General features: G+C 56.1%; 50 protein-coding genes, 1 tRNA gene and 1 pseudogene (2 of these 52 only partly in view). 34 read left to right on the forward strand and 18 right to left on the reverse strand.

Features of this window, described 5'->3' with window-relative positions; genetic code table 11:
* Positions 1 to 599 carry the 5' portion of a formimidoylglutamase gene (hutG, locus tag U1140_RS01065; protein WP_369845585.1) on the reverse strand. Its footprint begins 340 nt before the window's first position, so only the first 599 of its 939 coding nucleotides appear in the window; it begins with the start codon at positions 597 to 599; its stop codon lies beyond the left edge, outside the window.
* A 114-nt stretch (positions 600 to 713) separates the two neighbouring features.
* Here hutG and U1140_RS01070 point away from each other — a divergent pair, with 114 nt between their 5' ends.
* Complete coding sequence (locus U1140_RS01070; RefSeq protein ID WP_369845586.1) at positions 714 to 2,660, forward strand: DEAD/DEAH box helicase; 1,947 nt, start codon at positions 714 to 716, stop codon at positions 2,658 to 2,660.
* 205 nt (positions 2,661 to 2,865) lie between these two features.
* Here U1140_RS01070 and U1140_RS01075 read toward each other — a convergent pair whose 3' ends face one another.
* The 4 genes from U1140_RS01075 to putP (U1140_RS01090) form a co-directional block, all read right to left on the reverse strand.
* Complete coding sequence (locus U1140_RS01075) at positions 2,866 to 3,339, reverse strand: DUF2269 domain-containing protein (protein WP_369845587.1); 474 nt, start codon at positions 3,337 to 3,339, stop codon at positions 2,866 to 2,868.
* A 69-nt stretch (positions 3,340 to 3,408) separates the two neighbouring features.
* On the reverse strand, positions 3,409 to 4,035 hold the full coding sequence (locus tag U1140_RS01080) for an HNH endonuclease family protein (RefSeq protein ID WP_369845588.1): 627 nt from the start codon (positions 4,033 to 4,035) through the stop codon (positions 3,409 to 3,411).
* 254 nt (positions 4,036 to 4,289) lie between these two features.
* Positions 4,290 to 5,855, reverse strand: a complete 1,566-nt coding sequence (putP, locus tag U1140_RS01085; RefSeq protein WP_369845589.1) for a sodium/proline symporter PutP — start codon at positions 5,853 to 5,855, stop codon at positions 4,290 to 4,292.
* A 259-nt stretch (positions 5,856 to 6,114) separates the two neighbouring features.
* Positions 6,115 to 7,686 carry a sodium/proline symporter PutP gene (putP, locus tag U1140_RS01090; RefSeq protein ID WP_369845590.1) on the reverse strand — a complete coding sequence of 524 codons (1,572 nt, stop codon included), beginning with the start codon at positions 7,684 to 7,686 and terminating at the stop codon, positions 6,115 to 6,117.
* Between the two features lie 378 nt (positions 7,687 to 8,064).
* Between putP (U1140_RS01090) and U1140_RS01095 the strand changes: the two genes are divergently transcribed.
* From U1140_RS01095 to U1140_RS01115, 5 genes are read left to right on the forward strand one after another with little or no spacing between them, the layout of a single operon-like run.
* Complete coding sequence (locus tag U1140_RS01095) at positions 8,065 to 11,175, forward strand: DEAD/DEAH box helicase (RefSeq protein WP_369845591.1); 3,111 nt, start codon at positions 8,065 to 8,067, stop codon at positions 11,173 to 11,175.
* 11 nt (positions 11,176 to 11,186) lie between these two features.
* Positions 11,187 to 12,074, forward strand: a complete 888-nt coding sequence (locus U1140_RS01100; RefSeq protein WP_369845592.1) for an SWIM zinc finger family protein — start codon at positions 11,187 to 11,189, stop codon at positions 12,072 to 12,074.
* Positions 12,075 to 12,106: 32 nt separating this feature from the next.
* A complete protein-coding gene (locus U1140_RS01105; protein ID WP_369845593.1) occupies positions 12,107 to 13,294 on the forward strand; it encodes a metallophosphoesterase family protein in 1,188 nt (395 codons plus the stop codon).
* The gene (locus tag U1140_RS01110) at positions 13,291 to 16,143 is read left to right on the forward strand and encodes an AAA family ATPase (protein ID WP_369845595.1); all 2,853 of its coding nucleotides are present in this window, start codon (positions 13,291 to 13,293) and stop codon (positions 16,141 to 16,143) included. Before U1140_RS01105 ends, U1140_RS01110 begins: the two co-directional genes overlap by 4 nt.
* Before the next feature lie 30 nt (positions 16,144 to 16,173).
* A complete protein-coding gene (locus U1140_RS01115; protein ID WP_369845596.1) occupies positions 16,174 to 16,677 on the forward strand; it encodes a MarR family winged helix-turn-helix transcriptional regulator in 504 nt (167 codons plus the stop codon).
* 127 nt (positions 16,678 to 16,804) lie between these two features.
* Here the strand turns inward: U1140_RS01115 and U1140_RS01120 are convergent.
* Together U1140_RS01120 and U1140_RS01125 are read right to left on the reverse strand one after the other, a co-directional pair.
* Positions 16,805 to 16,881, reverse strand: a tRNA-Arg gene (locus U1140_RS01120).
* 195 nt (positions 16,882 to 17,076) lie between these two features.
* Complete coding sequence (locus U1140_RS01125) at positions 17,077 to 18,693, reverse strand: alpha/beta hydrolase (RefSeq protein WP_369845597.1); 1,617 nt, start codon at positions 18,691 to 18,693, stop codon at positions 17,077 to 17,079.
* Positions 18,694 to 18,893: 200 nt separating this feature from the next.
* On the opposite strand from U1140_RS01125, the gene argS reads away from it, so the two are divergent.
* The 4 genes from argS (at position 18,894) to thrB (ending at position 24,414) form a co-directional block, all read left to right on the forward strand.
* Positions 18,894 to 20,546, forward strand: a complete 1,653-nt coding sequence (gene argS, locus U1140_RS01130; protein ID WP_369845598.1) for an arginine--tRNA ligase — start codon at positions 18,894 to 18,896, stop codon at positions 20,544 to 20,546.
* Between the two features lie 4 nt (positions 20,547 to 20,550).
* Positions 20,551 to 21,918 carry a diaminopimelate decarboxylase gene (gene lysA, locus U1140_RS01135; protein ID WP_369845599.1) on the forward strand — a complete coding sequence of 456 codons (1,368 nt, stop codon included), beginning with the start codon at positions 20,551 to 20,553 and terminating at the stop codon, positions 21,916 to 21,918.
* 192 nt (positions 21,919 to 22,110) lie between these two features.
* Positions 22,111 to 23,442: a homoserine dehydrogenase gene (locus tag U1140_RS01140; RefSeq protein ID WP_369845600.1), complete on the forward strand. Its 1,332-nt coding sequence runs from the start codon at positions 22,111 to 22,113 to the stop codon at positions 23,440 to 23,442.
* 42 nt (positions 23,443 to 23,484) lie between these two features.
* Positions 23,485 to 24,414 carry a homoserine kinase gene (thrB, locus tag U1140_RS01145; protein ID WP_369845601.1) on the forward strand — a complete coding sequence of 310 codons (930 nt, stop codon included), beginning with the start codon at positions 23,485 to 23,487 and terminating at the stop codon, positions 24,412 to 24,414.
* 92 nt (positions 24,415 to 24,506) lie between these two features.
* Here the strand turns inward: thrB and U1140_RS01150 are convergent, their stop codons facing one another.
* Genes U1140_RS01150 through U1140_RS01170 form a run of 5 tightly spaced genes read right to left on the reverse strand, consistent with a single transcriptional unit; the run spans position 24,507 to position 28,982 of the window.
* Positions 24,507 to 26,495: an ATP-binding cassette domain-containing protein gene (locus U1140_RS01150; RefSeq protein ID WP_369845602.1), complete on the reverse strand. Its 1,989-nt coding sequence runs from the start codon at positions 26,493 to 26,495 to the stop codon at positions 24,507 to 24,509.
* A 26-nt stretch (positions 26,496 to 26,521) separates the two neighbouring features.
* Positions 26,522 to 27,343, reverse strand: a complete 822-nt coding sequence (modA, locus tag U1140_RS01155; protein ID WP_369845603.1) for a molybdate ABC transporter substrate-binding protein — start codon at positions 27,341 to 27,343, stop codon at positions 26,522 to 26,524.
* A gap of 50 nt (positions 27,344 to 27,393) precedes the next feature.
* A complete protein-coding gene (fdhD, locus tag U1140_RS01160; RefSeq protein WP_369845604.1) occupies positions 27,394 to 28,272 on the reverse strand; it encodes a formate dehydrogenase accessory sulfurtransferase FdhD in 879 nt (292 codons plus the stop codon).
* An 18-nt stretch (positions 28,273 to 28,290) separates the two neighbouring features.
* Entirely contained in the window at positions 28,291 to 28,701 is a 411-nt protein-coding gene (locus U1140_RS01165) for a DUF6457 domain-containing protein (RefSeq protein ID WP_369845605.1), read from the reverse strand.
* 20 nt (positions 28,702 to 28,721) lie between these two features.
* Positions 28,722 to 28,982: a MoaD/ThiS family protein gene (locus U1140_RS01170; RefSeq protein ID WP_369845658.1), complete on the reverse strand. Its 261-nt coding sequence runs from the start codon at positions 28,980 to 28,982 to the stop codon at positions 28,722 to 28,724.
* 172 nt (positions 28,983 to 29,154) lie between these two features.
* On the opposite strand from U1140_RS01170, the gene U1140_RS01175 reads away from it, so the two are divergent.
* Positions 29,155 to 30,531, forward strand: a complete 1,377-nt coding sequence (locus tag U1140_RS01175; protein WP_369845606.1) for a molybdopterin molybdotransferase MoeA — start codon at positions 29,155 to 29,157, stop codon at positions 30,529 to 30,531.
* A gap of 173 nt (positions 30,532 to 30,704) precedes the next feature.
* On the opposite strand, the gene U1140_RS01180 is transcribed toward U1140_RS01175, so the two are convergent.
* Entirely contained in the window at positions 30,705 to 30,902 is a 198-nt protein-coding gene (locus U1140_RS01180; protein ID WP_369845607.1) for a hypothetical protein, read from the reverse strand.
* Between U1140_RS01180 and U1140_RS01185 the strand changes: the two genes are divergently transcribed.
* The 4 genes from U1140_RS01185 (at position 30,865) to U1140_RS01200 (ending at position 34,711) form a co-directional block, all read left to right on the forward strand.
* Positions 30,865 to 32,340 (forward strand): L-lactate MFS transporter, encoded by a 1,476-nt coding sequence (locus U1140_RS01185; RefSeq protein WP_465246417.1) that lies wholly within the window; start codon positions 30,865 to 30,867, stop codon positions 32,338 to 32,340. The genes U1140_RS01180 and U1140_RS01185 overlap by 38 nt on opposite strands.
* 141 nt (positions 32,341 to 32,481) lie before the next feature.
* Complete coding sequence (locus U1140_RS01190) at positions 32,482 to 33,093, forward strand: MogA/MoaB family molybdenum cofactor biosynthesis protein (RefSeq protein WP_369845609.1); 612 nt, start codon at positions 32,482 to 32,484, stop codon at positions 33,091 to 33,093.
* Complete coding sequence (locus tag U1140_RS01195; protein ID WP_369845610.1) at positions 33,074 to 33,544, forward strand: molybdenum cofactor biosynthesis protein MoaE; 471 nt, start codon at positions 33,074 to 33,076, stop codon at positions 33,542 to 33,544. The genes U1140_RS01190 and U1140_RS01195 overlap by 20 nt, the downstream gene beginning before the upstream one ends.
* Positions 33,545 to 33,577: 33 nt before the next feature.
* Positions 33,578 to 34,711, forward strand: a complete 1,134-nt coding sequence (locus U1140_RS01200) for a ThiF family adenylyltransferase (protein ID WP_369845611.1) — start codon at positions 33,578 to 33,580, stop codon at positions 34,709 to 34,711.
* Between the two features lie 59 nt (positions 34,712 to 34,770).
* On the opposite strand, the gene mobA is transcribed toward U1140_RS01200, so the two are convergent.
* The 5 genes from mobA to U1140_RS01225 all read right to left on the reverse strand — a co-directional run bounded on the left by mobA (position 34,771) and on the right by U1140_RS01225 (position 40,448).
* Positions 34,771 to 35,427 (reverse strand): molybdenum cofactor guanylyltransferase, encoded by a 657-nt coding sequence (gene mobA, locus U1140_RS01205; RefSeq protein WP_369845612.1) that lies wholly within the window; start codon positions 35,425 to 35,427, stop codon positions 34,771 to 34,773.
* Between the two features lie 72 nt (positions 35,428 to 35,499).
* The gene (gene moaC, locus U1140_RS01210) at positions 35,500 to 35,979 is read right to left on the reverse strand and encodes a cyclic pyranopterin monophosphate synthase MoaC (RefSeq protein WP_369845613.1); all 480 of its coding nucleotides are present in this window, start codon (positions 35,977 to 35,979) and stop codon (positions 35,500 to 35,502) included.
* Between the two features lie 121 nt (positions 35,980 to 36,100).
* On the reverse strand, positions 36,101 to 37,447 hold the full coding sequence (locus U1140_RS01215) for a molybdopterin molybdotransferase MoeA (RefSeq protein ID WP_369845614.1): 1,347 nt from the start codon (positions 37,445 to 37,447) through the stop codon (positions 36,101 to 36,103).
* A gap of 17 nt (positions 37,448 to 37,464) precedes the next feature.
* A complete protein-coding gene (moaA, locus tag U1140_RS01220; RefSeq protein WP_369845615.1) occupies positions 37,465 to 38,589 on the reverse strand; it encodes a GTP 3',8-cyclase MoaA in 1,125 nt (374 codons plus the stop codon).
* Between the two features lie 47 nt (positions 38,590 to 38,636).
* Positions 38,637 to 40,448 carry a long-chain fatty-acid--CoA ligase gene (locus U1140_RS01225; RefSeq protein WP_369845616.1) on the reverse strand — a complete coding sequence of 604 codons (1,812 nt, stop codon included), beginning with the start codon at positions 40,446 to 40,448 and terminating at the stop codon, positions 38,637 to 38,639.
* Between the two features lie 527 nt (positions 40,449 to 40,975).
* Here U1140_RS01225 and rho point away from each other — a divergent pair.
* The 19 genes and pseudogenes from rho to U1140_RS01320 form a co-directional block, all read left to right on the forward strand.
* On the forward strand, positions 40,976 to 42,844 hold the full coding sequence (rho, locus tag U1140_RS01230) for a transcription termination factor Rho (protein ID WP_459076881.1): 1,869 nt from the start codon (positions 40,976 to 40,978) through the stop codon (positions 42,842 to 42,844).
* Between the two features lie 3 nt (positions 42,845 to 42,847).
* Complete coding sequence (prfA, locus tag U1140_RS01235) at positions 42,848 to 43,921, forward strand: peptide chain release factor 1 (RefSeq protein ID WP_369845618.1); 1,074 nt, start codon at positions 42,848 to 42,850, stop codon at positions 43,919 to 43,921.
* 66 nt (positions 43,922 to 43,987) lie between these two features.
* Complete coding sequence (gene prmC / locus U1140_RS01240; RefSeq protein ID WP_369845659.1) at positions 43,988 to 44,860, forward strand: peptide chain release factor N(5)-glutamine methyltransferase; 873 nt, start codon at positions 43,988 to 43,990, stop codon at positions 44,858 to 44,860.
* A 43-nt stretch (positions 44,861 to 44,903) separates the two neighbouring features.
* The gene (locus U1140_RS01245) at positions 44,904 to 45,566 is read left to right on the forward strand and encodes an L-threonylcarbamoyladenylate synthase (RefSeq protein ID WP_369845620.1); all 663 of its coding nucleotides are present in this window, start codon (positions 44,904 to 44,906) and stop codon (positions 45,564 to 45,566) included.
* Positions 45,566 to 46,741 carry an MraY family glycosyltransferase gene (locus tag U1140_RS01250; RefSeq protein WP_369845621.1) on the forward strand — a complete coding sequence of 392 codons (1,176 nt, stop codon included), beginning with the start codon at positions 45,566 to 45,568 and terminating at the stop codon, positions 46,739 to 46,741. Before U1140_RS01245 ends, U1140_RS01250 begins: the two co-directional genes overlap by 1 nt.
* A gap of 18 nt (positions 46,742 to 46,759) precedes the next feature.
* Positions 46,760 to 47,221, forward strand: coding sequence for a Cg1360 family ATP-synthase-associated protein (locus tag U1140_RS01255; protein ID WP_369845622.1), 462 nt, complete (start codon positions 46,760 to 46,762; stop codon positions 47,219 to 47,221).
* A gap of 412 nt (positions 47,222 to 47,633) precedes the next feature.
* Positions 47,634 to 48,437 (forward strand): F0F1 ATP synthase subunit A, encoded by an 804-nt coding sequence (gene atpB / locus U1140_RS01260; protein ID WP_369845623.1) that lies wholly within the window; start codon positions 47,634 to 47,636, stop codon positions 48,435 to 48,437.
* Positions 48,438 to 48,532: 95 nt separating this feature from the next.
* Positions 48,533 to 48,769 carry an ATP synthase F0 subunit C gene (locus tag U1140_RS01265; RefSeq protein ID WP_018120014.1) on the forward strand — a complete coding sequence of 79 codons (237 nt, stop codon included), beginning with the start codon at positions 48,533 to 48,535 and terminating at the stop codon, positions 48,767 to 48,769.
* Positions 48,770 to 48,813: 44 nt separating this feature from the next.
* Positions 48,814 to 49,383, forward strand: a complete 570-nt coding sequence (locus U1140_RS01270; protein ID WP_369845624.1) for a F0F1 ATP synthase subunit B — start codon at positions 48,814 to 48,816, stop codon at positions 49,381 to 49,383.
* A gap of 6 nt (positions 49,384 to 49,389) precedes the next feature.
* Positions 49,390 to 50,217 (forward strand): F0F1 ATP synthase subunit delta, encoded by an 828-nt coding sequence (locus tag U1140_RS01275; protein ID WP_369845625.1) that lies wholly within the window; start codon positions 49,390 to 49,392, stop codon positions 50,215 to 50,217.
* Between the two features lie 56 nt (positions 50,218 to 50,273).
* On the forward strand, positions 50,274 to 51,947 hold the full coding sequence (gene atpA, locus U1140_RS01280; protein WP_369845626.1) for a F0F1 ATP synthase subunit alpha: 1,674 nt from the start codon (positions 50,274 to 50,276) through the stop codon (positions 51,945 to 51,947).
* A 61-nt stretch (positions 51,948 to 52,008) separates the two neighbouring features.
* Positions 52,009 to 52,983 carry a F0F1 ATP synthase subunit gamma gene (locus tag U1140_RS01285; RefSeq protein ID WP_369845627.1) on the forward strand — a complete coding sequence of 325 codons (975 nt, stop codon included), beginning with the start codon at positions 52,009 to 52,011 and terminating at the stop codon, positions 52,981 to 52,983.
* Between the two features lie 3 nt (positions 52,984 to 52,986).
* A complete protein-coding gene (gene atpD, locus U1140_RS01290) occupies positions 52,987 to 54,438 on the forward strand; it encodes a F0F1 ATP synthase subunit beta (RefSeq protein WP_369845628.1) in 1,452 nt (483 codons plus the stop codon).
* Positions 54,439 to 54,454: 16 nt separating this feature from the next.
* The gene (locus U1140_RS01295) at positions 54,455 to 54,826 is read left to right on the forward strand and encodes a F0F1 ATP synthase subunit epsilon (RefSeq protein WP_369845629.1); all 372 of its coding nucleotides are present in this window, start codon (positions 54,455 to 54,457) and stop codon (positions 54,824 to 54,826) included.
* Positions 54,827 to 55,021: 195 nt separating this feature from the next.
* A complete protein-coding gene (locus U1140_RS01300) occupies positions 55,022 to 55,471 on the forward strand; it encodes a DUF2550 domain-containing protein (RefSeq protein WP_369845630.1) in 450 nt (149 codons plus the stop codon).
* Between the two features lie 10 nt (positions 55,472 to 55,481).
* The gene (gene nucS / locus U1140_RS01305; RefSeq protein ID WP_369845632.1) at positions 55,482 to 56,174 is read left to right on the forward strand and encodes an endonuclease NucS; all 693 of its coding nucleotides are present in this window, start codon (positions 55,482 to 55,484) and stop codon (positions 56,172 to 56,174) included.
* A 66-nt stretch (positions 56,175 to 56,240) separates the two neighbouring features.
* A complete protein-coding gene (locus U1140_RS01310; RefSeq protein WP_369845660.1) occupies positions 56,241 to 56,495 on the forward strand; it encodes a hypothetical protein in 255 nt (84 codons plus the stop codon).
* A 141-nt stretch (positions 56,496 to 56,636) separates the two neighbouring features.
* Positions 56,637 to 56,948: pseudogene (locus tag U1140_RS01315) on the forward strand (MTH1187 family thiamine-binding protein).
* A 73-nt stretch (positions 56,949 to 57,021) separates the two neighbouring features.
* A protein-coding gene (locus tag U1140_RS01320) for a tetratricopeptide repeat protein (RefSeq protein WP_369845633.1) crosses the window boundary here: on the forward strand, positions 57,022 to 57,671 show its 5' portion. The gene runs 403 nt beyond the window's last position; the window shows 650 of its 1,053 coding nt (coding positions 1-650); its start codon is at positions 57,022 to 57,024; its stop codon lies beyond the right edge, outside the window.

Consider the following 57,671-nt stretch of genomic DNA (forward strand, 5'->3'; position numbering starts at 1 on the left):
CCCAACTCTTTGGCAAAGTTAAACAACTTACCTGTGTTATCTGCAGTAGAAACACCAATCACGGAATAATCGAAATCGTCTCCCACCAGCTCGGCTACCTGGGTGAACGGGGTGCCGTGAGTGGGGATCTCAGTCTGGCGAAGGTCAAGGTGGCCGTCGAAATTCACAATAGAAATGGGGCGTTGCAGGGCTTTGTGCAGGCCGAGGTAGCTGGCGTAGCCGACCTCATGTGAACCGCCGAGAACCACCGGCAAGTGGCCTGCGTTCACTAGATCCTTGATGCGTTCGGACAGTTCTTCCTGTGCACCTTCCATGTCGGTGCCATTGACCGTGACTGTGCCGGCATCGTAGCGCGGTAGATCATTATGTACCGGCAAGTTGGCCAATGCTTCGCGCAAAACGTGCGGGCCCTCGGCGGCACCGTGGCGGCAACCATTGCGACGAGCGCCTTCGTCACATGCGAACCCCAGAATGGCTGCTCCGGGTTTGTCTTGCACATTGTCGATGACCGAGTGCCAGCGGTAGAACTCCGGGCTGTCGCCATCGTGGCGGCCATCCCAATGGTGCGGTGTGCGGGAAACGGGTGAATGAGAAATCATGGCACCAGTATAGGGGAAATCTAATGTGTGCTAGTTCACTGTGACGAGAAAAGTGACGATAAAACGGCGATAAAATGGTGTTTTAAGCTCTGCTGCCGTAGTGTATGTCAGGCAATGAGCATTACCGATTACGCCACCGGCGGCGACAACGAGCCGGATAATTTCAGTCAGTCTCCATCGACTACGTCGGAATCTCAGGAAAATTCGCAAGGCAAAATCACGGCTACCACTGATGCCGTTGCCGAGAGTGGCGAAACTTCTGAGCACACCGACGCTGAAGAACAATCTTCAGCCAACGACCGTCCTCAGGGTTTTTCCAACCTCGATCTGCCCAGCAACGTGGTAGATGCGGTGAAAGCCGTAGGTTTTGAAAAACCATCACCGATTCAAGAACAAACCATTCCGATTCTCATGCAGGGTCGCGACGTTGTGGGCCTAGCTCAAACGGGTACCGGTAAAACCGCTGCCTTCGCGCTGCCCGTCTTGGCCCAATTGGATCCCAGCGAGCGCTTCCCGCAAGCGTTAGTTTTGGCGCCCACCCGTGAATTGGCACTGCAGGTTGCAGACAGCTTCGAATCCTTCGCTAAACACCTTGGCGGCATCGAAGTACTGCCGATCTATGGCGGCCAAGCATATGGCATCCAGCTTGCAGGCCTACGTCGTGGTGCGCAGATCATCGTCGGCACCCCAGGCCGTGTTATCGACCACCTGGAAAAAGGCAGCCTCGACATCTCGAAGCTGCGCTACCTCGTGCTGGACGAAGCCGATGAGATGCTCAACATGGGCTTCCAAGAAGATGTTGAGCGCATCTTGGCGGACACGCCAGAGGAGAAACAGGTTGCGCTGTTCTCGGCGACGATGCCGAATGGCATCCGTCGTTTGTCGAAGCAGTACCTCAACGACCCTGCCGAAGTGACTGTGAAATCACAGGCACGCACAAACGAAAACATCACCCAGCGGTTCCTTTTCACGCAACACCGCGCGAAATTTGATGCCTTCATCCGCATCCTCGAAGTCATCGATTACGACGGCATGATCGTGTTTACGCGCACCAAGCACGAAACCGAAGAAGTAGCAGAAAAGCTTCGCGCCGCAGGCTACAGCGCCGCAGCCATCAACGGTGACATTGCGCAGAACCAGCGTGAACGCACCGTGGAACAGCTGAAATCCGGCCGCTTGGACATTCTGGTTGCTACCGACGTGGCAGCACGAGGTTTGGATGTCGAGCGCATTTCGCACGTGATCAACTTCGACATTCCGGGCGATACCGAATCCTACGTACACCGGATTGGCCGTACGGCTCGTGCAGGACGCAGTGGTGAGGCGATCTTGTTCGTTACCCCACGCGAGCGTCGTATGCTGCGCTCCATCGAGAAAGTCACCAAGGCTACCTTGCAGGAAATGCAACTGCCGACGGTCGACGAAGTCAATGAAGTTCGCAAGAAGAACTTCGCGCAGGGCATCACTGAAGCACTCGGTGCGAAGGACAAAGACTTCTTCCGCACCATGGTGCGCGAGTACTCGCAGAATAACGATGTTGCCATGGACGATATCGCTGCAGCACTCGCGGTGAAACTGCAAGGCGACAAGGAATTCCTGCTCAAAGAGCAGCCCGTCGACAAGCGCAAAGACCGTTTCAACGACAAGCGCGGCGGACGCGATTTTGATGACCGCGGTGGACGCGGCGGTCGGGATCGTGGTGACCGTGGCGCACGCGGCGGTCGTGGTGGCCGGGATGCAAACTTCCAGCCGTACCGCTTGGCCGTCGGTAAACGCCAAAACGTTCGTCCGGGTTCGATCGTTGGTGCCTTGGCTAACGAAGGTGGCTTGAGTAGCAAAGACTTCGGCCGCATCAATATTGGTGCCGAGCACACGATTGTTGAACTACCGAAGAACTTGGATCCTGCTGTTTTGGACCGTCTATCCGATACCCGCATTTCGGGAGAACTCATCAAGATCCGGAAAGATCACGGCGCTCCAGGTCGCGGTGGATTCCACGGTGGTGGAGGTAGCCGTTCAGGTAAGGGCGGCCGCAAAGGCGGAGGCAAGTTTCGTAACTAGTTAGTCTGCGTACTGTTCTCTGAGAAACCGCCAGTCGGGATAACAACAGACACAGACGAATGTGTTAGAAAAATAAGCCCGGAATGCAGGATCATAGTTCTGCATTCCGGGCTTTTTCTTGTGCTCAGCTATTGTGCGAATCGCGATTGTGCAATCCCCGCTGAGCATTAGCGATTGGTGTTGAGTTATTCGCCTCGGTCATTGCCTAGATGAACATCAGTACCAAGACGATGACCCAGATCAGGTTAAAGATGCCAGCGTACATCGCCAGCTGTTTTTTCATCTTCGTCCAGTTTTCGACTTTGTCATCTTCTGGAGATGCTTCGCTTTCTGGCAGCATGCCCAGTGCGCCCAAGGCGGTGCGTTGGCGGGGCACAATCACGACCAATAAGATCACCCAGGCGATGATTGCCAGCAGGATCGAGGCATGGAATTTACCTTGGGTTCCGTAAGAATCCATGTCGGTTAAAAACACCACCAGGCCTAATAGCGGCACGAGTGCGGAGAGGAAACCGTAGGTCTTTGTCACGCGGTAAAGTACCGCGGCTGCACCCTTGGCAGTTGCCGTCCCGGATTTCGCTTCCACTATTTGTGCTGGAAAAGCCGAGGTGGCGACCATAATTGGTCCAATAAACAACACTGCGGCAGCGATGTGTAAAACAAGCATGAAATCAGTCATGAAAAATCCTTTTAGGTAGACACATTGAGTCGGCGAACAAAAAGCTCCTCATGCGATTTTACCAGTGCTTTAGCCGATGCCCAGGCTGTGAAGAAGGCGGCATGCAGCGCGCATCTGCTGTAGATCGTGCTGCGGGAGTGCCAACTGATAGCTCACAGCAACCACGGCGATTCTGCGTGCGTACCAGCAATGAGCCGATGTATCGGAAGGCATCCATTGCGCTGGCAGTGCATCTGATTTTTCCCGGTTCGCGCTTGCAGCAGTCGCGACCAAATTTCGCCCGTCGTTGGCGAATTCTTTGCGACGTTCTTCTGTCCAGGAATGTGCTCCCAAATCCCAGGCTGCAGAGAGCGGAAAAATGTGGTCAATATCTACATGCTGCGCTGATTCTGCAATGGTGATGGACTCTCCCGCGTATTCATCCCAAATCTTTATATTGGCAATCTCGCACGCTTCCTGTGTGACCGGAGCCGGAAGTTGTGGTGAGTTGGTGGCGCCAGCAAGTAGCACGGATTCTCGTGTACTGCAGACTCCTTGGTTGCCCCATCCGCTCCCAAATCGTTCACGCTTGTAGCCCGGAATCTTTTGGCGCTGCGGAGTTGTAATTAGTTGCGGTTCTAGTTCATCCCAGGTGGGAATTGTATTCTTGCCGTCGTACGTCGTGGGGAATAGTCGTGGCCAGAGGGTGAAGATCACAGCGCAGATAGTTGCGATACAAAGTAGGTAGAGATAGCCCCGGAAAAGCCCAGTGCTACGTAGTGAACTCTTCAGTAATCTTTTCTCAGTGCCGCCTGTGTGCAGTTCTGCGTCGATGCTCGATGCCGAATATTGGGCCATGTCGCATTAGACTGCGCCCACTGCCTGGCGGTTCCGCAGACAGTGGGCGCAAGTAAAACGTCAGTGATAGTGAGCCGTGTGGGTGTCGTGGTATGTACTCGGCTGTGCGTCGACTAATTGAGCTTGTTCGCCGCCTGGGTGAAATCGAGGTCGTCGTCGCTGGCGACCGTGTCCAACTTGGCAGCTTTGTCGAATTCGTCCTGAATCTCCGTGCTCGGCTCCTTGGTCGCCAACGTGACCACCACGAGCGCAATCGTAGAAGCAATAAAGCCTGGAACCATTTCGTAGATGAGGTCGCCAAACCAGGTGCCCCAAATGATCGAGACAACGGCACCGGTGATCATTCCTGCGATTGCACCGGGAGCATTGAGGCGCTTCCAGTAGAGTGCGAACAATATCAGCGGACCGAACGCTGAACCGAAGCCTGCCCAGGCGAAACCGACCAGACCTAAAATCGTATCGCTGGGGTTGATTGCGAGCAGGGCACCGATGACAGCGATTCCGACCACTGCAGTACGGGACAGATTAATGAGAACGAATTGCGAAGGGCGCTTTTTCGCAAGCCCCATGTAAATATCTTCGATCAAGGAAGACGACAAGATCAACAACTGGGAAGACATCGTCGACATAATCGCGGCCAGCACGGCGGTGAGCACCAGTCCTGCTGGTAGTGGGTGGAACATGACACGTGCCATGTCCAAGAAGACGGTCTCGAAGGCGTCTTGGTCGGTGATACTGTGGCCGGTTTGCGTGAAAAAGACTGTAGCAATTAATGCGACAAACGTGGCACCGGCGTAACAGATGGCCAACCAAAAGATGCCGTAATTACGCGAGGACTTCGCATCCGCTGGGCTTTTCAGTGCCATAAAGCGGACGACAATGTGCGGTTGGCCGAAGTAGCCAAGACCCCACGCTGCGTTACCAATGATGGTTGCAATACCCGCCGCAGATGTGATGTTAAACAGATTGAAGAAGTCAGGATTGGCTTCGACGACGCCGTTGGTGCCGTAGTTGTTTTCTGCTGCAAAGCTGAAAATGTCGCTGGGCTGGTCCAGCGCAAGCAAAGCCATCAGTGGCACGATAATTAACGCGCTGAACATCATCAGTCCCTGCACCATATCGGTGTAGGAGACCGCCAGAAAGCCGCCGACGAAGGTATACGCGACAGTTACTGCTGCGACGATGAGCAGACCAGTCAGATAGTCACCATCGAAGGTCGACTCGAAGTAGCGTCCACCGGCAACCATGCCGGAAGAGACGTAGAAGGTGAAAAAGAAGATAATGATTGCAGCGGAAACCATGCGCAAGAGACGTGATTTATCGCGCAAACGGTTTTCGAAAAACGACGGAATTGTAATGGAGTTCTCGGCTATTTCCGAATATGCACGCAGGCGCGGAGCGACCCATTGCCAGTTGGCGATGGCGCCGACAAACAGGCCGAAAACGATCCATAATTCAGAAAGCCCAGAGACGAACAAAGCGCCGGGCAGACCCATCAGAACCCAACCAGAAAGGTCGGAGGCGCCAGCAGACAAAGCTGCGACGAATGGTGGAAGTCCACGGCCACCGAGGACATAGTCGTCGTATTCTGAGGTTTTGGTATAACTCCAATAGCCGATCGCGAGCATGACCATCAGGTAGGCGATAATCGCGATCACAAACCATGTTTGTTCTGACATTTCCGGTTGGCTCCCTTTGTGTGCGGCAATTTCTGGCTTATACATTTCGCCGTGGTGTGATTTTTACCACTACTCAATGCCTGCTCGCCAGGGTATCGCAAAGTATGCGAAATATCAGATATGTCACACAATTAGTCGGTTAGTTTCGCGGGGTGTAGATATGAGAAGCCCCCGTGGTGAGGAATCCTCAGCACGGGGGCGGTGGCGAAGTACTACCGATTACCTCAGTAGTGACGAACGCCGGTGCGAAGCTAGACGTTTACTTCTTGACTTTTTCTGCAGCCTCATCGAAGTCGACGTCCTCGTTTTCGGTTGCGATGTCAGTCAGCTTAGCTGCCTGATCGAACTGCTTCTTGACCTTCGTCGCTGGTTCCTTGGTAGCCAAGGTGACCAGGACAAGGACGATCGTTGCTGCGGCAAAGCCTGGAACGATCTCGTAGATGATGTCAGAGAACCAGACGCCCCACACGGTGGAGACGATGGCACCGGTGGCCATACCAGCGATGGCACCTGGTGCGTTCAGGCGCTTCCAGTACAGCGAGAACAGAACGACTGGACCGAAGGCGGAACCGAAGCCTGCCCAGGCGAAGCCGACGAGTCCCAGGATGGAGTCGCTTGGGTTGACGGCCAGAACGGCAGCCAAGACGGCGACGGCAACAACGCAAGTACGGGACAGGTTGATCAGAACCTGCTCTGCTGGCTTGCGCTTGGCGAACATCTTGTACAGGTCCTCGATCAGGGAAGAGGAGACAGCCAGCAGCTGGGAGGACATGGTGGACATGATCGCTGCCAAAACAGCGGTCAAAACCAAACCGGCGATCAGTGGGTGGAACATGACGCGAGCCATGTCCAAGAAGACCGTCTCGAAAGAATCCTGGTCGGTGATGGTGTTGCCGGTTTGCGTAAAGAAGACAGTTGCGACCAGTGCGACGAACACTGCACCGATAACGCAGAGTGCCATCCAGCCGATACCCCAGAAACGACCTGCACGGGCGTCGGTGGAGTTACGCAGTGCCATGAAGCGCACGATGATGTGCGGCTGGCCGAAGTAACCCAAGCCCCATGCGAAGTTACCGACGATTGCGGCAACTGCGGCAGCGGAGCCAACGTTGAACAGGTTGAAGAAGTCTGGGTTAGCTTCAACGACGCCATCGGTGCCGTAGTTGTTGTTAGCGGCAAAGCTAAAGATATCCGAGCCGCTATCCAAGGATACGAACGCCATGACTGGCACGATCATCAGGGACAAGAACATGATGATGCCCTGGACGGTGTCGGTGTAGGACACAGCCAAGAAGCCACCGATGAAGGTGTAAGCGACGGTGATGGCTGCAACGATCAAGAGACCGATCAGGTAGTCACCATCGAAAGTGGACTCGAAGTAGCGTCCACCGGCAACCATTCCGGACGAGACGTAGAAGGTAAAGAAGAAGATAATGATCGCCGCGGACAGCACGCGCAAAACGCGAGACTTATCCGCCAGACGGTTTTCGAAGAAGGATGGAACCGTAATCGAGTCGTCTGCGATCTCGGAGTAGGCACGTAGGCGAGGGGCAACGACCTTCCAGTTCACCCAGGCACCGATCGTCAGACCGATTGCGATCCATAGCTCAACCAAACCGGATGCGAACAGCGCACCCGGAAGACCCATCAACAGCCAACCGGACATGTCCGATGCACCGGCGGAAAGGGCAGCCACGAATGGTGGCAGACCACGGCCAGCGAGCACGTAGTCGTCGTATTGATCTGTCTGTTTATAACTCCAGTAGCCGATCGCGAGCATCCCAAACATGTAGATGATGATCGCGATGACAAACCAGGTTGATTCAGTCACCGTTACTCCTTGTCAGTAGATTTCTCACGTGCCGAAACAGCACGTGAATTTCTTTGCACTGCCTGGTGCGGATGGCACCAGGTTCTACAACTTTGTCGAGCACTAAATACCACTCGAAAACTCAGCGACTTGCTGGCTGGTTGTGCCATCGCGAATAGCCAATCGCTTCTCGCTTTGGTCAACCTGCACAGCAAAACGACTGGTTTTAGTGGACCAATCATTTACCGTAGTGAGAATTCCAAGCTCGCCCAAACGTCTCCCGTCGATATTTCAGGAAAATAACAGGATTTTCATGCTCTTAGCAGGCGACACGTGAAAATATTACAGAATGATAACAATTAAATTCCGGTGTTGATACGAACTGGTAGTCTGTCCTTTATGTCTTCGTTCCGTCTGCATGGTCTGTGGCTCCCAGTTTCCGGATTAAGCCTATGGATCGAAAAAGTTGAGGGACGGAAGATTGTTCTGCCGGAACAGGTGCCAGAAGGTACTTTTCCGCCAATCGTGGAATCCTTGTTGCACCGTCGCAGCTTTCGGAACCGAGCGCGTATTTCACTGCGCACCCCGAAGGGTAAAGATGTTTCCCTGATGGTTCCGATGGGGCTGTTTGCTCCGGAAGAGTCTGTGAAAATCCTGAGTGAATTGGAATTCCTTGACTCTCCCAGCCCCGCAGCGACAGAAAGTCAGCGCGCGGCCATTGCTCCGGACCTCTATTGGCTTATCCGCATGTATATCGGAATGACGCAATTCGTTCGCGCGGGGCGAGTGACCATTCGCCTGAGCTATCAGGCTGGCGAGTGGTACCCACAATGGCATCTAGCAACCGGGCTCGCCGAGCGTGGTTGGCTCAGTGAGATGATTGCCGCCTGCCCGGGTATCTTGACCGTCAACAACCGGGATCTTGCCGACGAATTATCCCAGCACTTGGTGCACTGGATTACGGTTTCCCAACTGCAACCGCTATTTAGCCGTACGCGTCCGTACCCGTGGCATGAGTTTTCGCAGTCGCTGCTGCAAGGAAAGCCGATCCGGCGTGGCAAAGGAACCTTGCTCCGCGGATTAAACGAATGGAACGATTCGATTACCTCGGTGGACCTACAATTGGTGATTATCGTCAATGAGCCTGCCGATGAACCCGCTGCGCAATGGCCGATTCGTGTGCAGGTGCGTTCGGGGACGGACTCACCACGGCCGATTCGGACTGCACAACTTGACCAGTCTAGTGTCGAGTTACTGCGAAAATCCCAGCGCGAAGCAGTCCGCGTATCACAGATATTGGAACCCAATGTCGACCCGGTAGATAGGCAACGTCGGCAAGCAGAAGACCCCGATGCCGGCGACTGGGATGTCTATGTCGATACCTCTCGCATCGTGGATTTCGTGAGCGAAGATATTAATAATCTGCGTGCTGCCGGGTTTACCGTGATGCTGCCGCGAGCATGGTCACGCATGGAAACCACCGCCAAACTCGAGACCCGCGAAGTTAATGAAAAGGCAAACACCTCACAGCTGGGCATGGACAAGCTCGTGCAATACAACTGGCGGCTGTCGGTTGGTGAACATGAGCTAACTGATGATGAAATGTCCGAATTGGTGAACTCTAAATCTGGGTTGATCAAGCTGCGTGGCAACTGGGTGATGGCCGATTCGCAAGCGCTGAACAAGATCAGCGATTACATGGATCAGCTGTCAGAAACCGCCACCAAGCGCGTGAAAAAACGCATGGAAAAAGCTGCTCGGCTTGCAGAAATGGCACGTTTGGCCGGCTCGGCTGATGCCGAGGAACTCGCAGCAGAAGCCGAAGATCTACGACGGGCTTATAACGAAGCCGTAAGCCAAGCACAGAACAACGGTGGGCAACAGGGCGGTAGCTTTGGCGCCGGTGCGGAAGAATTTCGCTATGAAGTTACGGTCGGAGACCTACGCGAATTGGCATTGCAATCGACAGCCGACGAGCCGATAGAATTCACCGGCTCGACGTGGCACACCAGCCTGCTTGGCGGACTGGAAACGAAAGCGCCACAGCGAATAGATATCCCGGACACCGTGCATGCCGAATTGCGTGATTACCAGCGGCGAGGCGTCGACTGGATGTATTGGATGTCGCGTAACAATCTGGGTGCAGTGCTTGCCGACGATATGGGGCTGGGAAAAACTCTGCAGCTGTTAGCTCTGACAGCCATAGAACGGCACCGCGACGAGACCACCGGACCCACCTTGGTGGTTGCACCGACCTCGGTGGTGGGAAACTGGGCACGCGAGGCCGCAAAATTCGTCCCCAGCCTGCGGGTGCTTGTACATCACGGCAGCAACCGTGCCGCTGGCGAGGATTTTCTCCGCCGCGTTGCAGAACACGATGTCGTGATCACCTCCTACGGCACCGTGAGCCGTGATTTCGCTGCACTAGGACGCGTCGAATGGGATCGGGTAGTGCTCGATGAGGCCCAAGCAATTAAAAATTCCTCGACACGCGCGTCGAAAAGCGTGCGCTCGCTGCCCTCACGGCATCGCATCGCCTTGACCGGTACCCCGGTAGAAAATCGGCTGTCAGAGATGCGCTCGATCGTTGATTTCACCAACCCAGGGGTTCTAGGATCTGCGAGCTTTTTCCGGCACCATTTTGCGAAACCCATCGAGCGCGACAATGATGATGCCTTGACGGAACGCCTACGGCGGCTGACCGCTCCCTTTATTTTGCGCCGTTTGAAAACCGACCCGGCGATCATCGACGATCTTCCGGAAAAAACCGAAGAGGTTCTCACGGTTACTCTCAGCGACGAACAAGCTGCGTTATATAAAGCCCTGGTCGATGACGTGCAACGCCAGTTGGAACAAAAAGACAAAGGCATGGCACGCAGGGGACTGGTATTAGCAAGCCTGACGCGCATGAAACAGATTTGTAACCACCCGGCGCATTATCTTGGCGACGGTTCGCCGATCACGATCAAAGGACACCATCGCTCGGGCAAGATCGAAAAACTCATGGAATTAGTGGATTATGCGGTCCATTCCGGGCAGCGCATGCTGGTGTTTACGCAATACCGCGCATTCGGGCAGATTCTCCAATCCTATTTGAGCGAGCACCTCGCACAAGAGGTTCCGTTTCTGCACGGTGGGGTACCACAGCACAAACGTGACCAGCTCGTGAGCGATTTCCAAGCTGATGACGGCCCTGACGTGATGATTTTGTCGTTGAAAGCCGGAGGAACCGGGCTGAACCTGACAGCTGCGTCGATCGTGGTGCATATGGACCGTTGGTGGAACCCTGCGGTGGAGAACCAGGCCACCGACCGTGCATTTCGAATCGGGCAACGTCGCAATGTTGCGGTGTACAAGATGATTAGCGCGGGCACCATGGAAGAATCAATCCAGGATATCCTAGACGGCAAAACCCATTTAGCGGGTGCCATCGTGGGTGAAGGCGAAGGCTGGATCACCGAGTTGGCGCCAGAGCAATTGGCAGAATTGATGAGTTACCGCGAGCAGTAACTAGTGAGGCTATGAACGACAAGCACAAGCACGGCGAGCACTCCAAAGAACGTAACAACGTGACGGTAGATAATGTCATCTACGCGAACTTTGGTGCACGCACTCGCGTCGCCAAGCCCACAGAGCGCAAGCCCACCACTGACGAGCATCGATCCTACGAGACAGCTCGTCAGCAGTTGTATCGCTCGCGACCATTACAAGGTAGTGCCGGGCTCAAGCTACGAGCAATGATCCAAGATAATGCTGATGACGGGCGCTATCAACGCGGAATTGATTATGCGCGAGGCGGGCACGTCGTTGACATCGCTATCCGAAATGGTGCCGCCCACGGACAAGTTGCCGGTTCGCAGAATCAACCGTTTTCTGTCGTGATCCAACTGCCGCCCCGCTCTGTCGATGAGCTTGCTGCCGTGGGGCGGATACTTGCAGAAACTGCTGGCGCGATGGAACGAGTGCGCGCCGGGGAGCTTTCCGATGAGCTATTGACGATCTTGCTAGCCGACAGCGACGATGACCTACGGTGTTTTTGTGATTGCCCGGATAGTGCGTGGATTTGTAAGCACCAGGTGGCGTTTGCGGAAGAGTTGGCGGCGAAGCTAGATGCGGACCCAGCGGCTGTTTTCCAGTTGCGCGGTATCGAACTCGTCCAACTGGAACAGATGATTACGGCTTCGGCTAACGAAGTTGCTCGGCAAGCGACCGAACAGGGGGCAGAAACCTTTTGGACGGGGCGTCAGCTGCCTGCCGTGCCCACGCCAAAGACTGCCCCGGCAATCGATGACTCTGACCCAGATTTGTTGCGCAAGGCCTTGCGTGCAGTCAGCCACACAAACATCGATTTATTGCGCGCGGTGTCTGATATCGAAGATATGTACCATTTTCTTACACACGAAAAATAGCAGTGTGACACGTCTGTGCTAGTAATGGGGCTGTGAAGCATTCTTCCAGCACACATACAGTAAAGTTCCTCCATACCTCCGATTTTCAGCTCGGCATGCGTCGCCATTTTCTTGGTACAGATGCAGCCGCACGCTTCGAAGATGCGCGATTGGCCGCGATTGAAACACTTGGAGAGATCGCAGCAGCGGAAAGCTGCGAATTTATCGTGGTTGCAGGTGACGTTTTTGATGATAACTCACTTGAGCACCGCACCTTACAGCGTGCATTGGAGACGATGGCATCGCTTCCGGTGCCGGTCTACCTTCTGCCAGGAAACCATGATCCACTGGTAGCAGACTCCATTTTCTTTCAGGCCAAAGAGCACACCAATATCCACGTTATCGACAGCGCAGAACCCATTGCGTTTTCTTCTGCCGTTGACATCGTCGGCGCACCCTATCTGGTGAAAAAATCTGATCACGACCTCGTGGCAGCCGCCATAGAAAATCTGGACCCCACTGACAAAATTCGAGTGCTGGTGGGACACGGGCAAGTCGAATCTTTCGGCGATGAAATTTCTCCAGATCTCATCGATCTACACCGGGTGGAACAAGCCCTGGTTGCCGGTACCGTCGATTATCTGGCATTGGGTGATACACACTCGACAGCGGCGCTGGGCGACACTGGGCGCGTGTGGTTTTCTGGTGCACCGGAAACCACGGACTTTCACAAGCTTGCTGCTTGGGGTTTTGATTCCGATGGCGGAGAGACTGATTCTGGCAACGCCTTAGTCGTGACCATCACGAAGCCGACTACGCACACCGGGCGTGCTGAGGTAGACGTCGTCAAGCATGCCGTAGGGCAGTGGCAATTCCACGCCCTCCGACCGGAACTCGATGATGCAGCTGCGGTCGATTCGTTTCTGGAATATTTGCGGTCATATACCAATAAACGGCGCACAGTCATCAAATACTATTTACGTGGCACGCTGAGTTTGACCGATACGATGCGCTTAGAAGCCGAACTTGCTGATCTACGGCCGAGTTTCGGTGCGTTATTCGAATCGAATTCCTCGCCGGGCTTAGCTTTGCGACCAGACGATGGCGAGTTAGCCAACCTCGATGTGCACGGCTATGTGCGCGAGGCTTTCGAGGAGTTGCTCGCAGAAGCACACACGGATGCTGTATCACGAGAAGCAGCGCAGCTATTATTCCGCTTGACGAAGGAGGCGCGCCGATGATGCGCATTCATGGAATCAAACTAGACAATGTCCGGGCTATTCGGCACCTTGAACTGGGTGATCTGTCCGACACCGGTGTCGTGATCATTCATGGTGATAACGAAGCCGGCAAGTCCACCATCATGGACGCTATCCATGCGTGCCTTAATATTCCGCACAACTCGAGCAAACAAGAAGTCCGAGCGCTCATTCCCGCAAACTCCGACCAATGGCCTGAAATTTGGTTAGATCTCGAAATCGGCCCGCACCGTATGGAACTGTATAAACAGTTTTCTACTTCGACTAGCAGTAAAAAATGCGAGTTAAAATTTCCCGGTTCTCGGAAAACCACCCTGCGCAATAGAGCGGCCGACGACGAATTGGCAGCAATTATTTCAGAACACTTGGATAGCGATCTGCTCAATGCGCTGTTTGTCCGGCAAGGAAAACTAGACCATACTCTGGAAGCTGCCGGGATTGCGAGTGTCGAAACTGCCTTGAATACAGCTGGTAGCCAAGCAGGAGGCAGCGCCGTGGCTGGGGGCACGATTGAACACATGCATGAAGAATCAACGTTGCTTTCTGCAGTCAATGCTGAATTTACGCGCTATTTCACTGAAAAAACTGCGCGGCCGGCAAAAGAGCTGAAAGCCGCAGAAGAGAAACTCGCAGAAGCCGAAGCACACTATAAGGAACGGAAAGACCAGGTCGACAAATTATCGGACCACGTCAGCGAGTATGAGGAACTTCGCCAACGTGAACAAGATGCCGCAGCAGATATCGACGAGGCAGAACGCGAGGTAGCCGAAACTGCGCAGCACAAGAACTCCGCGGAATCTGTGCAAAAGCGCTACGACGATGCCGTGCTCGCTGTGCGCCAGACTGAAAAACAGAAAAACTCAGAGTCCGGGCTTTTAGACGAGCGCAACGCATTATTGGAGGATTTGCAGCGCGACAAGGCACATCGGGACGAGCTTGTCGAGCAACTCCGGGAGGCCGAGCTTCGTGAGCAACAGGAAACTGCAGCCATCGCACGGCTCCAGGAGGAAAAAGCAGCAGCTGAGGACAATTACCGGCAACAGCGCGAATTGCACAAAGCAGCCCGGCACGCTGTCCAGAATCGGCACAACGTCGAACGCATTAACGAACTGCAAGAGCTAACAGAAACGGTTGCGGCGATAGATGCTGAGATTGCGGCAGCTCGGGAGAAAACAGCTGCGCTGCCTGCGTATATCGACCATGCTGAGTGGAATGCACTACGCCAAGCTCATGACGACGTAGCGGTCGAAGAGAAACTTGCCGAGGCGCAAGCAGCACGCTTGGAACTGCAGGCAGAGTCCCCACAGACGATCACGGTTGAAAATGGCGAATCGTCGCGCACGCTTGTTCTCGGCACGCCTGACGACGATAACCGGAGCATTGCGCTTGCCGACGGCATGAGAATGCGTATCGGTGATATTACCGCGGTTTATCGTAGTGCTCGCAAGGAAACCACGGCCGTCGATTCTGCGTTATCTGCTGTAGAACAGGCCCGCGAACATTACCAGGAGTTATTAGAACAATGCGGCTGTAGCGATTTTGCACAGGCCAAAGAAGTGTACATGCGGTGTAGTGAACTCGATGAAGAAATCGCTGCGCTGCGATATCGCCGTGATGGCGTGGTCGGCGAGCGCGATATGGACAGCCTGGAACAAGAACTAGCCAGGCTGGTCGAAGCATGCCGCGAAAACGTGGCCGATGAGCAGAGCGTGGCCGATGATGGCGGTGGCATTAGTCAGGATAAAAGTGCAGAGTCTACTGAGCTTGTAGATCTTACTGAGTTTACAGAGCTGCCTGAGTTTACAGAGCTGACAAGGGAAGAAATCGCGGAGAAAGTCGCGGCCGCTGACGACGCCGAGGAAGCAGCGCGGCGGAAAGTCACCGAAATTGCGGGTGCACTTGCGGTCTATGATGCTCGACCTGCCCAGCGCGAGGCCTTGCAGCTACGTGAACGCTACAACTCTGCTATCGACAATGTTGCTGCCACCGAAAAGAAGGTGGAAAGCCGTGCAGATAGCGCAACTATGGATAAGCTGCGGGAAAATGCCGCGCTTGCAAACCTGCAGTGGCAACAAGCAATTGAAGCCCGTGACAAGGCGTTGACGGAAGTCGAAGAAGTCGATGTCGTCGCGGCGGTGCGGCACTGGGAAGGCGCGAAGGCGCATCTGGTGCATTTGCAGAAGACTGTCGAAAATGCGCAGCACCGAAAGCTAGAATTGAGTTCTCATATTAAAGCGGCCACCGGTGCAGCGGAGAGATTGCACAAAGCCGAATCAGAGTTGGAGCACCGACGGACTGAACATGCTCTGGTCTCGCGTCGAGCCAATGCTGCCGCCCGATTACGGGAAAGTTTGCTTAAGCATCGCGATGCGGCACGCAAGCGCTATATGGAACCATTTGCTCGCCAGCTGGAGCGGTTCGCGAAGGTTATATTTGACGGAGCCGTGAGTTTCGAGCTTGATGAGAATCTCGCGATTTCACAGCGCATGATCGACGATACTTCGCTTTCCACCGAGCAACTTTCCGGTGGCGCCCAGGAACAGCTAGCCCTACTCGTGCGTTTCGCGGTCGCTGCACTCACGGCCCGGGAAGAGCAGGGAAGCGACAGCGGGGCGCCGGGCTCGTCGGCTATTCCCGTGCCTGTGATGGTAGACGATGCTTTAGGCTCCACCGATGCACATCGCTTAAAACTCATGGCAGCATTATTCAGCGAGATTGCTCGGCAAACCCAGGTTTTTGTGTTGACGTGTATGCCGGAGCGCTATTCCCGCATTGTCGATGCGCAAAGCTTTTCCATGCGGGAATTAACCGCGGGAACGAGCAAAATCTGACTTGTCAACATAATTCGTTAGAATAAGCCCATGCCAGAACCTGTACGTTGGCTCGATGAAGAAGAACAAAGCCTGTGGCGAACTATTTTGCAGGCCAATCGCAAGATCAACCGTGTTTTAGACGAAACACTTCTTAGCGCAAGTGGATTGTCTACGGCGGAATACGGGGTACTCGTAGTCTTGTCTGAGGCACCCGATCAGAGATTGCGTCTGTGCGCGCTGTGCGATGAGTTGGTGTGGGATCGATCCCGCACATCGCATCAAATTACGCGGATGGAAAAGCGCGGTTTGCTGCGCAAGGAACGCTTCAGTGGTGACGGGCGCGGAGTGAGCGTCGTGCTGACCGACGAAGGAATGCAGCGGCTGCAAAAAGCAGTACCAGATCACGTTGAATCCGTGCGGCGGCTGATTTTTGATCACCTGCATACCGACGATATACCGAGCATCCGCAATTTCATGGAAGCCATCCTCGCCGTCGACAACATCCCCAGCTATGAAGGCGTCGATGGGTGCCCACCGGCCGGACCACAATGATAACTGTCGGTCCGTGTTGCCGGGGCACCATGCATGGGATGCCGGGCGGTGTTAGCGGTGCGCACTTTTGGCGTTTAACCCGCAGCAGAAAATGCAGCAGCGGTAAGACCAGCTGCTGCATGAGAAGTGGTGCCCCCGAAAGGGTTCGAACCTTCGACCTTCGGTACCGGAAACCGACGCTCTAATCCGCTGAGCTACGGGGGCAAAGTGCGGAATTTACCGCGACCTAAATACTAACACCTCAGGCGTAGTTGCTAGTAATTAGCAGGTCGCGGCAAGAAATTTTAGTAGCACACTGGTTTTAGCTGCCACGGCGCGTCGATGTGCATTGCTGTCCATCGTTATTGCTGCCCATCGTTCTCGCCTTACACATACCGTGTGCCTGTTCGTGCGTACGCGCTATTGATCGAAAAATCCTGGAGCGTCAGACAACTCGGGGGTCTTTCCTGTGCGCAGATAATCAACGACGATATCGTCAACCACCTTATTGCCATTGCCGACGTGACCATGACCGGGGCCGTGGACCGTAACGACGTGAGCGTTCATCGTCTCGGCAAGCGACTGGTGGTCAGAATAGACAGTCTGCGGGTCCCCCGTTGCGCTGATTTGCAGCGGCTGCACCTCGAGTTCGCTGCCATCTAAGTGGGCAACACCGGTGACGGGCGCGGCGCCATTGCACGTGTGTCCGGCGGCCATGCGATACGCGCTTGCAGTAGGAATATCGCTGACGATGTAATTCGCCCACAGATATTCTGGCAACAATGCTGGGTTCGGTGGGGTGACGTTTTCGTTGCAGACCAACAACTGCTGCATGGCGGTGGTCACGGTTTGGGCTTCGACAATCCGCTTGATTTCTTCTTCGCTGAGATCAGCGTGCTTGTCGACGTCGGCAAGCAAATCTTCGCTGCCGTTGATGTGTTTGGCTAGCTTGTCCCACTGCCGTGGTTGCGGAACCAGTTGATGGGTCAAACCAACGGTTGCTGAGTTAGCCAGGCTCGCGCCAGGGTTCAACGTCGAGCGCGTCACGTGTTCCAATTGTGCCAAGCCCTGACCGGTAGCGTCGATAATCTCCGTACCGATGGCACCAGACCATTCCAGACCTGGTGGCAGGTCGCCGATGCGTGCTGCAGGCGCCACGTTGGTGGGGTTGATGCCAGATTCCTGCAAAATCTTGTGTGACCAGGAATTGTAGACAGCCAGTGGGGTTGTGCCTAGGCCATATGTGTCGTTGCGGTCAGCGGCGAACGTAAAAAAGTCTTCGTAGGCGTTGTCATAGCCGCGTTTTTGTTGCTCCAACACCCCGCCCCACGAAACATTGGGGTTCATCGCAGAATCGAGGATGAGTCGATCGGTGTGTTGTGGGTAGGCGCTGGCATAGGCCGAACCCAAATAGGTGCCATAGGACAGACCGAGGATGGAGATTTCGTCATAACCGAGGGCCTCGCGCACCCAGTCCCAGTCGTGTGCTGTGTTCTGAGTGGTCAACGAGTCTGTGTATCCCGGTGTGCCGTTTTCACAGGCATCTTTCCAAAAACCGCCTGGGCGGGTAAATGGATTGTTGGCCACGATGTCCTGGGGCTGATCACATTTAACTGGGGTTGATCCAGCTAATCCGCGCGGCTGTACCGCGATACGATCCCACTCTTGGGTGATGCCGTCCGGCCACTCGAACATGTCGCCAGCGAAATAGGAATAACCGTCGCCACCGGGGCCGCCCGGATTGCCAAATACAGCCCCACGGGAGCTCCCGGTAGCTTTTTGCCGCACAAACCCTACCGAGATCGAGCCAGCTTCCGGATTATCGTGATACGTGGGCACGTCTATGCGTCCACATTCAGCTGCATCATCGACGACCTGTTCCGGACAGTCTTCCCAAGTGATCTGCGCATTGCGCGCCGGGTGTTCGGCGATACCGGCATGTGCCTGCAGCGGAGGCAACAAGGCGGTGGCGGCACCGAGGCATGCAATGCTGGCGATGGTGATACGGCTCCGTCGTGATGGCGGTGTGGATCGCACGGGCAAATCCTTCCAAGCTGTTGTGAAAGTGAAAATAGTTAACTTCCGTCATGTTAGTGCGCTTGCCTGTCAACGGTACTATGCAACGCCGTCGGGCTCGCCACATTCTGCAGAATAATTTAGGCAATGTTTTGTTTCTTGCGAGTTTGGTGAATGCCGGTTTTCGGTGCATGCTCGCCGGTCTATTACACTAAACTGCTATGACCCCAGCTGATCTATCCCAATTAATCAAAGACACTGCCACCACGGTTTTGGCGCAACGCGAACTGGATGCCTCCGTTCTTCCAGAGGTAGTTACGGTCGAGCGTCCACGTAACCCGAAACACGGCGATTATGCCAGCAACATCGCATTGCAGGTGGCCAAAAAAGCTGGAGCTAATCCGCGCGAATTTGCTACTTGGCTAGCGGAAGCGCTCGCACAAAACGCTGCCATCGACGAGGCGGAAATTGCGGGTCCGGGCTTTGTGAATATTCGGCTTGCAGCAGATGCACAGGGCGAGATCGTCGCCAAGGTCTTACGGGAGGGGCAGGAATATGGAAACTCGGATGCCCTACACGGACAACGCATCAACCTGGAATTTGTTTCAGCTAACCCCACCGGGCCGATTCACCTGGGTGGTACGCGCTGGGCTGCCGTTGGCGACTCCCTCGGACGCGTGCTGGAGGCCAGCGGGGCAGAAGTAACCCGGGAATACTATTTCAACGACCACGGCGGACAAATCAACCGCTTTGCACGCTCGCTGGTTGCCGATGCGCAAGGCGAGCCAACCCCGGAAGACGGCTATGGCGGATCGTATATCCACGAAATTGCCGCCGCCATCATGGATAAAGACCCGTCTGCGTTGACTGGTGAGCCTGCCGCGGTGCAGGAGAAGTTCCGCGCGCTGGGTGTGGACATGATGTTCGAGCAGATTAAGAATTCGCTGAAAGAATTCGGCGTAGAATTCGACGTCTACTTCCACGAGAATTCTTTATACGAATCAGGCGCAGTTGAGCGCGCGATCAGCACACTGCGCGACAACGACAACCTATACGAAGCCGATGGTGCCTGGTGGCTTCGTGCGGAAAAATTCGGTGATGACAAAGACCGCGTTGTCATCAAATCCGACGGTGACCACGCCTATATTGCCGGTGATATCGCCTATGTGGCCGATAAATTCGATCGCGGTCACAACCTAGCGATCTACATGCTCGGTGCCGACCACCACGGTTATATCGGTCGCTTGCGCGCTGCCGCACAAGCACTGGGTTATGACCCAGAAAACGTCGAGGTGCTCATCGGCCAACTGGTGAACTTGTTGCGTGACGGTAAGCCCGTGCGGATGTCGAAGCGTGCTGGAACCGTGATCACCCTAGAAGATCTCGTCGAAGCCATCGGCATCGATGGCGCACGCTACTCGCTGGTGCGCTCTAGTGTGGATACCTCCGTCGATATTGATCTGGCACTGTGGACCGCCCAGTCAGCCGACAACCCGGTGTATTACGTGCAATACGGGCATGCGCGGCTGTGTTCGATTGAGCGGAAAGCCGCCGAGCTTGGTGTTAGTGTCGATGATCCAGATCTGGGAATGCTTGTCCACGACAAAGAAGGTGATCTTATCCGCACTCTGGGCGAGTTCCCTGAGGTGGTTGCCACAGCGGCACAACTCCGCGAACCGCACCGCATTGCGCGCTACGTGGAAGACCTGGCTGCGACATTCCACCGCTTCTATGACCAATGCCAGATTTTGCCGAAAGCAGGCGAGCAAGCCGAACCGATCCACAGCGCACGGTTGGCACTTGCACGCGCTACCCGCCAGGTGCTGCGCAACGGCCTAACCATGGTCGGCGTCAGCGCCCCAGAACGGATGTAGAACTATGACTATGCACCTTTCTGATTTCAACCAATTGCCAAGTCACGTGTGGCCGCGAAACGCACAGCGTGAACCGGATGGCACCGTGACGATCGCAGGCGTAGCCCTGCCCGAGATTGTCGAGCGTTTTGGCAGCCCGGTGATGATCTTCGACGAGGATGATTTTCGTTCGCGCTGTCGTGATATGGCACGCGCATTCAATGGTGCAGAGAATGTGCATTATGCCTCGAAAGCCATGATGTCGACGCGCATTGTGCGCTGGGTCAACGACGAAGGCCTTTCGCTTGACGTGGCTTCGTTGAACGAACTTCTCATTGCCCTGCGCGCCGGGTTTCCTGCTGATCGCATTACGGTGCACGGCAATACCAAAAACCGCGACTTTTTGCGCAAGTGCGTGACCTCGCGCGTGGGTCATGTCGTCGTGGATTCACCTGGTGAGCTCGTAGAACTCAATGACATCGCAGCCGAGCTGGGAACCACACAATCCGTTCTCGTGCGAGTTACCCCCGGCGTGGATGCTCACACTCATGAGTTCATCGCGACAAGCCACGAAGACCAGAAATTTGGATTCTCCTTGGCTGCCGGCGACGCCTGGCAGGCGGTTGTCGATGCACACAATGCGCCGGCGTTGGACCTTGAAGGCATCCACTGTCACGTCGGATCGCAGGTTTTTGACGCCGACGGTTTTACCTTGGCAGCCAACCGCTTGCTGGAGCTGTTTGCTCGCGTGCACCAAGAACTGGGGCTGCAGCTGCCGGTTTTGGATCTCGGTGGTGGTTATGGTGTGCCGTACCTGGCCGACGATTCCGAGCTGGACATTGCTGGTATCGCTGAAGAGTTGATCGCCGCAGTGCGCAGCAAGGCTGCATTCTTGGGGATTTCGGCTCCACGAGTCGTCGTCGAACCTGGCCGCGCACTCGTGGGCCCGGCTGCAGTGACGGTATATGAGATTGGCGCCGACAAGAATGTGCAGATTGACGACGACCGTTACCGCCGGTATTTAGCGGTTGATGGTGGCATGTCTGATAACATTCGCCCAGCTCTCTACGGAGCAGAGTACGACGCCCGAGTGGTATCTCGGTTTACGGATGGCCACCAAAAGCCCACCCGCTTGGTTGGTGCGCATTGCGAATCGGGCGATATCTTGATTGCAGATTTCGCCTGCCCGGCTGATGTGCGCAGCGGTGACCTCATCGGATTGGCGGTTACGGGTGCGTACTGTTACCCAATGTCATCGCGGTATAACGCGTTCACGCGTCCCGCGGTGGTCACGGTGCGTCAAGGCACAGCTGAGTTGATGCTACGCCGTGAAACCATTGAGGATTTATTGAGTCTCGATGTCGGCGAATCCGCTGAGCCAAGTGCTGAATAAAATTTGCCAGGCAAGCTAAAATTGCCCGCAAAGCCGGTACGATTGCGTGCAGGTGCACCGTTGCGCCGTTGTTCCGTTAACTCATTGGCCCGTTGGCTCGTTGGCCCGTGAGCGTAGCTGAACAACGGTGGACAACGTCTAACTACGACTAAACGAATAACCACGACGAAACTAGAAGGAATGACAAAAACTATGGTCGCTCATTCTCCTGCCCATACCAACGATAATGCTGGCAAGTCTGTCGGAATTGCTGTATTAGGAATGGGTACCGTCGGTACTGAGGTCATTCGCTTGTTGGGCGAAAATGCTCCGCATTTCCGCGAGCGCGTCGGTGGCCCGTTGGAGCTGCGTGGTGTTGCAGTTGACGACACCTCGAAAGCACGCCCTGGCGTCGATCCAGAAATGATCACTGGTGATGCGCGCTCACTGATCGAGCGTGACGACGTCGATGTGGTTGTCGAACTCATTGGTGGCATTGACTACCCACGCGAGCTCGTCCTCGCGGCATTGCGCGCAGGTAAATCTGTGGTGACCGCGAACAAGGCGCTCGTGGCCGCACACGCCGATGAATTGGCACAAGCTGCCGACGAATCCGGCGTGGATTTGTACTTCGAGGCCGCAGTAGCAGCCGCAATCCCCGTCGTCGGTATGCTGCGTCGTTCCCTTGCCGGTGATCAGATCCGTCGTATTTCCGGAATCGTCAACGGAACGACCAACTTCATGCTGGACAAGATGATTACTGAGGGCATGGGCTACGACGAAGCCCTGCAGATCGCGACCGATCTGGGCTATGCCGAAGCCGACCCCACCGCCGACGTGGATGGCCACGATGCCGCGTCGAAGGCTGCGATTATGGCATCGCTGGGCTTTCATACACGCGTGAACTTCGATGATGTGCACTGTGAAGGTATCCGCGACATCACCGCTGCCGATATCGCAGCGGCAGACAAGGCCGGGTACGTCATTAAGTTGTTGGGAATTTGTGAAAAAATCACCGACGAGCAGGGCAATGATGCCGTGAACGCGCGCGTCCACCCAACCCTGGTTGCCAAAGACCACCCACTGGCATCCGTTAACGAGTCGTATAACGCGATTTTTGTCGAAGCCGAAGCAGCTGGCTCCCTGATGTTCTACGGCAACGGTGCCGGCGGAGACCCAACCGCATCTGCGGTGTTGGGCGACCTGGTCGGTGCTTCACGCAACAAGGTCCATGGCGGCCGTGCTCCCGGCGATAATATGTACGCCAACCTGCCGCTTGCTGATTTCGGTGAAGTCAGCACGCGCTACCACATTGACATGGAAGTCGTGGATCGCGCAGGTGTGCTCTCTGACTTGTCCGCTACCTTCGCGCAACAGGGCATTTCTTTGCGCACGGTGCGGCAGGAAGAAAACGAAGACGGCGTCGCACGCTTGATCGTCGTTACCCACCGCGCCAAAGAAGCCGTTCTGCATGACACCGTGGAAGCATTGAAGCAGTCTTCGGATGTGAAGCAGGTGCACTCGGTTATTCGTCTCGACGTTTAACGATGGTGTAGGTTAGGCAAGTTTAAGGAAGTAGCACTCACGATGAGCACCGAGCTAGAAATCGGTACCAAAGCAACCGTCCGTGTTCCGGCTTCGTCGGCGAACCTGGGGCCGGGATACGATACGTTGGGCCTTGCGCTCGGCATTTACGATGTCATTGAAGTCGAAGTCACGGCATCCGGTCTGGACATTGAGATCTATGGCGAAGGCGAAGAAGAACTCCCGCGTGATGGCTCACACCTCGTGGTCAAGGCTTTACGCTCTGGGCTCAATGCAGCGAATGCGAGCGCCCCTGGCTTGCGTGTGACGTGCACTAACGCGATTCCACAGTCCCGTGGTTTGGGCTCATCGGCCTCCTCAGCGGTTGCCGGGGTTGCTGCTGCGAATGCGTTGGCGGGTTATCCGCTGTCCGACGAGCAAGTCGTGCAGTTGTCTTCGGCATTCGAAGGCCACCCGGACAATGCTGCGGCATCTGTGCTTGGTGGAGCGACAGTGTCGTGGATGACGGTGCCAGTTGATGGACGCTCTGCGCCGGAGTACAAGGCAGTCAGCATTGACGTCGCTGACGAGATTCGGGCGACTGCCATCGTTCCTGACTTCCATGCTTCGACTCCGGCGGTTCGTCGCGTGCTTCCTAGTCATGTGACTCACGGGGATGCTGCATTCAACGTTTCTCGTGTCGCAGTGATGACGGTCGCGATCCAACATCACCCAGAGTTGCTGTGGGAAGGCACCCGTGACCGCCTGCACCAACCGTATCGTTCAGACGTATTGCCAGTCACCGCCGAGTGGGTCAACCGTTTGCGCAACCGCGGTTATGCAGCATATTTGTCGGGTGCTGGACCAACCATCATGGTGCTGCACACCGAAGACATTGACGAGGCTTTGCTTGCCGACGCCCGTGGCCAGGGCTTGAAAGTCGTGGAATTGGGCGTGGCTGGCCCGGTCGAAACCAGCGTCAGCCAGGCTTAGCCTTAGCAGCAAAAAACGTGTAACGTGCACCGCCAGCTAGCCCTGGCGGTGTTTTTTATGCGCTAGCTTTTCGCGATTATGCACTTACGCATTTATGCACTAAGCGTTTGTGTGCCTTCTTCGCTGTCGTGCGAAGCAAGCTCGGTTACTGAGATGTGTGCTGCATCGATGCCCCAGGTGACTTCGTCGTCAAGCTGCAGCCCCAGCTCTTCTGCTTTTTCCGGAGAGATTGTCACGTCAAGCTGCTCGCCGCCAGTTTCGACGGTGATATCGCAGACCGTTGGGTGCGGCACCGAGATATCAACGATCGTTCCCGTCCAGCAGTTGGTTACTGCAGACTGGTCTGTGGCGGTGGAGTGGTTGGCCACGCTGTGTGCGGAACCTTTGCGCAACCAGGCTGCAGATGGCAGCCACGTAACGAGTAGCTTGGCCCCGTCGGCCGCAGAAGGTGCCTTTTTTCCGGCATGACCAGCAGCATCGATCGCCAGCGTCAACTTTCCGCAGTTGATCGAGGTGGCGTGTGCGGAACTGTCTGCTGCAGCTGCCACTGTGCCGGCGAGGGCGTTGAGCCCCAGCGTCGTTGCCAAGAACTTCGTGTTTGGTGCCGTGGCCAGTGACGCCGTTTCACCATAAGATACGATACGACCGGCCGCGATCGACATGACGTTATCAGACAGCGAAGCGATGTCGTGGCCGTTGTGCGTGACCAACAAAGTGGTGCGCTGCCGCGCTGTGGCGCGGAAATAGGCTTTCCACTGCGCTGCAATTGAGCTGTCTAGGCCCGCGAACGGTTCATCCAAAATGAGAACTTCTGGGCTGGCTGCGATCGCACGCACGATAGCGACCTGGCGCGATTGTCCACCAGAAAGTGCCGGGACGGGAACGGATTCGAGTTCACTCAGACCGGCGGCTTCGAGCAGTGCTCGCGCGCGTTCTGTATCGCGGGTGGCCATGGTGATGGCTTGTATGACGTTCGCTGCCGGGGGTAATGCCGGGTTTTGCGTGAGAATGATGACCTTTGGCTGCTTCTGATACTCGCTGCCGTCGTCGTCAAAAAACTTAATGTCTGCGCCACCCAGGCGACCGGCGATGGCCTTCATCAACGTGGTTTTTCCGGCACCATTGGATCCGACAACAGCAGTGGTCTGGCCGGAATCGATGTCACAACCGTTCACACGTAGTGCAACGGGGGTTGTTGTTTCGTCGGTGAGTTCGCTCAACCGCCTGCGATTCAGGCCGACGTTCCGGCTCACGCGGTGCTTGTGGCGTTTTTTCAGCAACGTTGGCACACCGGATAGGCACAACACGACGATTGCGATGAAAATCAGCAAAACTGCTTGGGTGTACGCGATATCCGCATCAACTTCGCGATTGAGATAAATGGCCAACGGCAGGGTGCGGGTTTCACCGGGTAGGGAGCCGGCAAACGTCAGGGTGGCACCGAATTCACCCAGCGAGCGGGCAAACGCGAGACCGGCACCGGTGCCCACCGCGGGAATGATCGTCGGTAAGATCACACGCCAAATTACCCGGCGGTAGCTCATGCCAATGCTGAGTGCAGAATCGATGATCTCGCGATTGATCTGGCGCAGCGCAGAGTCTGCGGATACCACGACGAACGGAAGCGTGACGAATATGTGGGAGGCGATCACGCCGCTAAAAGTAAAGGCGATGTTGATGCCGAGTGCATCCAAAATGCCGGAAGTATACGACCGGCGGCCGATGGCGGCGGTCAGCGCAAGACCGGCCACCACCGGCGGCATCGCCAACGGTAGAACGACCAAAAGTCGCACAAACCAGGTGCCGCCACTGTTGTGTAATAGCCACAGCGATAAGGGAATACCCAGCAGGATCGTAATCAGGGTGGACAAAAATGCCGCCGACAACGATAACCACACTGCAGTGAGCGTGGATGGTTCAGCAATAACCTCGGTGAATCGATCCCAGGGGACGCGGAAAATCAGGGCCAACAGCGGGCCCAGCACCGTCACCACAGCTACTCCCGCCAGCAGCATCAGGCCAATCGGATTGTTCGGTCGAACTGGTTGCGGGGTCCACTCAGTTGAATGAGCTTGCGCCATGGTGCGGTACTTCCTCGGTTTAGTTTTTAGTTCTTCGCTGGCAGGAAGCCGGCGCCTTCCCAAACCGAACGCAGTGCTTCACTCTGCAACAATTCGAGAACAGCCTGTGCTGCTTCGGCGTTCGCAGCGTTCTGCAACACAGCTGCAGGGTATTCATTGACGAATTCTTCCGATTGTGGAATCTCGATGACCTCGACGTCATCGCCAGCGGCGACGGCATCAGTCTTGTACACCCATGCTGCGTCAGCCTGGCCGGACAGCACCTTGCCCAGCGTGTCGGTTACGGAGTGCTCCAACGACGACGGGTGCAGTTCCAAGTCGTTTTCTGCAGCCAGTTTTTCGGTCAAGTCACCACAAGGCACCGAAGGATCACAAACCACCAAAGTGGTGTCTTCGGTCAGGTCGTCGACGCTTTCGATACCTGCTGGGTTGGCCTTCGGGACGACCATGACCAAGGTGTTTCCCGCGACCAATTCGAAATCTTCCACGTCGCCGTTGCTCTTGGCTTGCTCCATGGCCTTGAGGTTTGCGGTCAGCAAGACGTCAGCTGGCGCACCTTCGTTGATTTGGTTGACCAGGTCGGTCGAGCCCGCGTTGTTAATGGTCAAGTTGACTGGTGGATCCAGCTTCTTGGCTTCTTCGACCAGTTCATCACCAATAACGCGAGTGGATGCGGCGGCGAACAGGGTTACATCCTGTGCTTCTGCGTTCGACGCTGTGCTGTCAGCGGCGGAGCTTTCGCTGGAGGAACCACCGTCAGACTGGCAGCCTGCCAAGGTCAGCGCGCCGGCAGCTAGGGCACCGGTGGCGATGCGACGGATAGTTGTTGCTCGGTTACGAGGAAGCATGGAATTTCTCCTTTTCGCAAGATAAATGTGCATGTGCGCGCACGTGGATGTCATTCCCGTTGAATGTTTTCCAGGCTTCCATTATACAAATTCATACGATTTTCCCGGGTAAAACCACTGAGGAAAAATCCCGTTTGACGTGAGAGTTTGACCGCGAGCGATGTGGCGGCAGACACAGCCACCAAACCGGAGAACCCCGCTAGCACAGCTTTTTGCACGAGCTCGAAACTTGCGCGTGAAGTCATGACCAAATACATGCCGTGCACAGGAATCATATCGTTCATCAGCAGTGCCCCGATCACCTTATCTGCGGCGTTATGGCGGCCGATGTCTTCGCGCGCGTACAACAGTTCCCCGTCGCCGGTGACAGCCCCGGCTGCATGAATGCCCCCGGTGCGTCGGAAAGCCTTTTGGTCGTCGTGCAACAAGCCGGGGAGACCGAGGACGAATTCCGCGGTGGGAGTGACAGGCTGGATCGGATAGGCGATGCGCTTTTCGACGTCGTCGATCGAAGTAGTGCCGCAGATTCCGCAGGCCGAGTTCATCGTGACCGTACGCACCGGTAGATTGGTGGCTCCGGACGGTGATGCGGTGGCAGTGGTGTGGGCGGCTAATGTCACATCGATGGTGTTAAAGGTGTTCAGTCCATCGCCGCCGACGGCTCCGCCGCAATAGCGCATGGTCGCGACATCAGCAGCAGCGGCGATGACGCCTTCGGCATACAGCAGGCCGTGCACCAACTCGAAGTCATGGCCGGGGGTACGCATCGTCGTGACGAAATCGGTGCCATCAACCCGGATCTGGAGCGGTTCTTCCACCGCTAAAGTGTCGACCCGCTCGGAGATGTCAAATTCTGTTGCCGGTTGTGCATCCGCGGTGTTGCGATAGACGCGGGTAATTGGGGTCCGTGCTGTCAGTCGTTGTGCCATGGAAATACCTCATCGATTTCATTGCGTCTCGTCAACGTTGTAGTGCGTCTCGGAGCCGGGCGTAGCAGTCTGGTGAGGCAATTGCTCCAAGCAAGTCTGTACCGCGAGATTGAGTTCTTCCGCAGTCTGTCCCCGTGCTGACTTTCCGGCTGCCAACCCGACGAGAAATGCCGTCACCGGCGCTGCTGGGCGTGAGTGGGTGTGCGCAACGTAGCTGGTGAGATCCAAGATGTCTTTAATATTGGCGCGCAGGACTTGGTGATCGATCGCAAAAGTATCCAGAACTGCCGCGAGCCAGGTGCTTGCTGCTACTTCTTCGGGGCTGGCCTTGACTTTGTTTGACTTACCCGGTGTGTTCGACTTACCCGGTGTGTCACTGTCGTCGGCGGCGCTTTCGGAACGAGTGGTGTCTGCACTGCGTGTGGTCATGTGCCCAGGGTAGTAGTTTTTTAACCGCCTGCGAATGGTGGCAAAACGTCGACGCGTTGTACGCCGACAAGGGAAGACGACGGTGCGGCGGCTGCGCCGTCGAGAAGGAAACTACAGCGGGGAAAAATATCTGCCAGGCTCATCCCAGAATCCGTGGTTCCGGTGTGTTGTTGTGCAAGCGCGTTAAGCAGCTCGGCGAGAGTGGAAAAATTGGTGTCGGAAACGTCTTCCTGGGCGGTACCTGCAGCGGCGCGGGCGGCAGAAAAATAGTGAATACGCAGCATGATAGTTCCCATTCTGCCTGCTGCAGACGCACCTGTGCAAAGCGTGATGCACAGGTGCGGTGCGAGCCTTGTACACACTGTGTCCCGCGCCACGACGAGCGGGGTCGGGGCCCGATATATATCGGGGCCTGGGCCCTATATATCTGGACAAGAGTGCTTAAATAAAACTATGAGCAACCAGCCACAGCAGGCAGAAAGCCCAGAAAGCCCTGAAAGCCCAGAAGGCACAGCAAACACAGAAACGCAATCTGGCGTGACAAACCGCGCGCAAAAGCCAACTCCTGAAGAGCACCTGGCGAATATCTCCTCGCTGCTCGAAAAATTTGCTAGCTGGCCACGCACGGAAACCATCCCAGTGGCATCCGCACTGGAGCGCTGCGTGACAGCCACGGTGACTGCGCCGTACGATTCGCCGCGGTTTTCTAATTCGCAAGTCGATGGCTACGCGCTTAGCCAGGCTGCCCTAGAACGCGTGCCCGCAGATTTCCTCGTCGGCGCTGATATTCCAGCAGGTACCGATCCCGCCGAGGTGTATCCGGACGGCATTGACCCACGCGGTACGGGCGAGACCATCGTGCCGATCATGACGGGATCGAAGGTGCCCGACGATGTTGCAGCCATCGTCCGTGTAGAAGATGCAGTGCCAGACGAATTCCCAGACGGCGGTGCCGACTCTGCAGCACCAACCGCAAGCGATGCGGCGCGGAGACGCACAATCGCCGAGGCGCAACCCGGGCAGTTCATTCGCAAGCAAGGTGTCGATAGCAGCGCGGGCGATGCCATCGTCGATGCCGGCGAGATTATTAGCCCGACTGCGATCGCTGCGTTAGCGTTTCAAGGAGTACCGACCATCGAGGTGCGCACCCGGGCGCGAATCCTTATTGCTACAGGTGGGGCAGAGGTCGCAGAGACCGCAGAGGTCGGCGAACATAATGGCGGCCTCGGAGCAGCGATCATTCCTGACGCCAATTTTCCGATGATGGCAGCCCAGGCGCAGCGTTTCGGGATTGAGGTCGTCGGGCGCGTACACATTGACGACGACGTCGACAAGCTTGCTGCCCGTTTGCGCGCAGCCATCGAGCAGCATCGCCCGGATGTGGTGGTGACCTCAGGCGGAATCAGCAAAGGCAAATATGAAGTCGTGCGACAGTTGCTTGGCGACGCTCCCGACGCCTGGTTTGGCGCGGTGAGCCAGCAACCCGGTGGTCCGCAAGGGTACGGCAGTTTCTGCGGGGTGCCGTGCGTGTGTTTGCCGGGCAACCCGGTCTCGTCGTTGGTGAGTTTCCGTTTATTCGTCGCTCCACTGCTGGGGACAGTTCCTGCGCCGATTGAGGTAATCGCAGGCGAAACGTTAACTGGGCTCGCTGATAAAGATCAGTTCGTTCGCGCGCGTTTGGACTACTCGGGTGGACACGTGCGCGCGCACGTCGTTTCTGGACCAGGATCGCACCTGTTACAGCAGGCGGTGGCAGCAGATGCGCTGTTGCGTATACCTGCCGGAGCAACCATTTCTGCACGCCAGCGTGTGCTCGCATACCGCCTGTAGCCCGTGGTACGGCAGGAATCGAACTGCTGCGTGCGCATATGACTCTGCACGCACGCAGATAAAAACGGGTGCATTTAAAGGCTGGCAGCATTGGTTAATCGGCATGTCTGTCGTCTAAGATTTGGGGCGCTCTTCCCAGGCTGTGATTTGTAACATAAGATTTGGGTATAAAATTAAGGAGACCCCATGGCATCGGACACCTCGCCGTCTTCGGCGTCCTCATCCTCAACAACATCGACATCGGCATCAACATCGTCATCAACGTCAGCACCAACACCGACGAAATTCTTTTCTCGCACACGAATCATCGCGCCGAAAGAATTCAATCGTTGGTTGATCCCACCAGCCGCTTTGGCTATACACCTGTCCATTGGGCAGGTGTATGCATTTTCGGTCTTTAAAGCTCCTTTGATGGACTTTTTCGACGTCCGCGAAGTAGCGGTTGGTTGGATCTTTTCGTTGGCGATCGGCATGCTCGGCTTGTCATCGGCGGTTGCCGGAAACTGGGTAGAAAAAGTAGGGCCCCGGACCTCCATGGCAACGGCAGGGCTGTTTTGGGTGGTCGGATTCTTTGTTGCGACCTTCGGCTTGGCGGCAGGCCAGTTGTGGATGGTGTATTTAGGTTACGGCGTCATCGGCGGTATCGGTCTTGGTATCGGCTATATTTCTCCAGTCTCGACGTTAATGAAGTGGTTCCCCGATAAGCCCGGGCTTGCCACAGGTATGGCGATCATGGGCTTCGGTGGTGGAGCTCTCATTGCTAGTCCAGCGTCGAACACCATGATGGAGCTGTTCGGTGGTGGTTCTGAAACTGCCGAACTTGCCGACGGTCTCTACGGCACCTTTTTGACCCTTGCCATTCTCTACCTGATCGTTATTGCGCTTGGTTCTTACGCCATTCGCTTGCCGCACCCGGATTGGAAGCCCGCCGGATACGAGCCTTCCGAAGATACCGGATCGAAGATGAAAACCGCCGGAAACGTGTCGGCAAATACTGCTGTGCGCACCCCACAGTTCTGGCTGCTGTGGATCGTCTTGTTCGTTAATGTCACCGCGGGTATCGGAATTCTGGAAAATGCTGCACCGATGGCGCAGGATTACTTCCCAGAAATTACCGCGGGTGCTGCTGCCGGCTATGTTGGCTTGCTCTCTCTGGCGAACATGGGAGGTCGATTCGTCTGGTCGACGGTCTCTGACTGGATCGGTCGCAAGAACACCTACTTCCTCTACCTCGGTGTCGGCCTCGTGCTGTACCTGGTGGTTGCTACTTTCTCCTCGGCCTCGCTGGCAATTTTTGTGCTCAGCACGCTCGTGATCATTTCGTTCTATGGTGGTGGGTTTTCCACGGTTCCGGCCTACCTCAAAGATCTCTTCGGAGTGTATAACGTTGGAGCCATCCACGGTCGGTTGCTCACGGCCTGGGCAGCTGCTGGCATCGCTGGCCCGCTTATCGTAAACACTCTGGTGGAATCGCGTGTCGACGCCGGTCTTAGCGGGGCGGACCTGTACCGTGCCAGCCTTCTACTCATGTGTGGGCTCTTGGCCGTCGGTGTCGTCGCCAACTTGCTGATCAAACCGGTAGCCGAAAAACACCATGTTGCTGTCAGCGTGGTGAAAGAAAAAGAGGCTGCAGACCGTAAAGCCGTTGATGATGCCGAGCGCGCCGCCCGCGAAAGCGGGAAGACGAAGGGGAACTCGAGCTTTGTGCACAACGCAGTCTCGCTCATCTTGGGCATCTTCATCGGTGCAAGCTTGGCCTTCGGTCTCTGGGATACCATTGCCCGTGCTGCAGGCTTGTTCACCGGTTAAAGCTTTCCCAGTTTGTTAAACGGGGTCGGCGGTAGAATTGCTTATATGGCTGTAAAAAGTTCTAGCAGGCAGCACAAGGCTTGCGCAGTCTTCTACAGCCTTGACCAGGTCACAGCCCAGTCTGTGAAAGGAAGGCTACACATGACACCGAACGCCCCAGGCAGAACTGACCGGCAACCAGAGCGTACCGACGCTAACGGTAACGCAGCGCATGCGCCGCATGTGGCGCAGGCAAAGCCTGCAACGGCCAAAGGCACCCGCACCGGCTTGGTGCTGGTGTCTTCGACGCGTGCTGCGCAAGGCATTTACACTGATGAATCTGGGCCGATCGCTGTGGAGTTTTTGCGTGCGAAGGGATTCGACACCCCTGATGCAACCATCGTCGCGGATAAAGACATTACGGCTGTTATCGACGACATCATCGCTGATCCAGACCGTCCCGACGTCATCGTGACTTCTGGCGGCACCGGAATCAGCCCCGATGATCGAGTTATCGAATCTTTGCAGCCGCACCTGGATCGCGAACTTCCCGGCGTTGCGCACGCTTTTTGGGCCGCAGGGATGGCGAAAACCCCGTCGGCTGTGCTCTCCCGCGCGCTGGCAGGCACGATTGGCCAGACTTTCGTTATGGCGCTGCCCGGTTCACCCGGCGGGGTGCGTGATGGTGTAAAAATTCTTGACGAGGTTTTGGCACACGCAGTCGACGTATTGAAAGGACACCAAGTCACCAACCATGGCAAACACCACTCCTGATCCCGCGCGGCCGGCACCTGTAACCGAGCGCATCATCGGCACGGTCTTGACGGACCAGCCACTGGAACCACTGCGCGATGAAGCCAGCCGCCTAGTACCGGATGCCACCGCTGGCGCCGTCGTTATCTTCGATGGAATCATCCGTAACCACGACGGCGGCCATGCGGTCGACGAGTTGGTTTACACCTCGCACCCGTCCGCGCCGCAAGAATTAGCTCGTGTGGTAGCTGAGATCGCCGAGGAATACCCGCAGGTGCGGCTATGGGCTGCGCACCGTACGGGCAAGCTCGGCATTGGTGAGTTGGCTTTCGCGGTGATCGTAGCTAGCGCACACCGGAAAGAAGCCTTCGCTGCCTGCGCTGAACTCGCCGAACAAGTCAAAGCTACGGTGCCGATCTGGAAGGAACAATTCCTTGCCGACGGTTCGGCGCAGTGGGTCGGCCTGGACTAGAAAGCAGCCCCAGCTGAACAGGAGATACCTCATATGGAATTTGCGCCACAAACAGTGGCTCGCTACCAGCGCCAACTGAGTTTGCGCGGCTTTGGGCGCGATGCTCAACAGAAGCTGGCTGGATCGCACGTCGTTGTCGTGGGGGCAGGCGGGCTGGGGTCTCCGGTTTTGCTGTATCTGGCAGCGGCTGGGGTGGGCGCGCTGACCATCATCGATGGTGATGAAGTCTCACTGTCGAACTTACACCGGCAGATCATTCACACCACCGAGACAATCGGGACAGCAAAAGTAGATTCGGCGCGGCGAGCTATCCGCGCGCTGAATCCGGAGATTGCCGTCGCCGTCATCAACGCCGATCTTGACCGCGACAATGCCCGTGAAATTTTCAGCGGGGCAGACCTGGTCATTGATGGCACCGATAACTTGGGTACGCGCTATCTCATCTCGTGGGCGGCCTTGCGTAGCGGAATCCCGCACATCTGGGGCTCAATCCTCGGTTTTGATGCACAAATGTCGGTCTTTGGCCTCGGCGATGGGCCGATTTACGAGGATGTTTTTCCCACACCGCCGCCGGTCGGTTCGGTGCCGTCGTGCGCACAGGCGGGTGTGTTGGGGCCTGTCGTGGGTACCGTGGGTTCGGCGATGGCCTTGGAAGCGATTAAGGTTCTCACCGGCATTGGCACACCACTTGCTGGTCGGCTGGGCTATTTCGATGCTTTGTCCGGTAGCTGGGAATATATCCCGGTCCAGGCCAAGCACAGCACGCGCGAGATGGTTTGGGAGACGGGTCCAATCCAGGCCGAAACCAGCGAAGAACCCGAATCGCTTATCGACGAAGGTAAGCCGGTCGAAGAAATTCCTGCTGAGGCTGTCGTCATCGATGTTCGTGAGCCCGAGGAATACTCCGAATATGTCATTCCGGGCGCGGTTAATATTCCACTGTCCACGTTCTCCGGCGATGATGATTCGCCTGGCGCCGGTATTGTGAGCGCGGCACAACTAATTTCTGTGGTGCGTGCACATGATCCCGAGCATCCCGTCATCATCTATTGCGCTGCGGGTAAACGCTCCACGCAGGCGATCAAACAGCTACGCGATTACGGGCTCGAAAACCTCGGCAATCTCCGCGGAGGGATCGATGCCTGGCTTGCGCGCCAGACTGATTAAATTCTCGCGATTACTGCGTCTGTGGGCTTACTGTGTCTGCGGGCTTCGCGGTGGCTTGATCACTCCTGCGAGTTCGCAGGAAGCTCGACGGCACCGCGCGCCTTCAGCTCAGCGAGGGTGTCGTAATCGGTCTCCAGCCCCGTGCCGTCGACACCGAGCCAATCTGAATGACGGACCAATGCGCGCGCTGGTTTATCGTGGGGATCGCCAATTTCGGTCAGCGCTGAGCTTAGTTGTGCCGTTTTCCATACCGAGCACAATGGATTGGCAATTCCCGCATCATCTTTGATGATGGCAGCATCACGCTCGGCATTGTTTGCCAGCGTATTGGCGAGTTGGGGCAGCAGCTTCCAAGAATCTGGTGCGTCCACGCTGAAAATAGCCACGCGGGAAGACGATGCTGGAATAGCCTGCAGCCCAGCGGAAATTCCTGCGAGCGGACCACCAAAAGCTGGGCTTTCTGCGGTATGCGCAATATTTTCGGCCAACGTTTTCGTCGACACAATCACGATATTGTCTTGCGCGATTCCCAGCGACTGCAGCCCAGCGAGGAGATGGTCGATCAAGCGGATGCCATTGAGGCTGATCGTGGATTTATCGATCCCGCCCATACGCGCAGAACGCCCACCGGCCACGATGATGGCAGCAAGATTGTCGCGTTGCGGGGCGGCGTCGGCAAGAAAGCTGTGTTCTAGGCGCTCGTGTGCGTGTTTCATGTGGGGGAGGTGCGGTTTCTTGGAGTTGTGGTTTCTTGTATTTGGGGGTGCTGATCTGGGACTGGTCGAGTTCTATTTCGGTTCTGGTCGGGACCAGTCGCCAGAACGGCCACCGGATTTCTTGATGATCGCGCAATTGGTGATGTAGGCGCTGCGGTCGACGCCTTTGACCATGTCGATAACGTTGAGCGCCGCGACATTGACTGCGGTGAGTGCTTCCATTTCTACGCCCGTGCGGTCGGCGGTGCGCACGGTTGCAGTGATGTGCAGGTGGTCGTCGTAAAGCTCGAGAGAGACCTCGCAGCCGTGAACACCGATTGTGTGCGCCAGCGGTAGTAATTCGGGCACCCGCTTGGCAGCAGAGATTCCACTCAGGCGCGCAACCGCGAACACATCGCCTTTCGGCACTGTGCCATCACGCAGGGCTTGCAGAATCTCTGCCGAACACACGACGGAAGCGACCGCAGTAGCCGAGCGCACGGTGGGTGTTTTTTCTGTGACATCAACCATGTAGGCGTTGCCGGAGGCATCCAGGTGAGGGGGTTGTTTCATCAGTGTTTTCCTTAGCTTTTCTTTACGGTCGCTGTGGTTGTCTTTGTGATCGTGGTTGTGCGGTTGTAACGGATGGAGTCACGGAGAAAGTGGCGGGCAGGGGCTGAAGTAAGCGTTGAGCTTACCTGAGCACCCGCACTGCAGATGGGGTGTTGTCGCTTTCGGCTGGGTCAAGCACAATCAGGCCCTCGATGCCCACGAGGGAGTTGACAAAATGCGAACCCAGCTTTCCAGATTGAGCTGGCACCGCGTGCAGAGCGGGGGCAGCGTTCTCGCCCGCAGGCTGGTTGGCTGCGTCCAGCCGGACCGGAATTAATTGCGTTTTGCTAGCTCGCGGATTCGGCAGCTGTGGATCCGGGGTTGCATAGAGCACGCGATGCGGCCACCATGCAGAATTCGCACTCACTGCAGCTGCAGCAGAATCACGGGCTGGCGCCACGCGCCCCTGCAGGATGCGCAAACATGCGATGACATACACCAGCGCCGAGACGTAGGCCGCAACCGGGTTGCCCGGTAATGTCACCATCGCGACGTCGTTCCATTTTCCGGCGCCCTGCGGCGATCCGGGCCGTTGCGCTACCTTACCGAACCAGAGTTGTGCGTTCGGCGACTGCCGCACCGCGGCCTTGACGACGTCGAACGCGCCTTGCGAGATACCACCGGTGGTCACTACCAGGTCAACTGGGTTTTCGCTGCGCGTAGTCAGCTCGTCCAGTAGTTCTTGCAGGGTAGATACTCCATCACCAACGTGAAAGCGTTCGACGATGACCGGGCCATGTTCTTCGAGCAAACGGGTGATCATCGGGCCATTGGAATCCGCGATGCGGAAATTGTGCCCGGCAGCGTCGTCTTCGAAACCGGCAGCTGTCTTCTCAGCAGAAACCAGTTCATCGCCCGAAGAAATCACCGCGATTCGGGGAATGCGAAAAACCGGAATGTGCATCACACCTGCGTTGAGTAAATACGCCAAGCATCCGGCGTCGACAAGCGTGTGGGCCGACAGGATCTCGTCGTCGGGACGAACGACCTCGCCGCGCAGTCGGATATGCCGCTTGTCCGGCAGAGAATTGATCGTGACGGAGCGTGGTAGCTGTGATGGGCCAACTTGCGCATCAGTGAGCTCGGTCGGGATCACCCGCAGGCGGCGGGGATCCGCACTAATCGGCGCGCCAGTCATGATACGTAGCGCACCCCCGGGCGAAAACTCCTGTGGTTTCGCGCCAGCAGCGACTTCACCGACTACCGGCAAAGTCCACGGGCCAGCCCCCGCGACGTCAGCATCGTGGACAACAAAACCATCCATCGACGAATTATTAAAAGCAGGGATCGCTGCTTTCGCTTTGATGCTGCGGGACAAAAAACGCCCCGGCGCATCCTGGATTGCGAGCAGTTCTGGCTCAGTTGCTGTGACGAGGTTGCGTACGCGCGAAAGATGCTGTGCAACCGTGACCGGTGTAGAGGAATTCATCGCTATGCTGCAGTTCTTTATCCGCCGATGGCCGACATGGTGCGTGCAGGCTGCAAAAAGCCTTCGTCGTTGATGCCGTGGCCGGGGAGTTTCTCCCACATCGCACCTGCCCAGATTGTTGCTAGCTCATCGTCACTGGCGCCTCGGCGCATGAGATCGCGTAATTGGGTTTCGCTGTTGCTGAACAAACAGGTACGAATCGCGCCATCGGCAGTCAAGCGGGTGCGGTCACAATCGCCGCAGAACGGGTAGGAGACCGAACTGATAATGCCCAATTTCCCACGCTGAACGCTGCGCTCATTCTCGTCCCAGACATCCCAGAGCGCTGCCGGGGCAGAACCACGCGGTTGCTTCGCTGGGGTCATCGGAAATGCTGATTGCAATTTAGCCAAAATCTCATCTGCGGTGATCATGTCTTCGCGCGACCACGACTCACGTGGGCCCAACGGCATTTGTTCGATAAAGCGCAATTGCGCACCTTTATCGAGTGCGAATGCCGCCAGATCGATCACGTCGTCCTCATTGACGCCTTTCATCACTAGGGCGTTGATCTTGATGGGATTGAGCCCGGCTTCGGCACACTTATCAATCGAACGCAGTACATGCGCCAGGCGGTCGCGCCGGGTCAGCGCAGCGTATCTTTCGCGGTCGATGGTATCGAGCGAGATGTTAATCCGATCCAAGCCAGCTGCGGCCAGGCTGTCGACGCGCTTATCGAGTCCCAGACCGTTAGTAGTTAGCGCGATTTCTGGAGCACCGCCAGTAGTCGTCGTCAAGGCCTTGGTGCGTTCGATGATGCTTGCGAGAGATTTCCGCAGCAGTGGTTCACCACCGGTAAACCGCAGTTTGGTGACACCAAGTTGTTCAACGGCGATGCGCACCAAACGAACGACCTCATCGTCGGAAAGCACCGCGGAATTGTGCATCCATTCCAGACCTTCTGCCGGCATGCAATAGGTGCACCGCAGGTTGCACTTGTCCGTTAAACTCACGCGGAGATCACGAGCAACGCGGCCGTAACGGTCAAGCAACTGGCGCGTGCCATCGGCATGTGCGGCCGGTAAATCGGCGGCGACATGCGGGACTCCTGCCGAAGATTTCGACGGAGTGAGCGGGTTCGGCAACAATACAGAAGGTGACATATCAGACCCCATTTTAGTGGTTGAGTGCAGGGCTGACAATGCGCTGCCTAGTGGTGATCGTCATGCTGACTAGCATCGATTACGTTGTCGGCACCGCCATCCCCGTCAGGGGTGTCGTCGTTACTGCGATCACCAGGCCCGGGCAACGCAATGACCTCGAGCCGGCCGGCTTTTAAGTGCTCGCGGAGATCTTTTTTATCGAATTTGCCGACGGAGGTCTTGTCGATCGAATCGACAAACGCCCAGTATTCCGGGGTCATCCAATTGGGGAGCGATTCGCGCAGGTAATCGCGCAGCTGACGCGCGGTGGCCGCATTGCGGGGAATATCAGCGTGCAGGACCGTGACCGCCAAAGGGCGCTCATTCCACTTGGTATTCGGATACCCGATCACTGCACATTCGACGACTTTGTCCGAGGCCATCACCATATTTTCCAGCCCGACGGAATAAATCCATTCGCCGCCCGAGCGAATGACATCGCGAGCGCGATCAGAGACCGTCAAAAAGCCATCCTTGGTAATCGAGCCCACGTCGCCGGTGCGCAGCCAACCGTCGTCAGTAAATTTATTACGCGCTTCATCGATATCATCGGCGACATCCTGGCCCCGAAATTCGGTGGCGTTGCCCGTAGATTCTTCGGCTGCGGAATGGAAATACGAGCTGGTGACCAGGTTGCCGCGAACCTGGATTTCACCTTCGTTGCGGTCGGTATTCGGAACGATTTCGCCGTCGTTGACCACCCGGTATTGCAGCATCGACGGGAAACGCCCCTGCGAGATGCGATAACCCCAACGGGTTTCTCCCGATGTTCCAGATGGTGGGCGTGAGACCGTACCGATGCTCGTGGTTTCTGCCATGCCCCAGACATGAACCACGTCGACGCCGTAGCGTTCTTCCCAGATTTTGATCAAGGCAGGTGGGGCCGGGGAGCCACCAGCGAAAATTTCGACCAATGACATCCGCTCCGGGGGATTGTGCAAATAATGGACCATCAGTTGGATCCATAACGATGGAACCCCATTGGCGCGGCGAGGATGGGTGGCTTGGATGATTTTCGCCAGCGTTGCCGCGGATGTATCAGCATCGGGTAGCACCAGTGGAGCGCCCGATAAAAATGCTGCAAACGGAACACTCCAGCACAGCACGTGATAAATGGGGATGCCGCAGAGAAATGATTCGCCGTGGGTGACCGCAATAGAATCGGTGGTCCGCAGCTGCAAGGCGGCAAGATAAATGGAGCGGTGCGAATACACCACGCCCTTCGGCGCACCCGTCGTGCCCGTCGAGTAACACAAGGCAGTGGCTTCACGCTCGTCGACCTCGGGCCAGGGATACGTGGTGGGGTGGCCGTCGAGAAGCGATTCGTAGGAGTGGATCTCGATGTGGCCGGGCAGCACGCGCGCGTAGTCAGCGAGTTCGGCTGGGGTGGGCAAGCCAATAAAGGCCACGGCGCGAACGCAGGGGGTTTGGGTGGCGATGTCGCGCACCAGGTCGATCATCCGTGGATCGACCACCAAAACTTCGGTGTGGCCGTGGTTGACGATGTGCGTGAGCTGATCAAGCATGAGCTGCTTATTCAGCGGTGCAAAAACCGCGCCCATGGACATCACCCCGAACATGACTTCGAGGTGCTCTGCGCAGTTATTCAGCAGTGATCCCACCCGTTGATCGCCCGTGATGCCGAGTTTGTCGTGCAGAGCGTGGGCGAAAGCGCTAGCGCGTGAGGCGATCGCACTGAATGTGGTCTCTGACGGGCCATCGGGGGACCAGGTAGTGACTTTGGTGGTGGCATGCGCGCTACGGCCGTATTCCAGAATCCTGGATACAGACAGCGGTAGATCCTGCATCGTCGAGAGCATGATTCCAATTTTAGCGCTCCGGGCGTGCAGCGTTATGGGCAACGCCACAGATGGGCTGAGTGGGGATTAGCATAGATGTGCGCTACACTGGTTCTGAAATCGGTAGGTAGGCGTTTTGTGCCGTCTATGCGATTATTCCGAAAGCTTGCGAAAATAACTGCCATTGCGTCGTTGTTGCTTTGTGCGTCGCTTTCAGTGTCGAGCGTCTGTGACGTTTGGTGCTTTTCGACGTAAGTGCTGCTTGTCGACGTAAACGGTGAAGCCGTGGCATGAGCCTATGAGGCTAGATGCGCAAGATTTTGGAATGAAACTTTTAACTTTCCTCTACAATCACTGCGCTGCGTTTGGATCGCTTATTGTCGGAAAATCCTACAGCATTCTGCGAATCCTTCGTACAGCGTGCTCCGCACAGCGCAGCCTGCATTGTAGGTTGGGCAACCCGAGGACTCGGGGTCATCTCAGTTACGCGAGAACATCGACGCGAAAGGACATCCGTGAGCACAACGGACAACCCAGACCTGTATTCCATGAAGCTTCCCGAACTCCGGGCGCTCGCTCTTGAGAAGGGGTTGAAGAGCATTACTGCCCTGCGCAAGGGCGAGTTGATCATGGCGATCGAAACAGGCAAAGTGCCGCGTAAATCTACCGAAAAGCCGCTGCCGCGGGTGAAGAAATCGGATAAGCAAACACCACAAATTGCAGAAACCGATGCGCAGGACGCCGTGCAGCCGGGTAGTGCACACGGCGATAACGTCGATAACGACACCCCGTCGCCTGCAGCCGCGCGCCGTGCACGTCGCGTCCGCGCGAAAGCCCGGGTTAACGACAACGAAACTCAGAGCGACCAGAAAAGCGGCGATAATAAAGACGGCGCCAATCACGACGCTGCCGCTGCAGCAAACGAAGCGGGACAGCCAGGTGCAGGACATGATGACCAGCACCAGCAACCAGGTGATGCCGATAATCAGCAGGTGAAACATCGCGGTGGAGCAGAAGGAAATTCGCGCCGGGGACGTCGTGGTCGCCGGGTACGTCGCTTGAGCGAAAGCAACCAACACCGTGACAACAACCGCGACGACAACCAGGGCCAGGGCCGCGATAACCGCGACCACAACGACGCCGACGCTTCCCAGAACAATGCCGATAGTCGTGACAACAACCGTGGTAACGATAACCGCAACAATGACAACCGCGGCAACGATAACCGCGGCCATGACAACCGCAACAATGGTTTGCAGGAAGTCGCCGGCATTCTGGAAGTCGTCGACGGCAACGCCGCGTTCTTGCGCACGACCGGTTACCGCCCAAGCTCATTGGATGTTTTCGTCAACACCAACTTGGTGCGCCGCTTCCACCTGCGCACCGGTGATTACCTAACCGGCAAGGTCAAAATGACCGGTGGCGGACAATCGCACGGCAAGGGTCGCAACCGCAAGAAATACAACCAGATGGTTTTCGTCGAAACCGTCAACGGCCTGCACCCAGAGGAAGCAAAGCAGCGTCCCCAGTTCAGCAAGCTAACTCCGCTGTACCCGAACAAACGCCTGCGGCTGGAAACCGAACCGAAGATCTTGACCACGCGTGTGATCGACTTGATCATGCCGATCGGTAAGGGACAGCGCGCGCTCATCGTCTCGCCACCAAAAGCGGGCAAGACCACGATTCTGCAAAACATCGCGAACGCGATTACCACGAACAACCCAGAGTGCTACCTGATGGTCGTGCTTGTCGACGAACGCCCAGAAGAAGTTACGGACATGCAACGTAACGTCAACGGCGAAGTGATTGCTTCGACATTCGATCGTCCACCATCAGAGCACACCGCCGTCGCCGAGCTGGCTATCGAACGCGCGAAGCGTTTGGTCGAGCAAGGCCAAGACGTCGTCGTATTGCTGGACTCGATCACCCGTTTGGGCCGTGCGTACAACAACTCTTCGCCAGCATCGGGGCGCATCTTGTCCGGTGGTGTGGACTCGAACGCGTTGTACCCACCGAAGCGATTCCTGGGTGCAGCCCGCAATATCGAGGACGGAGGATCGCTGACGATCATCGCCACCGCCATGGTGGAGACTGGTTCGACCGGCGATACCGTTATCTTCGAGGAGTTCAAGGGCACCGGCAACGCGGAACTCAAGCTGGATCGCGGCATTTCCGAGCGTCGGGTATTCCCAGCAGTTGACGTCAACCCATCGGGTACGCGCAAAGACGAACTACTGTTGGTTCCAGAAGAAGCCCGCATCATGACGAAGCTGCGCCGTATTCTGTCTGCTTTGGATTCTCACCAGGCGATCGATTTGTTGATCAAGCAGCTGCGAAAGACGAAGTCGAACGGCGAATTCTTGATGCAGGTTGCATCGTCTGCCCCAATGGCAGCGGCACTTGAAGAAGAGGACTAATCCATGGCTAATGAGGTATCGCTTGTCGACGACGTCGTCTCCGAATATCAGGGCATTGAAGCCCAGATGGCGGACCCGTCGATCGCTGGGGATCAAGCACAATTCGGCAAGCTCTCGAAGCGCTACGCCGAGTTGCGCCCCATCATGATCACGTACGAAGAGCTCACTGCCGCGCAGGATGACCTCGAAGCCGCCCGCGAAATGGCCTATGAGGACCACGATTTCCAGGCGGAGGCGGAAGCACTTGCGGAACAAGTAGAGCAGTTGCAGGAAAAGCTCGCTGACCTACTTGCTCCTCGTGATCCGCAGGATGCTGAAGACATCATTATGGAAATCAAAGCCGGTGCCGGCGGAGAAGAAGCAGCATTGTTCGCGGCTGATCTGGCGCGTATGTATGAGCGCTTTGCCGACAAAGCTGGCTTTGCCTGGAACGTTTTGGCATTGAACGAATCTGATCTGGGTGGGGTGAAGGATATGACCATTTCCTTCCGCGCGAAAACCCCAAGCCGCGATGGCGCGTGGGCGTTCTTCAAATATGAAGGTGGTGTCCACCGTGTGCAGCGCGTGCCAGTGACGGAATCACAGGGACGCATTCAGACTTCCGCCGCTGGTGTGCTGGTTTACCCGGAGCCTGACGAGGTTGAATCTGTCGATATCAACGAAAAAGATCTACGTATCGACGTCTACCGTTCCTCGGGTAAAGGTGGTCAGGGCGTTAACACCACCGACTCCGCAGTGCGCATCACGCACTTGCCGACCGGCTTGGTGGTGACCTGCCAGCAGGAACGTTCGCAGATCCAGAACAAGGCGCGTGCCATGCAGGTTCTGCAGGCTCGTCTTGACCAGATCGAGCGGGAAAAAGCAGACGCTGAAGCTGGTGAGCAACGTGCAAGCCAGGTTCGTTCCATGGATCGTTCCGAGCGCATTCGTACCTATAACTGGCCGGAGAATCGCATTGCCGATCACCGCATCGGATATAAAGCCAGCAACCTTGACAGTGTGCTCAATGGCGACATGCACGATCTGATCAAGGCTTTGCAGGATCAGGAACGCGCCGAGCGACTCGAGGCGAAATAAGCTGCAGTGAACACTGCGTCGAACATTACGTCGAACACTGTGTCATCTTCGGATAACCAGCATAGGTTGCTGCACGAGGTAGTGCGTGATGCAGCGCAGCGTTTTGCTGCCGCTGGAATCACCAATGCCGCAGGGGAAGCGCGTCTGTTAGCTGCACATTTTTTGGCAGTTGCGCCGACCGAGGTGTTTTTGCACTTGCGTGAACCTGCACCCGCTGGGTTGCGCGAGGCCATTGCGCGTCGTGAGCAACGCCAACCTTTGCAACACATCATCGGTACCGCACCTTTTGGGCCGCTGGAGCTGTTCGTGGGGCCTGGAGTGTTTATTCCGCGTCCAGAAACCGAGGTATTAGCGCAGTGGGCCGTCGACAAGCTTTCCGACGATCTCGCACGCGGAAAATATGCCGGCCGCACACCGCTGGTGCTTGACCTATGCACCGGCACTGGTGCGCTAGCTGCCTACATTGCTCACGAAGTGCGAAGCGCCCGGGTACTTGGTGTGGAATATTCACCGCAAGCCTGGGAATGGGCCAAGAAAAACCGCACCCAGTTGCAGGCGCAGACCCGCATTGATTACGAATTACACCTCGGCGATGTGCGAGAGGAAAATTTCTTTTCGCAGTTTGATGGCCAGGTGGATCTGATCGTGTCGAATCCACCGTATGTTCCCCGGGACGAGACGTTGAGCCCGGAGGTATATGCAGACCCAGATGATGCCGTTTTTGCTGGTGTTACCGGCATGGACGTCATCGATGACCTCGCACCGTTGGTAGCACGACTTTTGCGCCCCGGTGGCCTGGTGGGCATTGAACACGATGACTCGACATCGCGGCAGGTACAGCAGGTTTTGCGGGCCCAGCCCGACTTAGCCGAGGTTACCGCACTTGCGGATCTCACCGGCCGCGACCGATTTGTGACGGCGGCAAAACGCGTAGACTGAGCAGTTGATAAAAGTCAGCACCAACAAGGAGTACACAACGGCGATGAGCACGACATATTCCTGCGAGGATCGCGAGCAACGCACAGCGGGCATTAATGCCGCTGTCGAGGCTGTTCGTGCTGGCGAACTGGTCGTGATGCCAACCGATACCCTGTACGGGTTGGGTTGCAATGCTTTCGATAATGAAGCAGTGGCGCAATTGCTTGCGGCCAAGCAGCGCGGACGTGACATGCCGATAGCCGTTTTGGTTGGTTCCTGGTCAACCGTGCAAGGCTTGGTGCGGGAATTCCCTGAACAGACCAAAACGCTCATTGAGGCTTTTTGGCCAGGTGGATTATCGCTCATTGTTCCGCAGGCGCCGTCATTGCCTTGGGATCTTGGTGATACTCGTGGCACGGTGATGTTGCGCATGCCGTTACACCCCGTCGCTATTGAAATTTTGCGCGAGGTTGGCCCAATGGCTGTCTCGTCGGCGAATATTTCCGGACAACAATCGCCCACGTCGGTAACCGAGGCCGAACGCCAGCTTGGACGCAAAGTCAAGGTTTATCTGGACGATGGCGATAGTGAATTGGGGCAGGCATCGACGATCGTCGATTTGTCTGGGCCAGCCCCGGTCGTATTACGCGAAGGCGCAATCAGCACAGAGCACATTGCAGAGGTGCTCGAGCTTGCGCCGGAGGATCTGCGTAGAAAGAGCAAGTAATGGGTGCGGCAGGCATTCCTCTCCGGGAGCTCGGCTTGGTGTTGTTGGTTGCTGCCGTCGTAACTTTTCTCGTCACCGGCGGCGTACGCAATTTAATGATTCGTTCTGGCCGGATCGCCGAGATTAGATCCCGCGATGTGCATACCCAGCCGACCCCGCGTCTTGGCGGGGTGGCGATGTTCAGTGGGTTTTTGCTCGCAGTAGCCTTGGCGACGCAATTGCCGGCTCTCAACCGCGGATTCATGCCGGTCACCCCGGAGATGACTGCGGTGTTATGGTCAGCTTTCGCGATCGTGCTCGTCGGCGTCATAGATGATCTCTTCGAGCTGAGTGCGCTGGTGAAGCTTGTGGGGCAGATCGTTGCTGCCTGCCTCATGAGTCTTTTGGGGCTGACCTGGACCTTGCTGTTTCTGCCCGTCGGTGATGGAACCACCGTAGTGCTGGATCAAGTACAGTCTCTGATCTTGACTGTACTGTTCACGGTCACCCTGATCAACGCGATTAACTTTGTTGATGGTCTGGATGGTTTGGCGGCGGGCCTGGGGATGATTGCAGGTGGGGCGATTCTAGTTTTTTCGCTTACCGTGCTTTATGACCAAGGTGGGGCAGTATCGGCATATCCACCAGCCATCATCGCCACGGGATTGGTGGGCATGTGTGCAGGGTTTTTACCGCATAATTTTGAACCGTCACGCATATTTATGGGTGATTCTGGCTCCATGCTTATCGGAACGTTGCTTGCCGCCGCAGCTACTTCGGCGAGCGGCAAGATCAACATGGCTCTTTATGGAACTGCGGATATCGTCGCTTTGATTTCTCCGTTTATCGTCGTGCTCGCCGCAATCTTTATTCCCGTGTTAGACCTCATTTTGGCCGTGGTGCGTCGTCTAGCACGTGGACAGTCGCCGATGGCGGCTGATAAGCAGCACATCCATCACCGTCTTTTATCTCTGGGGCACACTCACCGGCGTACGGTTCTGGTGCTCTACCTGTGGGTGGCCGTGGTGGCATTTGGGGCTGTGAGTTTTTCCGTCGTGCCACCGTGGCTCGCGTTGAGCGGGACTGTCGTTGCTTTAATTGCAGCAGGCATAGTGACACTGATTCCGTTGCGTGCGGGAAAGATTGGTCGCACGCATCCACCATTAAAGTTTGTGACAAACCAACCGCCATCTTAAGGAATTACTATGACAAACATGAACAACGTATTTGCCAGCAGTGGAGCGACAGGCGGGGATAATCAAGAGTCGATATCGCCGTATGAAGATCACAGTTTGCCCTTAAAGCGGGGCTTGAAGCTCGGTAGCAGGGCATTAGCGGTAGCGACGGTCGTCTCGCTGGCGATTTGGGGTGCTGTTGCGGGCCTGCCCGGGCTGTCGGGCGTGGTGTTGGGGGCGGCGATTGGTGGAAGCTTCGTGTTGTTGACCGCAGTCAGTGTGTTGGTGACGTCGAATAGCACTCCGTCGACCACGATGGCCGTCGTCTTGGGCAGCTGGCTGCTGAAAATAGTGGTTTTGGTCATGGTATTGTTTGCGATTCGAGATTTAGACTTTTATCACACTGTTTCCTTATTTGTGACCGTCGTGGTTGTCTTGTTGTTGACTTTGGGAACAGAGGTTTGGGCAATCGTGACGTCGAAAGTCACCTTTGTTGGTTAAACTCGCATTAAGGGTTACCTGATAGTTCCTGGTATGGCGGTTACGTGGCGGGGTATGATTCGCGGCGTAACCGTTGTTCTGTTTCGGCGAGATGCAACAAAACGACAATAGTTTCTGTCGTGATATTAGTTAGTATTTCTGCTGCTAGAAATCGAAAACGAAAAATCCACCCCCACGAGGCGACAGAATTGCAATCCGCTGATAATATACTGCACGGGTAACCGCAATAGTGGTGCGCCTTTCACAGGAAACTGTAAGGGTGTGACTTTCATGCTGCGCTGTTTCCCCTGCTGTTGCCGCGCTGATGTGCGACGGAGTCCGTGGTAACGGCAGCGAGTTTGAAGACGTCCATCGCACCGCATGAGCTACTCATGCGGCCCGAACACGGGAGAGAACGCTGAGCGTTACAACTATGGCCTTTCGAGGTGAGTTCCACTCGCCTGAACTGGACCCAGAATTTTTCCCGGGGCAATACTATGGCCACATCATCCTTGATGATTTCTTGGGTGGTTGGTTCGCGCTAGACCGCTTGATGCTTGTTCGTCTGCTGATGCTGGCGATCATGCTGGTGGTCTTCCTCATCGCCTTTAGGAGCCCCAAGCTGGTTCCTTCAGGTTTGCAGAACGTCATGGAATACGCGCTGGATTTCGTTCGGATCCACATCGCAGAAGACATCTTGGGCAAAAAAGAGGGGAGAAGATTCCTGCCAATTTTGGCGGCAATTTTCTTCTCGGTTTTGTTCATGAACGTCTCGACGATCATTCCGGGTCTGAACATCTCCGCAAACGCACGTATCGGAATGCCGATCGCCTTGGCATTGTTGGCATACGTCACGATGATTTATGCCGGCGCAAAACGCTATGGCTTCGGTAAATTCGTCAAGTCTTCGGTGGTCATCCCGAATTTGCCACCGGCGCTGCATCTTCTGGTCGTGCCAATTGAGTTTTTCTCGACGTTCATCCTGCGTCCGATCACGCTGGCACTGCGTTTGATGGCGAACTTCCTCGCCGGCCACATCATTTTGGTTTTGCTGTTCAGCGCCACGAACTTCTTCTTCTGGCAGCTCAACGGCTGGACTGCATTGTCTGGTGTGACGGTGTTGGCAGCGATTCTGTTTACCCTGTACGAAGTCATCATTATCTTCTTGCAGGCCTACATTTTCGCCTTGCTGACTGCGGTGTACATCGAATTGTCACTGCACGCAGACGCACACTGACAAACTCGCGAACCACGCGGCTAATTACATAACCCCCACAGCAACTACATACTCGGCAGATGACGCCGAGGACCACGAAAGGGAATGACTTTCACATGAACGAGATCATCTTGGCACAGGCAACTGAGTCCTCCATCGAATTGGGTGCTATCGGCTACGGTCTGGCAACCATCGGACCTGGCCTGGGTATCGGTATCTTGGTAGGTAAGACCGTTGAAGGTATGGCACGTCAGCCAGAAATGGCCGGCCAGCTGCGTACCACCATGTTCCTTGGTATCGCCTTCGTTGAGGCCCTCGCCCTTATCGGCCTCGTTGCAGGCTTCCTGTTCTAAAAGAGCGCGGAAACCACACCACACTTTTTAAGACTGGAGAGCCTATGAACGTCACTTATATGCTTGCGGAGCATGGAGAGGAATTGCCACTCGAAGGTGGCAACTCCCTACTTTTGCCTGCGAACTACGACATCGTCTGGTCTATTATTCCGCTTGCAGTAGTCGTCTTCCTCTTCGCGAAATTTGTGATCCCGAAGTTCCAAGAGGTGCTCGATGAGCGCGAGGACCGGATCAAGGGCGGAATGGACCGCGCCGAAGCCGCACAGGCCGAGGCAAAAGCAGCGCTGGAAAAGTACAACGCACAACTTGCTGATGCACGTGCAGAAGCTGCCACGATTCGTGAAGACGCTCGCAAACGTGGCGAGCAGATCGAAGCGGAGCACAAAGCTAAAGCTGAAGAAGAAGCAGCTCGCATCATTGAAGCCGGTAACAAGCAGCTCGCTGCCAACCGGGAACAAGTTGTTGCGGACCTGCGTTCCGATCTGGGCCAGAATTCCATCTCGCTGGCTGAGCGCTTGCTTGGCAACGAACTGTCGGACGCAACTAAGCAGTCTGGCACCGTAGATTCCTTCTTGTCCGAACTCGACAACGTGGCACCTGCCGCAAGGAAGTAGGCAAGCATGAAAGCAGCGAGCCGCGAAGCATTGCAGCAACTCTACGCATCCATCGACGAGACCTCGTCTCAGTCTGATAATGCCGTAGCAGTTGATTCGCAGACCGGTTTGGAAATCTTCGAGGTCGTCGAAGCGATCGAAGGCGATCGGCCGTTGCGAGTCGCGCTTGCCGATAACGCAGCCACCTCTGAGCAGCGCACAGCACTTGTCGACGATGTCTTTGCGAAGCATCTTTCAGCAAGCGCGCTTGCGGTTCTGAAAAAGGCTGCGGGCTTGACTTGGTCGAACCCACGCGATTTGCGCACGGGTCTGATCTCTGCAGCCCGTCGCATTATTTTGCGTGGCGCGGAAAGCAAGAACGAACTGGAACGAGTCGAACAAGAATTGTTCACTCTGTCCCGCGTGCTAGACCGTGAAGGCGAGCTGTCGATGCTGCTGTCAGACCGACGAGTAGAAGCGTCCCAGCGGCGCTCCTTGCTCGCAGGTCTCCTCAAAGACAAAAACGTCACTATGTTCAGCGAAGCTCTAGCTTTGCAGGCCGTTGGCCGGATCGACAAGGATCCTGCTAGTGACGTCGCAGCAGTCGTTGAACAGGTCGCTGCACTACGCGGATGCAAAGTTGCTCGCGTTGTCAGCGCTGGAGACCTGTCCGACGAGCACACTGCAGCACTCGCAGACAAACTTCGCACAATTTACGATCACCGGATGTCCATCCACAATGAGGTTGACCCCAGCCTCCTCGGTGGCGTGCGCATCCACGTTGGTAATGAAGTCATTGATGGCTCGACAAAAGCTAAGCTAGAGCGCATGCGTTCGGCTTTTGCTGCTCGCTAGTCATTATTGGCTGCACTGCCGCGTACAGATACGTACAGACGATCTTTATTAAGTAATTGCTGGAAAACACAACCGAGAGCAGGAAGAACATGGCGGAGCTAACGATCTCCTCCGACGAGATCCGTAGCGCGATTGCGAACTACACCTCGAGCTATTCCGCGACGGCCTCCCGTGAGGAGGTCGGCGTGGTCATTTCGGCAGCCGACGGTATTGCCAACGTCTCTGGCCTACCGTCCGTTATGGCTAATGAGCTCCTGGAGTTTCCTGGCGGCGTTATTGGCGTCGCACAGAACTTGGACACCGACTCAATCGGCGTCGTTGTTCTGGGTAACTTCGAATCACTGGCTGAAGGTGATGAGGTTAAGCGGACCGGAGAAGTACTGTCCATCCCCGTCGGCGAAGATTTTCTTGGCCGCGTAATTAACCCCCTGGGTCAGCCAATCGACGGCCTGGGTGAAATTAAATCCGATAAAGAGCGTGCACTCGAGCTGCAGGCCGCTGGCGTGCTGGATCGCCAGCCGGTTGAAGAGCCAATGCAGACCGGTATCAAGGCCATCGACGCGATGACCCCAATCGGCCGTGGTCAGCGTCAGCTGATTATTGGTGACCGTAAGACCGGTAAAACCGCTCTGTGCATCGACACCATCTTGAACCAGAAAGAAAACTGGGAATCCGGTGATCCGGACAAGCAGGTGCGATGCATCTATGTAGCAGTTGGTCAAAAAGGTACCACTATTGCCGGTGTACGTCGCACGCTCGAAGAGCACGGCGCACTGGAATACACCACCATCGTGGCCGCACCGGCTTCCGATGCCGCCGGCTTCAAGTGGCTAGCACCGTTTTCCGGTGCTGCCCTGGGCCAGCAGTGGATGTATGAAGGCAAGCACGTTTTGGTTATCTATGATGACTTGACCAAGCAGGCTGAAGCCTACCGTGCAATTTCCCTGTTGCTGCGTCGTCCACCAGGACGCGAAGCTTACCCAGGTGACGTTTTCTACCTGCACTCCCGTCTGCTGGAACGTGCCGCCAAGCTCAATGACGAGCTCGGCGCCGGTTCGATGACGGCGCTGCCAATCATTGAGACCAAGGCAAATGACGTCGGTGCCTTTATTCCCACCAACGTTATTTCCATTACCGACGGCCAGGTCTTCTTGCAGTCTGACCTCTTTAACCAGGGTGTTCGTCCTGCTATCGACGTGGGTATTTCGGTCTCGCGTGTCGGTGGTGCAGCACAGACCAAGGGCATGAAGAAAGTTGCCGGTAACCTGCGTCTTGACCTCGCTGCCTACCGTGACCTGGAAGCGTTCGCAACGTTCGCTTCGGATTTGGATGCCGCTTCGAAGCAGCAACTGGATCGCGGTCAGCGTCTTGTCGAGTTGCTGAAGCAGCCAGAGTCGAGCCCGCAGAACGTGGAATACCAAATCGTTTCCATCTGGCTGGCTTCCGAAGGCGCTTTCGACAACGTTCCTGTCGAAGACACTCGTCGCTACGAAACGGACCTGCACGAGTACCTGCAGGGTGAAGTCCCACAGGTCTACGAGCAGATTCAGGGCGGCAAGCCATTGGACGACGAGTCCAAGCAAGCTTTGCGCGAGGCGAACGAAGATTTTGCCAAAGGTTTCCAGACCACCTCTGGCGAGCCGGTCATTGAAAACCACGAGGAACCTCTCGAGGAATCCGAAGTGGAAAAGAACCAGCTCAACGTCTCCCGTAAAAGCGTCAAGAAGTAGTAACCACTGTTACTCGGATTGATCGCTTTTCAGAACACGAAAGAAGGGAGGGAAAGAAACCATGGCTACTCTTCGCGAACTGCGCGACCGTATTCGGTCAGTGAACTCCACGAAGAAAATCACTAAAGCCCAGGAGATGATCGCGACCTCGCGCATCAACAAGGCTTTAGCTCGCGTTGATGAGGCACAGCCTTATGCCGACGAGATGAAAGAGGTAATGGAGCGTCTTGCATCAGCGACGACGCTCGAGCACCCAATGCTGCAGCCGCGCGCAGAAGTAAAGACTGCGGCGGTGCTGGTCATCACGTCCGATCGCGGTATGTGTGGCGGTTACAACTACAACGTGCTGAAGCGTGCCAACGAGTTGGAAAAGCTTCTGGAAGAAAAGGGCTACGAGGTCAAGCGCTACGTTGCCGGCGGTAAAGGTGTTGATTTCTATCAATTCCGCGACGTCGACATCGCAGGGCAGTGGACCGGTTTCTCCCAGGACCCGAGCATGGAGGCTACGCATGACATGCGCCAGCATCTCATCGAAGGTTTCCAAGCCAGCTCAGAAGGTACGGCACCACATCGCGACGGCGTGAACGTCGCAGAGGGTGAAGACCTGTTCGGTTTCGACACTGTCCACGTCGTGCACACGACGTTCGTGTCGATGCTGGTTCAGGAAGTCAACGTCCAGCAGCTTCTTCCCATTGAGCCTGTTTATCAGGACGAAGAAGTTATTGACGAGGACTTTTCCACCACTCATGGCGAAACCGAAGCACAGATGGAATTCGAGCCGGACCCAGAATCTTTGCTCGAAGCTCTGTTGCCGAAGTACGTTTCACGTATCCTGTACGCAATGCTTCTAGAGGCCTCAGCTGCTGAATCGGCTGCACGCCGTACGGCCATGAAAGCAGCGACAGACAACGCTAATGACTTGGTCAATGACTTGTCGCGCGTTGCTAACCAGGCCCGTCAGGCACAGATTACCCAGGAAATCAACGAGATCGTCGGTGGCGCTGGTGCGCTTGCCGGCAGCGGAGAAAGTGACTAAATCATGACTACAGCTCTCGATGAGCAGAACACGCAGGAAGGTAGCGCCAACGCTACCGGCCGCGTCGTGCGCGTCACCGGTGCGGTCGTCGACGTGGAATTTCCGCGTGGTGCGATGCCTGCTTTGTACAACGCGCTGACTGTCGAGGTCACCCTCGAGGCAGTCGCCAAGACCATCACGCTGGAGGTTGCTCAGCACCTCGGCGACAACTTGATTCGTACCATCGCTTTGGCACCGACCGACGGACTTGTCCGTGGTGCTGAGGTTGCTGACACCGGCAAGCCAATCAGTGTTCCTGTTGGTGATGCCGTGAAGGGCCACGTGTTCAATGCACTCGGTGAGTGCTTGGACGAGCCTGGTCTGGGCCGTGACGGCGAACAGTGGGGCATCCACCGTGATCCACCACCGTTCGACGAATTGGAAGGTAAGACCGAGATTCTGGAGACCGGAATCAAAGTTATCGACCTGCTTACCCCGTACGTTAAGGGCGGTAAGATCGGCCTGTTCGGCGGTGCAGGTGTTGGTAAGACGGTTCTGATCCAGGAAATGATCACCCGTATTGCTCGTAACTTCTCCGGTACTTCCGTCTTTGCCGGCGTCGGCGAGCGTACCCGTGAAGGTACCGACCTCTTCCTGGAAATGGAAGAGATGGGCGTTCTGCAAGACACCGCCCTTGTCTTCGGCCAAATGGACGAACCACCAGGGGTACGTATGCGCGTCGCCCTGTCTGGTTTGACCATGGCGGAATACTTCCGTGACGTGCAAAACCAGGACGTGTTGTTGTTCATCGACAACATCTTCCGTTTCACCCAGGCGGGTTCCGAGGTTTCGACCTTGCTCGGCCGTATGCCTTCCGCTGTGGGCTACCAGCCAACCCTGGCTGACGAAATGGGTGTTTTGCAGGAGCGCATTACCTCCACCCGCGGTAAGTCGATTACCTCGCTGCAGGCCGTGTACGTTCCTGCAGACGACTACACCGACCCAGCTCCGGCGACGACCTTCGCCCACCTGGATGCCACGACTGAGTTGGACCGTTCCATCGCTTCGAAGGGTATTTACCCAGCGGTGAACCCACTGTCCTCGACGTCTCGTATCCTCGAGCCAGGTATCGTCGGCGAGCGTCACTACGCCATCGCCCAGCGCGTGATCAACATTCTGCAGAAGAACAAAGAACTGCAGGACATCATCGCCATCCTGGGTATGGACGAGTTGTCGGAAGAAGACAAGGTCACCGTTCAGCGTGCACGTCGTATCCAGCGCTTCTTGGGTCAGAACTTCTACGTTGCAGAGAAGTTCACCGGTCTGCCTGGTTCGACTGTTCCGTTGGAAGACACCATCGACGCTTTCGAGCGCATCTGCGATGGCGAATTCGACCACTACCCAGAAATGGCCTTCGACGGCTTGGGTGGCCTCGACGACGTTGAGGAAAAATACAAGAAGATGAACGAGAAGTAGGAAGTAGGCGACACACATGGCTGAATTCACCGTGGAACTCGTCGCGGTCGACCGTAAGCTTTGGTCCGGCCAGGCCACCATGGTCACTGCTGAGACCACCGATGGTGAGCTCGGCGTGTTGCCTGGGCACCAGCCCCTACTTGGTCAGTTGTTGGATAATGGTGTCGTCACCATCACCTCCGACAACGGCGACCGCGTCGTCTTCGGCGTACAAGGTGGTTTCCTGTCTGTATCTAAGGACAAGGTCACCGTTCTGGCTGACTGGGCGATTACTTCTGAAGAGTTGGATCCTTCGGTTATCGAAGAATTTGAAAACTCCGACGACGAGTACGTTCGCGAACACGGCACCACCGCCCGCCGTGCGCAGCGTCGCGCTGAGCTGGTCTAAGTGACCGGCCTAGGCCAGCACAAGGCCTAGTAAAATCGGGCCCTTCCCGCATTTTGGGAAGGGCCCCTTTTGTGCGTTTGGTCGCCTTCTTAGTCACGGGGCTCACCCCGAAATTAGTGTAGGTTCATTTCACAAACACGGGTGCGCACATTAAACTAAGCCAAAATTTCTTCTGTTGTTTAAGGTGGCAGCTTAATGCAGGATTCAATTGGCAGCTTTTTAGCATGGTGCGGATTATTCGCATTGGTCTTTGTTGCGGGCTTAGCGGCGTGGAAGTTTTTTACGCTGCGCTCAAAAGGAAATGCGGTCATTGCTCGTCGCCTGCCCGCTAAAGGGACGCATGGCTGGCGACATGGACGCGTCGTGTGCGACGGCCAGAAGCTCAACATGTACAAGCTTCGCTCCTTATCACCCTCTGCAGATGTGGTGCTTGAACGCAAAGAATTGACGCTACACCGTCAACGTTCAGTCACAGATGCCGAGGGTGTTTTCATGTCAGGGTCGCTGCAAGTGCTGGAAATCTCCACGCCGGATGATCATTTCGAGTTAGCGGTGGATCACTCGACCGCTATGGCGCTGACCTCTTGGCTCGAATCCGCACCCGATAGCCGACAGGAGCGGTATAACCCGCAACGCCTGCGCTAGGGTAGTGGGCATGCGTTTAGTGATTGCCCAGTGCTCCGTTGATTATGTGGGTAGATTGGATGCACATTTGCCTGCTGCTGACCGCCTCATCATGGTCAAAGCGGATGGCTCAGTGTCGGTACACGCGGACAACCGTGCCTATAAACCGCTGAACTGGATGACCTCACCGTGCACTCTAACCGAATCCGCTATCACTGATATCGACGGCGAAGACACAGAAGAAAAACTGTGGGTGGTGGAAAACCCCCAGGGTGAGCAATTGCGAATCACCTTACACGCCATTCACCATGACACGAGCCATGAACTTGGCGAAGATCCGGGCCTGGTCAAAGACGGAGTAGAAGCCCACCTGCAAGAGTTGTTGGCCGAACACATCGCTACGCTTGGCGACGGCTACACCCTGGTGCGACGCGAATATCCCACGGGTATAGGCCCCGTTGATATCCTCGCACGAAACGCTGATGGCGAAACCGTCGCGGTGGAGATTAAGCGCCGCGGCGGTATTGATGGAGTCGAACAGCTCACCAGATACCTCGAGTTGCTTAATCGCGACAGTCTGTTAGCTCCAGTGCATGGTATTTTTGCGGCCCAGCAGATTAAAGAACAAGCAAAAACGTTGGCCCAGGACCGCGGAATTCGTTGTGTCACCCTGGATTACCAGGAACTGCGGGGGCTGGAGAGCAACGAATTGCGGTTGTTTTAAATGGCTGCGAAGAAAAGACGTGGACCGAAGGGGAAAAAAGCAGGCACCGCGCGGCGGGCGCACCATATTCCTTCGCGTATTCCGACGGATGGTGGGTCGCTGTTCGGCACGCAGGTTGCCGCAGGCCCGAGTTGGGATTTTGGGCGGCCTTATGAATACCGCCAGATTGCAGCGGTGAGAGCCGTGAAATTCTACGTGTGTCCGGGCTGCAACGTGGACATACCACCTGGGGTGGGCCATATCGTGGCCTGGCCGCGCGATTCCGGCGGGCAAGGTGAAGACCGCAGACACTGGCATACCAACTGTTGGCAGCGTCGCTGACAGGCCGCACCTAGCAGTATTCACGCCTGCACAGGCCAGCGTGTGCAGGTGGAAATGCGTTGGCGGCCACAGAGAGGCTACCGAACGGCGCAACCGAAAATGGGCGTTAGCTATCGGCTGAAAACAGGTAGCCTGGGGTCTATGATTGTGGCTTTTTCTGTTGCACCAACCACCACGAATGAAACCGGCGAAATGTCAGAGGCGGTAGCCTAAGCGGTGCGCGTCGTGCGTGAATCGGGGCTGCCGAATGAAACGAATTCGATGTTTACCCTGCTCGAAGGTGAGTGGGATGAAGTGTTCGCCGTGGTGAAAAAGGCGACAGCAGCGGTAGAAGCTGTTTCACCGCGGGTGTCGTTGGTAATTAAAGCCGATATTCGTCGTGGTGTTACTGATGGTCTTACCTCGAAGGTCGACGCTGTTAATCGGCACCTGGCAGAAAAACCATCCCAATAGACGTGAGACCAATTACTCTGCTTGCGGGAGAAACTTCCACACACTCCCAAACTTTTAGGAGGTACACACTTCAATGACTACTTCGCAACAGCCCGGACAACCTGGACAGACCGGACAAGAACCGGCACGTTTTGCCGCATCCGCAGTGGATCTGGAGCAGCTCAAAAACCATGCACAAACTGCGAATTCCGGTGCCGGAGCTCCGGGTAACGCCGCTGGAGTCGGGCCTGGTGCGGCGACCGCTCAAGCTGTACCTGGCGGGGGCCCGGATGGCCAGAGTTCGTCTATTCCAGCGTATTTCGAGATCACGGACCAGAACTTTGAAGCCGACGTCGTCCGGCGCTCCACCGAGGTGCCCGTCGTCGTGTTATTGGGCACCTCGCGCGCTGCCGAATCTGATGAGATGAAGCGCAATCTGGAAGAACTCGTCGTTGCGGATAGCCGACTTGGTGCCGTGGTGTTTGGCTATGTCGATGCAGATAAAAACCCGGCTATTGCCCAAGCTTTCCGTGTCGAAGCGGTTCCTACCGTCGTCGCTTTGGGGCAAGGCCAACCGTTGACGCAGTTTCAAGGCGCACAACCTGCAGATGTACTCGCACAATGGCTGGATGCTTTGATTCAACAAGTCGGACCAAAACTGGCTGGCGCCCACGGCGCGATCGTGGATCCCGCAGAAGGTTCTACAGATAGCTCCGAGAGTGATATCAGTGTGGATCCGCGCCA

The sequence above is a fragment of the Corynebacterium drakensteinense genome, assembly GCF_041224285.1.
Classification (GTDB): domain Bacteria; phylum Actinomycetota; class Actinomycetes; order Mycobacteriales; family Mycobacteriaceae; genus Corynebacterium.

Excerpts from the sequence above, each read along its gene's own strand:
- U1140_RS01195 (WP_369845610.1), top strand. The coding sequence starts at position 33,074 with ATGGCAAACACCACTCCTGATCCCGCGCGGCCGGCACCTGTAACCGAG.
- modA (WP_369845603.1), bottom strand. The coding sequence starts at position 27,343 with ATGCTTCCTCGTAACCGAGCAACAACTATCCGTCGCATCGCCACCGGT.
- putP (WP_369845589.1), bottom strand. The coding sequence starts at position 5,855 with ATGTCAGAACAAACATGGTTTGTGATCGCGATTATCGCCTACCTGATG.
- moaC (WP_369845613.1), bottom strand. The coding sequence starts at position 35,979 with ATGAAACAACCCCCTCACCTGGATGCCTCCGGCAACGCCTACATGGTT.
- U1140_RS01075 (WP_369845587.1), bottom strand. The coding sequence starts at position 3,339 with ATGACTGATTTCATGCTTGTTTTACACATCGCTGCCGCAGTGTTGTTT.
- moaA (WP_369845615.1), bottom strand. The coding sequence starts at position 38,589 with ATGTCACCTTCTGTATTGTTGCCGAACCCGCTCACTCCGTCGAAATCT.
- U1140_RS01070 (WP_369845586.1), top strand. The coding sequence starts at position 714 with ATGAGCATTACCGATTACGCCACCGGCGGCGACAACGAGCCGGATAAT.
- atpD (WP_369845628.1), top strand. The coding sequence starts at position 52,987 with ATGACTACAGCTCTCGATGAGCAGAACACGCAGGAAGGTAGCGCCAAC.
- argS (WP_369845598.1), top strand. The coding sequence starts at position 18,894 with ATGACCCCAGCTGATCTATCCCAATTAATCAAAGACACTGCCACCACG.
- mobA (WP_369845612.1), bottom strand. The coding sequence starts at position 35,427 with ATGAAACACGCACACGAGCGCCTAGAACACAGCTTTCTTGCCGACGCC.
- prfA (WP_369845618.1), top strand. The coding sequence starts at position 42,848 with ATGGCTAATGAGGTATCGCTTGTCGACGACGTCGTCTCCGAATATCAG.
- U1140_RS01150 (WP_369845602.1), bottom strand. The coding sequence starts at position 26,495 with ATGGCGCAAGCTCATTCAACTGAGTGGACCCCGCAACCAGTTCGACCG.
- U1140_RS01140 (WP_369845600.1), top strand. The coding sequence starts at position 22,111 with ATGGTCGCTCATTCTCCTGCCCATACCAACGATAATGCTGGCAAGTCT.
- U1140_RS01300 (WP_369845630.1), top strand. The coding sequence starts at position 55,022 with ATGCAGGATTCAATTGGCAGCTTTTTAGCATGGTGCGGATTATTCGCA.
- U1140_RS01165 (WP_369845605.1), bottom strand. The coding sequence starts at position 28,701 with ATGACCACACGCAGTGCAGACACCACTCGTTCCGAAAGCGCCGCCGAC.
- lysA (WP_369845599.1), top strand. The coding sequence starts at position 20,551 with ATGACTATGCACCTTTCTGATTTCAACCAATTGCCAAGTCACGTGTGG.
- U1140_RS01285 (WP_369845627.1), top strand. The coding sequence starts at position 52,009 with ATGGCTACTCTTCGCGAACTGCGCGACCGTATTCGGTCAGTGAACTCC.
- fdhD (WP_369845604.1), bottom strand. The coding sequence starts at position 28,272 with ATGGCACAACGACTGACAGCACGGACCCCAATTACCCGCGTCTATCGC.
- U1140_RS01245 (WP_369845620.1), top strand. The coding sequence starts at position 44,904 with ATGAGCACGACATATTCCTGCGAGGATCGCGAGCAACGCACAGCGGGC.
- rho (WP_459076881.1), top strand. The coding sequence starts at position 40,976 with ATGAAGCTTCCCGAACTCCGGGCGCTCGCTCTTGAGAAGGGGTTGAAG.
- thrB (WP_369845601.1), top strand. The coding sequence starts at position 23,485 with ATGAGCACCGAGCTAGAAATCGGTACCAAAGCAACCGTCCGTGTTCCG.
- U1140_RS01225 (WP_369845616.1), bottom strand. The coding sequence starts at position 40,448 with ATGCTCTCGACGATGCAGGATCTACCGCTGTCTGTATCCAGGATTCTG.
- U1140_RS01100 (WP_369845592.1), top strand. The coding sequence starts at position 11,187 with ATGAACGACAAGCACAAGCACGGCGAGCACTCCAAAGAACGTAACAAC.
- U1140_RS01110 (WP_369845595.1), top strand. The coding sequence starts at position 13,291 with ATGATGCGCATTCATGGAATCAAACTAGACAATGTCCGGGCTATTCGG.
- U1140_RS01200 (WP_369845611.1), top strand. The coding sequence starts at position 33,578 with ATGGAATTTGCGCCACAAACAGTGGCTCGCTACCAGCGCCAACTGAGT.
- U1140_RS01180 (WP_369845607.1), bottom strand. The coding sequence starts at position 30,902 with ATGGACAGGTGTATAGCCAAAGCGGCTGGTGGGATCAACCAACGATTG.
- U1140_RS01295 (WP_369845629.1), top strand. The coding sequence starts at position 54,455 with ATGGCTGAATTCACCGTGGAACTCGTCGCGGTCGACCGTAAGCTTTGG.
- U1140_RS01270 (WP_369845624.1), top strand. The coding sequence starts at position 48,814 with ATGAACGTCACTTATATGCTTGCGGAGCATGGAGAGGAATTGCCACTC.
- U1140_RS01175 (WP_369845606.1), top strand. The coding sequence starts at position 29,155 with ATGAGCAACCAGCCACAGCAGGCAGAAAGCCCAGAAAGCCCTGAAAGC.
- nucS (WP_369845632.1), top strand. The coding sequence starts at position 55,482 with ATGCGTTTAGTGATTGCCCAGTGCTCCGTTGATTATGTGGGTAGATTG.
- U1140_RS01190 (WP_369845609.1), top strand. The coding sequence starts at position 32,482 with ATGACACCGAACGCCCCAGGCAGAACTGACCGGCAACCAGAGCGTACC.
- U1140_RS01255 (WP_369845622.1), top strand. The coding sequence starts at position 46,760 with ATGAACAACGTATTTGCCAGCAGTGGAGCGACAGGCGGGGATAATCAA.
- U1140_RS01215 (WP_369845614.1), bottom strand. The coding sequence starts at position 37,447 with ATGAATTCCTCTACACCGGTCACGGTTGCACAGCATCTTTCGCGCGTA.
- U1140_RS01275 (WP_369845625.1), top strand. The coding sequence starts at position 49,390 with ATGAAAGCAGCGAGCCGCGAAGCATTGCAGCAACTCTACGCATCCATC.
- U1140_RS01265 (WP_018120014.1), top strand. The coding sequence starts at position 48,533 with ATGAACGAGATCATCTTGGCACAGGCAACTGAGTCCTCCATCGAATTG.
- atpB (WP_369845623.1), top strand. The coding sequence starts at position 47,634 with ATGGCCTTTCGAGGTGAGTTCCACTCGCCTGAACTGGACCCAGAATTT.
- U1140_RS01250 (WP_369845621.1), top strand. The coding sequence starts at position 45,566 with ATGGGTGCGGCAGGCATTCCTCTCCGGGAGCTCGGCTTGGTGTTGTTG.
- U1140_RS01115 (WP_369845596.1), top strand. The coding sequence starts at position 16,174 with ATGCCAGAACCTGTACGTTGGCTCGATGAAGAAGAACAAAGCCTGTGG.
- U1140_RS01095 (WP_369845591.1), top strand. The coding sequence starts at position 8,065 with ATGTCTTCGTTCCGTCTGCATGGTCTGTGGCTCCCAGTTTCCGGATTA.